Origin of the sequence: Limosilactobacillus equigenerosi DSM 18793 = JCM 14505 (assembly GCF_001311375.1) — a bacterium.
GTDB classification, from domain to species: Bacteria; Bacillota; Bacilli; order Lactobacillales; family Lactobacillaceae; genus Limosilactobacillus; species Limosilactobacillus equigenerosi.
Map to the genome: position 1 here is coordinate 1 of NZ_BBAS01000009.1, position 48,220 is coordinate 48,220.

25 protein-coding genes, 6 tRNA genes and 18 pseudogenes are annotated in these 48,220 nt (G+C 43.8%); 4 read left to right on the forward strand and 45 right to left on the reverse strand.

From position 1 onward, the window contains the following. Positions 1–33: 33 nt before the first annotated feature. From JCM14505_RS09645 to JCM14505_RS05490, 13 genes and pseudogenes are all read right to left on the reverse strand, one after another. Positions 34–447: an AEC family transporter gene (locus tag JCM14505_RS09645; protein ID WP_225352284.1), complete on the reverse strand. Its 414-nt coding sequence runs from the start codon at positions 445–447 to the stop codon at positions 34–36. Further along, a complete protein-coding gene (locus tag JCM14505_RS09650; RefSeq protein WP_225352285.1) occupies positions 378–1,010 on the reverse strand; it encodes an AEC family transporter in 633 nt (210 codons plus the stop codon). Before JCM14505_RS09650 ends, JCM14505_RS09645 begins: the two co-directional genes overlap by 70 nt. A 413-nt stretch (positions 1,011–1,423) precedes the next feature. Further along, positions 1,424–2,888, reverse strand: a pseudogene (locus tag JCM14505_RS05435) (DASS family sodium-coupled anion symporter). Positions 2,889–2,922: 34 nt separating this feature from the next. Continuing rightward, positions 2,923–3,849: an L-lactate dehydrogenase gene (locus JCM14505_RS05440; RefSeq protein ID WP_054653395.1), complete on the reverse strand. Its 927-nt coding sequence runs from the start codon at positions 3,847–3,849 to the stop codon at positions 2,923–2,925. Positions 3,850–3,863: 14 nt separating this feature from the next. Further along, positions 3,864–5,255 carry a flavocytochrome c gene (locus tag JCM14505_RS05445; RefSeq protein WP_054653396.1) on the reverse strand — a complete coding sequence of 464 codons (1,392 nt, stop codon included), beginning with the start codon at positions 5,253–5,255 and terminating at the stop codon, positions 3,864–3,866. A gap of 9 nt (positions 5,256–5,264) precedes the next feature. After that, positions 5,265–6,653: a class II fumarate hydratase gene (locus JCM14505_RS05450; protein ID WP_054653397.1), complete on the reverse strand. Its 1,389-nt coding sequence runs from the start codon at positions 6,651–6,653 to the stop codon at positions 5,265–5,267. 276 nt (positions 6,654–6,929) lie between these two features. Further along, positions 6,930–7,513 (reverse strand): annotated as a pseudogene (locus JCM14505_RS05455) (peptidylprolyl isomerase). A gap of 645 nt (positions 7,514–8,158) precedes the next feature. After that, positions 8,159–8,644: a hypothetical protein gene (locus JCM14505_RS05465; RefSeq protein WP_054653399.1), complete on the reverse strand. Its 486-nt coding sequence runs from the start codon at positions 8,642–8,644 to the stop codon at positions 8,159–8,161. A gap of 38 nt (positions 8,645–8,682) precedes the next feature. Continuing rightward, on the reverse strand, positions 8,683–9,234 hold the full coding sequence (locus JCM14505_RS05470) for a hypothetical protein (RefSeq protein ID WP_054653400.1): 552 nt from the start codon (positions 9,232–9,234) through the stop codon (positions 8,683–8,685). Continuing rightward, on the reverse strand, positions 9,234–10,307 hold the full coding sequence (locus JCM14505_RS05475) for a hypothetical protein (protein ID WP_156249848.1): 1,074 nt from the start codon (positions 10,305–10,307) through the stop codon (positions 9,234–9,236). Before JCM14505_RS05475 ends, JCM14505_RS05470 begins: the two co-directional genes overlap by 1 nt. After that, complete coding sequence (locus JCM14505_RS05480) at positions 10,252–11,346, reverse strand: MucBP domain-containing protein (protein ID WP_054653402.1); 1,095 nt, start codon at positions 11,344–11,346, stop codon at positions 10,252–10,254. The genes JCM14505_RS05475 and JCM14505_RS05480 overlap by 56 nt, the downstream gene beginning before the upstream one ends. A gap of 220 nt (positions 11,347–11,566) precedes the next feature. After that, positions 11,567–11,962, reverse strand: a complete 396-nt coding sequence (locus JCM14505_RS09655) for a hypothetical protein (protein ID WP_054653403.1) — start codon at positions 11,960–11,962, stop codon at positions 11,567–11,569. Positions 11,963–12,076: 114 nt separating this feature from the next. Continuing rightward, the gene (locus JCM14505_RS05490; RefSeq protein ID WP_054653418.1) at positions 12,077–14,014 is read right to left on the reverse strand and encodes a sucrose-specific PTS transporter subunit IIBC; all 1,938 of its coding nucleotides are present in this window, start codon (positions 14,012–14,014) and stop codon (positions 12,077–12,079) included. Between the two features lie 207 nt (positions 14,015–14,221). Between JCM14505_RS05490 and JCM14505_RS05495 the strand changes: the two genes are divergently transcribed. Next, entirely contained in the window at positions 14,222–15,694 is a 1,473-nt protein-coding gene (locus JCM14505_RS05495; RefSeq protein ID WP_054653404.1) for a sucrose-6-phosphate hydrolase, read from the forward strand. Positions 15,695–15,757: 63 nt separating this feature from the next. Beyond that, positions 15,758–16,660 (forward strand): serine hydrolase, encoded by a 903-nt coding sequence (locus JCM14505_RS05500; RefSeq protein ID WP_054653405.1) that lies wholly within the window; start codon positions 15,758–15,760, stop codon positions 16,658–16,660. Positions 16,661–16,732: 72 nt separating this feature from the next. Here the strand turns inward: JCM14505_RS05500 and JCM14505_RS05505 are convergent, their stop codons facing one another. Together JCM14505_RS05505 and JCM14505_RS05510 are read right to left on the reverse strand one after the other, a co-directional pair. Then, positions 16,733–17,245, reverse strand: a complete 513-nt coding sequence (locus JCM14505_RS05505; RefSeq protein WP_054653406.1) for a hypothetical protein — start codon at positions 17,243–17,245, stop codon at positions 16,733–16,735. 38 nt (positions 17,246–17,283) lie between these two features. Next, positions 17,284–17,826, reverse strand: a complete 543-nt coding sequence (locus JCM14505_RS05510; RefSeq protein WP_054653407.1) for a phosphatase PAP2 family protein — start codon at positions 17,824–17,826, stop codon at positions 17,284–17,286. Between the two features lie 128 nt (positions 17,827–17,954). On the opposite strand from JCM14505_RS05510, the pseudogene nhaC reads away from it, so the two are divergent. Then, positions 17,955–19,318, forward strand: a pseudogene (gene nhaC, locus JCM14505_RS05515) (Na+/H+ antiporter NhaC). 301 nt (positions 19,319–19,619) lie between these two features. Here nhaC and pepT read toward each other — a convergent pair. The 9 genes and pseudogenes from pepT to JCM14505_RS05560 all read right to left on the reverse strand — a co-directional run bounded on the left by pepT (position 19,620) and on the right by JCM14505_RS05560 (position 30,109). Beyond that, positions 19,620–20,842: pseudogene (gene pepT / locus JCM14505_RS05520) on the reverse strand (peptidase T). Between the two features lie 75 nt (positions 20,843–20,917). After that, positions 20,918–21,405: pseudogene (locus JCM14505_RS05525) on the reverse strand (S-ribosylhomocysteine lyase). Between the two features lie 92 nt (positions 21,406–21,497). Then, positions 21,498–22,882: pseudogene (locus JCM14505_RS05530) on the reverse strand (cation:dicarboxylate symporter family transporter). 296 nt (positions 22,883–23,178) lie between these two features. Then, positions 23,179–23,926 (reverse strand): annotated as a pseudogene (rlmB, locus tag JCM14505_RS05535) (23S rRNA (guanosine(2251)-2'-O)-methyltransferase RlmB). After that, entirely contained in the window at positions 23,916–24,323 is a 408-nt protein-coding gene (locus tag JCM14505_RS05540) for a Mini-ribonuclease 3 (protein ID WP_054653408.1), read from the reverse strand. Before JCM14505_RS05540 ends, rlmB begins: the two are co-directional and overlap by 11 nt. Continuing rightward, complete coding sequence (gene cysS / locus JCM14505_RS05545; RefSeq protein ID WP_054653409.1) at positions 24,323–25,741, reverse strand: cysteine--tRNA ligase; 1,419 nt, start codon at positions 25,739–25,741, stop codon at positions 24,323–24,325. Before cysS ends, JCM14505_RS05540 begins: the two co-directional genes overlap by 1 nt. An 874-nt stretch (positions 25,742–26,615) precedes the next feature. Next, positions 26,616–28,108: pseudogene (gene gltX, locus JCM14505_RS05550) on the reverse strand (glutamate--tRNA ligase). A gap of 77 nt (positions 28,109–28,185) precedes the next feature. After that, positions 28,186–29,561 (reverse strand): annotated as a pseudogene (radA, locus tag JCM14505_RS05555) (DNA repair protein RadA). A 9-nt stretch (positions 29,562–29,570) separates the two neighbouring features. Then, positions 29,571–30,109, reverse strand: a pseudogene (locus JCM14505_RS05560) (dCTP deaminase/dUTPase family protein). A gap of 155 nt (positions 30,110–30,264) precedes the next feature. On the opposite strand from JCM14505_RS05560, the gene JCM14505_RS05565 reads away from it, so the two are divergent. Then, positions 30,265–30,519: a GNAT family N-acetyltransferase gene (locus JCM14505_RS05565; protein WP_225352286.1), complete on the forward strand. Its 255-nt coding sequence runs from the start codon at positions 30,265–30,267 to the stop codon at positions 30,517–30,519. Positions 30,520–30,549: 30 nt separating this feature from the next. Here the strand turns inward: JCM14505_RS05565 and JCM14505_RS05570 are convergent. The 21 genes and pseudogenes from JCM14505_RS05570 to JCM14505_RS05670 all read right to left on the reverse strand — a co-directional run bounded on the left by JCM14505_RS05570 (position 30,550) and on the right by JCM14505_RS05670 (position 48,214). After that, positions 30,550–31,885: pseudogene (locus tag JCM14505_RS05570) on the reverse strand (C1 family peptidase). Between the two features lie 2 nt (positions 31,886–31,887). Then, positions 31,888–32,769 carry an alpha/beta hydrolase gene (locus JCM14505_RS05575; RefSeq protein WP_054653411.1) on the reverse strand — a complete coding sequence of 294 codons (882 nt, stop codon included), beginning with the start codon at positions 32,767–32,769 and terminating at the stop codon, positions 31,888–31,890. Continuing rightward, positions 32,769–33,448, reverse strand: a pseudogene (locus JCM14505_RS05580) (2,3-bisphosphoglycerate-dependent phosphoglycerate mutase). The gene JCM14505_RS05575 and the pseudogene JCM14505_RS05580 overlap by 1 nt, the downstream one beginning before the upstream one ends. A 121-nt stretch (positions 33,449–33,569) precedes the next feature. Continuing rightward, positions 33,570–34,532, reverse strand: a complete 963-nt coding sequence (locus JCM14505_RS05585; RefSeq protein WP_054653412.1) for a beta-galactosidase small subunit — start codon at positions 34,530–34,532, stop codon at positions 33,570–33,572. Continuing rightward, a pseudogene (locus JCM14505_RS09660) lies at positions 34,516–36,396 on the reverse strand (glycoside hydrolase family 2 TIM barrel-domain containing protein). Before JCM14505_RS09660 ends, JCM14505_RS05585 begins: the two are co-directional and overlap by 17 nt. Before the next feature lie 216 nt (positions 36,397–36,612). Further along, a tRNA-Leu gene (locus JCM14505_RS05595) sits at positions 36,613–36,698 on the reverse strand. Between the two features lie 52 nt (positions 36,699–36,750). Then, entirely contained in the window at positions 36,751–37,191 is a 441-nt protein-coding gene (locus tag JCM14505_RS05600) for a SprT family protein (RefSeq protein ID WP_054653413.1), read from the reverse strand. Beyond that, positions 37,184–39,350 (reverse strand): annotated as a pseudogene (locus JCM14505_RS05605) (Tex family protein). The gene JCM14505_RS05600 and the pseudogene JCM14505_RS05605 overlap by 8 nt, the downstream one beginning before the upstream one ends. Further along, positions 39,351–40,179 (reverse strand): annotated as a pseudogene (nadE, locus tag JCM14505_RS05610) (NAD(+) synthase). An 8-nt stretch (positions 40,180–40,187) separates the two neighbouring features. After that, a pseudogene (locus tag JCM14505_RS05615) lies at positions 40,188–41,652 on the reverse strand (nicotinate phosphoribosyltransferase). A gap of 11 nt (positions 41,653–41,663) precedes the next feature. After that, a complete protein-coding gene (locus JCM14505_RS05620; RefSeq protein ID WP_054653414.1) occupies positions 41,664–42,365 on the reverse strand; it encodes a GntR family transcriptional regulator in 702 nt (233 codons plus the stop codon). Positions 42,366–42,424: 59 nt separating this feature from the next. Next, a pseudogene (locus JCM14505_RS05625) lies at positions 42,425–43,136 on the reverse strand (aspartate/glutamate racemase family protein). 39 nt (positions 43,137–43,175) lie between these two features. Beyond that, the gene (locus JCM14505_RS05630) at positions 43,176–43,706 is read right to left on the reverse strand and encodes a hypothetical protein (protein ID WP_054653415.1); all 531 of its coding nucleotides are present in this window, start codon (positions 43,704–43,706) and stop codon (positions 43,176–43,178) included. Positions 43,707–43,861: 155 nt separating this feature from the next. Beyond that, positions 43,862–43,933, reverse strand: a tRNA-Gln gene (locus JCM14505_RS05635). A gap of 9 nt (positions 43,934–43,942) precedes the next feature. After that, positions 43,943–44,025, reverse strand: a tRNA-Tyr gene (locus tag JCM14505_RS05640). Positions 44,026–44,099: 74 nt separating this feature from the next. Further along, a complete protein-coding gene (locus JCM14505_RS05645) occupies positions 44,100–44,927 on the reverse strand; it encodes a metallophosphoesterase (RefSeq protein ID WP_054653416.1) in 828 nt (275 codons plus the stop codon). 75 nt (positions 44,928–45,002) lie between these two features. After that, positions 45,003–46,492, reverse strand: a pseudogene (locus tag JCM14505_RS05650) (peptide MFS transporter). A 304-nt stretch (positions 46,493–46,796) separates the two neighbouring features. Further along, positions 46,797–47,633, reverse strand: coding sequence for a DUF4767 domain-containing protein (locus tag JCM14505_RS05655; RefSeq protein WP_054653417.1), 837 nt, complete (start codon positions 47,631–47,633; stop codon positions 46,797–46,799). A 118-nt stretch (positions 47,634–47,751) separates the two neighbouring features. Further along, positions 47,752–47,824: transfer RNA gene (locus tag JCM14505_RS05660), tRNA-Asn, on the reverse strand. Between the two features lie 240 nt (positions 47,825–48,064). Beyond that, positions 48,065–48,138, reverse strand: a tRNA-Thr gene (locus JCM14505_RS05665). A 3-nt stretch (positions 48,139–48,141) separates the two neighbouring features. Continuing rightward, a tRNA-Asn gene (locus tag JCM14505_RS05670) sits at positions 48,142–48,214 on the reverse strand. Between the last annotated feature and the right edge of the window lie 6 nt (positions 48,215–48,220).

The window sequence follows — 48,220 nt, forward strand, 5'->3', positions numbered from 1 at the left end:
AAATCAGAAATCTGATTTTAGGAGTCTTTTTATCTAAAATGTTGTAATTAACCACATTAAAATTGGAACTACTATAATAAACAATGTTGAAGTTGACACTACAATATCCGTTGCAAACTTAACATCTCCGTGATATTGATCAGCTAAAATTGGGAGAACAGCAAAAGCTGGTGTTGCTGCTTGAACAACTAAAGTATGTTTAAACATTGGAACCATATTTACTCCAAAATGTGCTCCAATTGCGATAATCAATAACATTATTGCTGGTGCTACAATAAACCGCCCCAACAACACAATAATATTATCACGACCAAAGCTTATATTCTTAATTCCAAAATTACGCAACATAATTCCAATATAAATCAAAGACAATGGAGTTACCATGCCACCGATATCTTTAAGGGTTGTAATAATAAACGTCGGTAATTGAGCGTCAGCATGAGCCAAAATGCTAAAAATGGCAAGGCAACAATGAATCCCCAAATTGGTGCAGGTAACATATGTCTCCAACTAATTTTAACTTTATTCTTTCCATCTCTAATTTTGGGATCATCAGCTGCAATTGTCCAAACAGTAAACGTCCATAGTATGATGGTGTTAACTATATAATAAACTATTAGATAAGGCAAAGAAACTGCACCAAACAATGCTACATTTAGTGGCATTCCAATAAAAACTGTATTTGTAATGTTTATTCCTGCCATCATGATTGCCTTTCTACCATGTGGAACATGTAAAAAGGTCACAACAACAAAACTAATTAAATAACCTATGAATATTGATAAAATAGTATATATAATTCCTGAAGATAAACTAACCACATCGACTAATTTAAATCTTGATAGCATTGAATAAAAAATGGCACACGGTAATGCTACCTTCATAATTATGTCAGATAAGGAACTTGAAAATTTATCATTAAACCATCCCAAACCCTGACAAAAATACCCAATTGCCATCATAATCATAATCGACAATACACTTTGAATTGAGGTCCAAAAAATACTCATAAAATCACCTTCCCATCTCCATTCATTATATTACAATTTTAACTCTGTTATAATTAAATTATTTACAATTGTAAAATAATCCATATCAAAACCATTTCCCAAATTGTAAATTTAGTTGTCTATACATCAACATTTTCCTGACTAATAAATAGAAAAAAATGGAAAGTGACAATAGCTACTTTAAAATTTACTTTTATAATATCCGTCAAGCGTTAGCAAACTAAACTTTAAATTTTAGTCCATCATCACACCCTCAACAAGCAAAAATAGGTTCACAGCGTTCGATTTCTCGACGTTGTGAACCTATTTACATACTACACTATTCAACTTTTAAAGAAGTTAACTGACCTATGTTACAACCTCTTTATCTCAGTGCTTACCATCAAAATTATACAAAGTACTTTTAATTATTATTACCACATACCGATGATGTGCATCCAAAGTGGTCCAACTAAAGCAAAGATTACTAAGTAAACCAACCCCAAGATGAAGTTGTACTTCCACCATTCGCCTTGCGTTACGTAACCCGTTGAAGCCAGGATTGAAGCTGGCCCGTTAGCGTAGTGCGTCGTGGAAGCCATCAAGGCACTGATAATTGCTAACGTCATGGCAGCCAAGGCAATTGGGGCCCCAGCTGAAACGGCTACCGTTAAGAATGGTAAGTAAAGCGCCGTTACGTGAGCCGTCCCACTAGCAAAGAAGTAGTGACTGTAGAACATTACCAAGGCTAAGACAACCAAGATAATTTGCCAGCTAACACCGTGCAAGCTCGTTGAAACTAACTTCGCAAACCAGGCAATAAAGCCGTATTCCGTTAACTTTCCAGCCATGAAAACTAAGATGGAAAGCCAGATCAAGATGTTCCAAGCACCAGATTCATTTAAGATATCCTTAACCTTAAGCACCCCAGTAATCAAGAGGATTGCGACGGCTAAGAAAGCCACAAAAGAAGCTTCAAATTGTGTGGCTTTGATAAATCCAGCTAAGACCCACATCACGATTGCCATGACGAAGACAGCCGCCATGATCTTTTCGGGAAGTGACATCTTACCCATCGCCGTTAACTTTTCATCCGCCCACGTCTTGGCATTTGGCGTTTCCTTAATTTCAGGTGGGAAGATTTTGTAAATAATAAATGGAATTACAACGGCAAAGATAGCAGCTGGAAGTAAGGCGGCTAAGAACCAACCAACCCAAGTGATTTGGTAACCAGCTTTAGCGGCCATTGCTTGTGCCACGATGTTAGGCGCTGCCCCAGTTACAAAGAGGGCCGTTGAAATCGTGTTGGCATGGAAGGCCAAGAAGTCTAAGAAGGCCCCGATTTTCTTCCGTGAGTCATCGTTAGGATTAGAATCGTAACTTTCTGAAATTGATTCCACGATTGGCCAAACAACCCCACCAGTCCGGGCACTGTTAGATGGAATCAAACCACCTAAGATTAATTCCAAACCAGTAATCGCATAACCAACCCCCAGTGACTTCTTACCAAACCGCTTAATCATGTTGTAGGCAATCCGTTGACCTAAACCAGTCTTCGTGATTCCTGCAGCCATGATAAAGGCCATGGCGATTAACCAAGAAGCTGAGTTACTGAAGGCACTTAAAATCCCCGTATCAGTAACAACCCCTTTGGCATTTTCCACGTCCTTAACTGGTGAAAGGCCAAGTAAAACTAAGACCACTAACCAGTTAACGTCGTCCCGGCAATTGGTAATGGCTTCGTGATACAACCAATAATCGTGGCTACGAAGACCGCGAACGTTTGCCAAGCAATCGCTGATAAACCTTCCGGCCGGATTGGTGTACATAACCACATTACCAACCAACAATAATGGGCCAAATAAACCCTTTGTAATTAACTTTTTCTAATGACTTCATGTTCAGTCTTGTGCAAGTTTGCTACTTGCTCCCCCTATTCAATACTGTCGATAACTTCTTGCATTTGTGCGGCTGAATGACGCATCTTTTCTAATTCACGATTAGATAATTCCGTTTCGATCACTTGCGCAACCCCCGTTGAATTCAAGACGGCCGGCGTCCCTAAGTAGAGATCACTAACGCCGTATTGACCCGTTAATGGCGCTGAAACCACCATCATCTTGTAGTTGTTTTCTAAGATCGCGCGTACAATCGTCGCTAACCCATAAGCAACCCCGTAGAACGTAGCCCCTTTATTACCGATGATCTTACCACCACGACCACGAACTTCAGCTTCGATTTGCGCTTGTAAGTCCGCTGAAATTTCAACTTCATCTAATAAGCGCTTCCCATTGACCTTAGCTTCATCAAAGTTAACAAATGACGTATCCCCGTGTTCACCAAGGACTAAGGCGTCTAATTCACTTGGCTTGTAGCCAAAGTGGTCACCTAAGATGATGTTTAAACGCGCCTTATCTAAGAACGTCCCCGTTCCAATTACTCGTTCCTTGGGGAAACCAGAAATCTTTTGCGTCATCGTTGTTAAGATATCAACTGGATTAGCTGATACCACGAAGATGCCGTTAAAGCCACTGGCCACCACTGGTTCGACAATGGAACGTAAGATCTTCACGTTCTTGTTAACCAGATCCAACCGCGTTTCGCCTGGTTTCCGAGGCACCCCGGCCGTAATAACCACAATCCCGGCATCCGCTGCATCGGAGTAATCCCCAATCCGGATCGTAACGTCAGACGTCAAGGGAGTGATATCTTGTAAGTCCCACACATCCCCTTGGGAACGTTCTTTGTTTAAATCAACAATCACTAATTCTTCGACGGTCTTAACCGTTTGAATTAATGAGTAAGCAAATGATGACCCAACGGCCCCATCACCTACTAAAACCACTTTCCGATTCTTCATTAGTGACCTTCTTTCTACTTCCGGTTCGCCCAGAGTGCAACTTGCATCCCAGCTTGGCGACCAAAGATGATGGTTTCCGCAATTGAGTTACCACCAACCCGGTTGTTACCGTGTAAACCACCGGCAACTTCACCAGCGGCGTAAAGTCCTTCAATCACATCCCCGTTACCATCGAGTACTTCCGTCTTGGAGTTGATGTGTAAACCACCCATTGTGTAGTGGATGGCTGGCGCGATGTGGATCGCGAAGAAGCCCGGCTTTTCAATTCCCCGGTCCATCCCCGTCGTCCGGTTAAATGCTTGGTCATCGTGGTTCTTAACCGCTGTGTTCCAAGTATCAACCGTTTCTTGCAACGTTGCTGGATCCATGTTTAACGTCTTGGCTAAATCTTCAACCGTGTCACCATGTTCAACTAAACCAGTCTTGTCGTAGAATTCAATGGCCTTGGCCCGATCACGGATCCCTTGGTCAAAGATTAAGTACGCACTGTGTTCTGGTAAAGCCGTAATGGCGTTGGAGACAATCTTCCGGGTATTCAATTCGTTAACGAACCGTTGTCCTTGAGCGTTAACCAAAATGGCCCCTTCACCCCGAACGGCTTCCCCAATTAAGTACACGTGTGGGTTGTCTTGTTGCACCGTTGGGTGGACTTGAATTAAGTCCATTTGCATTAATTCCGCCCCAATGGCTTCAGCTAATTCTAACCCATCACCAGTGGCCCCTGGTTGGTTCGTCGTCTTGTAGTCAACGAGGTCGGGACGGTAACGCTTCATGTATTCCTTAGAAGCCCCAAAACCACCAGTTGCTAGGATCACGGCCTTGGCACTAATCGTCTTCGCGGTCCCGTTAGCATCAACTTCAACCCCGGCCACTTGACCGTCCGCGTTCTTAACCAACTTCGTCACCTTCGTTTGGTTGAAGACCGGAATGTTTTGTTGGGCAACAACGTTCAAGAGGCTCTTCACTAAGAAACCACCAATTGGCGCCATTGAAGCTGGCCGGTGCGTCCGTTTCTTGGACATCCCACCAGTCACCGTAATGTCATCTAACTTGATCCCGTGTTCAGCTAACCAGCTAATGGCTGGTGCTGAATGGTAAACAAAGTAACCTAACATATCCTTGTCGTTTAACTTCCCACCGTCTTTGTAAGTTTCGCGGTAGAATTCAGCGACATTGTCGATAACCCCATTCTTTAATTGAACCGTCGTTTCGGCGGCGTTCATCCCAGATGAGGCTCGGTTCGTGTTCCCACCAAGTTCTTCATTCTTTTCCAATACGGCAACCTTTAAACCTAATTCATTGGCTTGAATTGCCGCAGACAAACCAGTCCCACCAGAACCAACGATAATTGCATCATATTGGTCGGCTAATTGACTAACTGGCGTCGTTTGAAATGCGTTTGCCATTCGTTCCTCCTAGTTTTCACGATCGATGTTCGTCATCTTCGTGTAATCCATCCATTCGTTGTATTGTTCTTCTGTCACCTTACCAGACTTCAAAGCCGCTTCCTTTAAAGTCGTACCTTCACGGTCAGCCGTTTGAGCAATCACCGCACTATCGTGGTAACCGATGTGTGGAGAAAGGGCCGTTACCGTCATCAATGAGTTATCAAGTAATTCGGCCATCCGTTCTTCGTTGACCGTTAAGCCATGAATCATCTTGTCCGCAAAACCAGTCATCGTTCCAGCTAAGAGATCTGCTGATTCTAAGAAGGCATCGATTAAGACTGGCTTGTAAACGTTCATTTCGAAGTTACCTTGAGATGAAGCCATCGTTACTACCGTGTCGTTACCAAAGACCCGAATAGCGGCCATCGTAAGGGCTTCAGCTTGCGTTGGGTTAACCTTCCCTGGCATGATTGATGAACCTGGTTCGTTAGCTGGAATGTTTAATTCACCGTAACCACCACGAGGACCAGAAGCTAAGAACCGAATGTCTTGCGCAATCTTGAAGACATCAGCAGCTAAGGACTTGAAGGCCCCGTGCATCACGTCTAAACCAGAGTGGTGTGATAAACCGTAGAACTTGTTGGACTTAGCCGTAAATTCATGACCGTAAACAGCTGAAACCTTGTCAGCAATCATTTCAGGCATCCCTGGCGCGGCGTTTAATCCAGTCCCAACGGCCGTACCACCGATCGCTAATTCTAATAACGTTGGTTGAAGTTGCTTCATGTAGTCAAGGTCGTGTTCTAAGGCAGCCACGTAACCGGAGATTTCTTGTCCGAACGTTAATGGCGTTGCATCTTGTAAGTGCGTCCGCCCAACCTTAACTGTCCGCCAGTACTTGTCTTGCTTAACCTTTAATTCATCGATTAAGTGTTGCGTAGCAGCTTCTAACTTAACAACGGCATCGACAGCGGCCATGTTCATCGCCGTTGGGTACGTGTCGTTAGAACTTTGACCCATGTTGACGTGGTCGTTTGGTAACACTTCGACGTCAGGGTTAATTTCCTTGGCCTTGTGGGCAACGACTTCGTTCGTGTTCATGTTCGTTTGCGTCCCTGAACCCGTTTGGTAAACCTTTAATGGGAAGTCCTTGCGTAATTCTTCATCGTCTAAAGCAAGTAAGCTGTCAATGGCTTCGATGATTAAGTTCCCACGGGCATCATCAATTTGACCAAGTTCAAGGTTGGCTTGCGCAGCCGCCTTCTTAATGTTCAATAATGCACGAATCACTGCCAATGGCATGTATTGACCAGTTGGGAAGTTGTTCCGAGAACGTTCCGTTTGAGGTCCCCATAATGCATCTGCTGGGATCTTAACTGGACCTAATGTATCTTCTTCAGTACGATATTCAACCATAATCTTATCCTCCAATTCACACTTGTGAAATTCTGAACATCTTTTTACATGTTTATCTTAACTTTTATTAGTTTATATTGTCAAAAACTTAATATTTATAAAATTCACTTATGATAACGGTTGTAGCGCGTCATTTCGCCGTTGAGTCGGTTTGATTGTACTTTTTTTCACAAAGTCGGGGCTTAAAATTTTTTTTAAATATTTTCTACACCAGTAAAAAACAGGGTCAGTCCGCCGTTTACAGCGTCCTGACCCTGTTATCTTTAATAACGAAGATTATTCACTAATTTCAATTGTATTGATGACCACATCTTCATTTGGGCGATCAGTCATATCCCGTTTGACATTGCTGATGGCCACCGCGACATCAAGCCCCGCCTTAACTTGGCCAAAGACCGTGTGGTGGAAGTCCAACCATGGCGTCCCACCTTGTTGGTACTTTTCAATCGCTTCTGCCGGGTAACCAGCCGCCTTCATTTGATCCATCATCATTGGGTTCACTTCAGTGTTTGTCACGATGAAGAATTGGCTCCCGTTCGTCCCTGGACCAGCATTGGCCATTGAAAGTGCCCCGTTGAAGTTGAATAATTCTTCACTAAATTCATCTTCAAATGGGTGACCGTAAATACTTTCGCCACCAGCTCCCGTGCCGGTCGGATCGCCACCTTGGATCATGAATTCTGGAGTCACCCGGTGAAAAATCACCCCATCATAGTAACCTTGCTTAGCTAAGGTCGTGAAGTTTTCAACCGTTTTGGTGCTTGGTCAGGGAATAATTGAATTTCAATGTCCCCGTGGTTCGTCTTAATCGTTGCCACTGGCCCGTTGGCGTTGGCTAAATCAAGTTGTGGTAAAGTCATTTGCTTGCCTCCAATTATGTACTTAAATCATTCTTAGTTGATTATAGCAAAAGCCACCCTATTTTCCACTCATATACATGGTCAAAAATCCATTGTAAATTAATTTTCGATTAATTTAATTAACTGATTTTCAACTGCCATCTTTAAATTAAATATCCATTGCAAATTAATCTTAGGTCGATTATCTTCAATGAATGCTTCCCGAATCTTTAATAAAAAACTGATTAATTTAGTAGGAACTGGGTCACTAAAAGATTTGTCAATTTTTCCATAATTATCAAAATCAAGCAATCGGGTATTTGTACTATCAGTTTTTTATTATTTGGATAATATAATACCTCTCCCGGACCGACTACAACTTCATCTCCTCGCTTAATCACATTTTTTTGGACAATCATGCTTTCTACTTCACCTAACAAATCATCGTTATACTCAAAGTGATATCCCGGTAATGTAACTCGATCAAACCCACTTAGACTGTTTACATATTTGAACGTCCCATTATGCTTATCATAAGTTGCCACATAGTAAAAAAATAATGTTCCAAATTATAATGAACATATCCAACAATACCACCGATAACCAATACAATAATTAATATTCTTCGCTTCATCATTATTTTCTCCGTCGGATTAACAACTAACTCTAGCTTTTCAACATCCACCAATAAACACTGGTGAAAATCCACTGTAAATTGATTTTAGGTTGGTCAGCTCGTCTGAAATCGTCTCTGACTTTAACTAGTAATTGCTTTAACTTAGGGTGGAGCTTTTCTCCTTTCTCCGCTCTTCCGGTATCATTAAATTCAATGTAATAATTTCCGCCTTCTTTTTCATTGGGATAATAATTTACATCTACAGGCTCAAGTACCGCTAAATCACCGGCCTTAATTACGTTACGAACGTAAATATAATTATCGGTTTCACCTAACAATTCATTCCGAGACTCAATATGATATCCCTGCAACCTGACTTCGTTAAATCCACCTAATCCTCTAAGATAATTAAACGTTCCATGACGGACATCATAAGTTGTAATGTAATAAAAGAAATAATGTTCTAAATTATAATGAACATATCCAACAATGCCACCGATAAACAATAAAATGATTAGTATTTTTCGTTTCATCATAATTTTCTCCGTCGGATTAACAACTAACCTAACCTTCTCTAATGAAAAATATTATATAACCACTGCAAATTAATTAATGGACGCCTTGCATTGCTAATTGTTTGTTCTAATTGATTGAGGGCGGTATATATTTCAGGTTTCATTTTGCGTTGATGTATATCCTTTCCACTGACATTATCGTATACAGAGGTAATCTTCCCACTCTCATTATCAACTAATGCCCATTCAACTAGTTGTTTAGGTTTTTCATCAGTAAAGTCATTTTCATCGTCTTTATCTGAAAAATATTCTATTTCCTGGCTGCTAATCCGTATTAGATCACCTTTCTTTACTATATTATTTTTCTTAATAACAGTATAATTTTGACTAATATCTGAATTTGTACTAACACTATATCCCGGTAAACTCGATTCATCAAAATAGCTAAATGACCGTAATTTGGGAATAAACGGGTATGTATATTTTGGGTGTGGTTGATGACCAATATAATAAAATCGAAAATGATTAAAATTGTAAACTGGATAAATAATTAAAATTAAAATTCCTAAAATAATCAAATTCCGCTTAGTCGGTTTAAATACATTATTCATTACTTTTTTCTCCGCCAAATACGATTAATCGATTTCCAAGTCCGTTTACCCCAATTTATAACTCGATGAGATGTTTTAACAACCCATTTAGGTGTATATCGCTTAACAAATGAAACAACCGGACGACTTTTTCTGCGAACATAACTAACGACCGGCTTAACAATTTTTGGATATATAAAACGATGATATCCTACTGATGCATTTCTTCTTACTTCGTTATAAACCCTTCTAACTGTATGGATTGTACCATTATAAATTTTACCAGCCGCCTTCTTAGTTGAATTATAGGCTTTAATAGCTGATTTAATAATCTTATCTTTAATCCCCCAAATAATTAATCCAATCGCCGCCACCGAAACACCTGTTAATGCTAACGAAATTGTTGCCTTAACAACCTTTGAATGGACATTTTTACGTTCATTTGATACTTTACTAGTCGATTGGTTATAAACTTGATGTAATTGTTTTGACAATAATTGATTGTTTTTGGCAAATATGAATACATCCATATCAGAAGCCATATCAGGTTTACTAATCTTCCAATCTTTTAATAAGTCGCCAACGTACCCATTCATTAATAACCATTTATCAGTGACACTTAACTTATTAGCTCCTAACAAGTTAGCTATCCACTGAAAAATCGGAATATTAATAATTGACATTGTAGTTAACCCATGAACACCACTATATAATGACTCATTTTCTCTTGCACTGGCTGCAGTAACCGACATATGTCCTAAATCAACTAATCTTCTATTATTGTGGTTATTCCATAATATTTTCTCCAATAAGTCAACGTCTGATTTTCCCACTTTCCCTTTAATAAGATTATTTAACGAATTCTTATTATATTTTCTTACTTTTGATGTATATCCCTGTGGCTTGTCATTAGCATAACCACCTAAATTAGCCATATAATATAATTCTGTATTTTTAATCTTTTCATAACTCCAACCACGATGCTTACCTTCAGACTCAATAGCCTTCAATACTTTAAATAAAACCTCTTGATCGTTTCTACCAATCCCAGTGTTCTTCGCAAACCAATCTGTCTTTCTTTTTTTGAGCAACAACTTGATTCACATGTGTTGGAGCTTGATAAATAGCTGCTTGTAAGGGACGACTTTGCGTTGCTACATAATTATAATTATTAGTATATCCACTATACTTATTAACATTAGTCAAACTTTGTTTCCTAGGAGCGATCACTTGATTAGGGCTTTTAGCTTGTTTTGGTTTCTGGTCTGTAGTGACATGATAATTAGGCTTGACCGAATGGTTAGTTTCAACTTCTACCGGTTTCGATTCTTTGTTAGCTTTAGAAGTTTCTACTGGTTTCGGTGGTAATTTATGATACACAAATGTTACCGTTTGATTATCATCAACTACTACATCTTGTCCTGATGGTACATCATATCCAACAAATTCAGCTGGTTTCAACCGTAATAACGATCCTTCTAAGGCTTTAACTTGTTTTGATTTTGCTAATTGATGCCCATGCTCATCAACCTGTTCAACCGTAATTAGATATTGCGGAGCGTAAGTATATGTAACGACTTCTTCGTTCGGGGATATAATCTGAGTATTGGTATCTTTCAATTCATAATCATTAATTTTAGGAGCACTTGGCACCTTTGGAAAATCATTCGTCGCCACAATTAAATTAGGCGACTTTAACTCTTTGCCATGTGTATCCACGTATTTAACTGTTAAATGCGCTTGGCGATTAATTATCAGTTTAGTTTGCAGCGCTGATCCAAACAGATCATAACGAACTCCTGTCGCAAACTTATAGATATCATCATTAGCTGGTGCTGGCGCAAAGAAGGCATAATCGAATTTACTCTTAAATGCCACTCCCAAATACCCACCATAGGGTAACCCTTCCGACCCATTAATATCAGCCCCGTAATGGTATGGACCCGTATGACTGCCATCGTAAATTACCCCATCTTTGATTGATAGGTTGGTTTCTCCCGGAATGACCACTGCTAAATTTGCTAAATCTGTAGCAACTCCTTGACCAACATCAATATCAGTTGTGATAAACGAAACTAATACTGGTAATTCGTCGAATGTATCATGTTTAACAATCCGATATTCAAGGTGCACTGAATTAGCCCCATTGTACAAAACAACAATCGAATTATTATTCGTATTCGCTAAATATTGTTCTCCTGTAAAAGCAATCCCATGCGGAACTTTAATCCGACCTAATCCTGAATACTGATTCCATAAATCTGCATCAGTTTCTTTAACCGTATAGATTAAGTCTAAATTTAATCCAGATACCGTTTTCCCAACATTTGTAATTCGTCCAGAATCGCCTACATTAAATGTAGTATGCCGTCACCGGTTCTTGAGGATTATTTTGTCCCCAATATTTTTGATTGTTAATTTCACCAACCTCGGTTCCCTTAATAGGAACTACTGCTGTATCTTCTGTCCACCCTAACCCATCTGGTGTTAATAAATTGTCATTCGTAAAATGATCAGTATTGACGGTTATTTTAACTGGATCAAAAACACCTACCCCGGCAGTATCTGCATTTGGCTCTCCCTCCACTTTAGTATCAACTACCTTTGGTGCTTGCTTCACCTGCGTTGCTTGTGATGCCGTTGACGCCGGTAGCTGATTTTTAACATCAGCGTGGATAATTCCTTGATTAACAGTCACCCCAGCTAAGACAGCCGTACTAAACAACAGCTGCGTTCGTAATTTATTCATTATTTATCTCCCTAAAATTCATTTTTTTCAAATTATTAGTATACGTTAAACCACACTTTAAAACAACACAAAAAACGGACAACCCGCTAAGATTGTCCGTTTAAATTATAAATGCTATTTAACCGCCGTGAACAAGTCGTCACCATGCTTAACATCCCCAAGGGCGTCAGCGGTAACTGCTTGATAATTAGCCGTGTTCGTTAAGATCACCATGACCGTCGTATCGTAACCAGCTTCCTTCACCTTCGCTAAGTCCACCGTTCCGAGCTTGTCACCCTTCTTAACTTGTTGGCCTTGTTCGACAAAACTTTCCATAAATTGACCTTCAAGGTTTACCGTGTCAATCCCAGCGTGGATTAACACTTCCGCCCCGTTGTCGCCCTTAATTCCGTAGGCGTGCTTCGTTGCATAAGCAACCGCAATCGTCCCGTCAAATGGCGCGTAAATTGTGTTGTCAGTTGGAACAATCGCTGCCCCATCCCCCATCATCTTTTGGGAGAAAACATCATCGTTAACTTCAGCTAAATCTTCCGCCTTCCCGTCAACAGGGGCGGCAATCGTTACCGCTTCGCCAGTAGCCGTTGTCGTTGCTTCTTCAGCCGCAGCTGGTTGACTAGTTGCTTCCGTAGCGACTGCTGGAGCCACGGCTGGATCAACTAAGTCCATGTGTTGCTTCCCGTAAACGTAAGTAATCGCAAAGGCCACCGCGAAACTAATTAATTCACATAAAATGTAGAATGGAATTGACTTTGGGAAGATTGAAATGAAACCGATAAAACCGGCACTCCCCATTGATGCCGCGATTACGTGCAAGAGACCAGCTAACGTAGAAGCCACCGCTGAACCAACTAAGGCACAGAAGAATGGGAACTTAAGCTTTAAGTTCACCCCGAAGATGGCTGGTTCCGTAATCCCTAAGAGGGCGGAAATCGAAGCGGAACTCGTCAAGCCCTTCATCTTTTCATTCTTCGTTAAGAAGTAAATCGCCGTCGTCGCTGCCCCTTGGGCCACGTTGGCCATCGAAGCAACCACAAAGATAAAGTCTCCAGACCCCTTACCATCAGCAAAGGCCGAAACCAATTGCGTTTCGATGGCTGGGAAACTTTGGTGTAACCCAGTTAAAACGATTGGGGAATAAAGTGCCCCGAAGATCCCGGTTCCGACAAACCCAAGCGTGTCGTAAACCCAAACGATTCCGTCAGTTAACAAGTTTGAAGCTTCCCGCATCACAGGTCCAACCACGATAAACGTTAAGAACCCAGTAATTAAAACGGAGAGCAATGGCGTAAACGTAAAGTCAACCGCGGATGGTAACTTCTTGTGGAACCACTTTTCTAGGACTGAGAGGACCCATACGGCTGCCAAGGCTGGAATCACTTGACTCGTGTATGGTGCGAAGGAAACATGTAACCCAAAGAGGTCCCAGAACTTCATGCCTTCAATAGCGGCTGGATTCGTGGCCGTCACCGTCATCATCATCCCAACAAAGGCCCCTAAGAATTGGTTTGCCCCAAACCGCTTAGCCGCTGAAATCCCCACCAATATTGGTAAGAACGTATATGGAGCTGCTGACATAACCGAAATCATGGATGAAAGCCCCTTTAAGGCTGGGTACATTTGAATTAATGATTGATCCCCAAACTCGGACGTAAACAAGTTGTTAATGGCCATCAACAAACCACCAGCAACTAAGGCTGGAATAATTGGCACGAAGATGTCAGATAACAACTTAATAAAGGCCATGACTGGATTCGTCTTTTGATTCTTCGCCGCAATTTGCTTCAAATCATCCGTCGAAACTTCCTTTAAGCCCGTTTCCTTGATCAAGTAGTCATACACATTGTTGACGTCCCCAGGTCCAATAATGACTTGGAATTGACCGTTCGTACTAAACGTCCCCTTCACTCCGTCATTTTGATCCAAGGCAGCTTGATCAACCGCACTTTCATCCTTTAAAACTAACCGCAATCGGGTCGCACAGTGGGCGGCCGCGACCATATTATCCTTACCGACTGCCTTAACGACATCTTCAGCAACTTTTTTATGATCCATTGCCATGTCTAGCTCCTCCTCACCTACATCTGCAAGCGCTTTCTTAAATTTTTTATTTTATTATGCTCCCATTCTAGGCAATTGTCAAACGTTTGACAATTGTTTCTTGAAAATTTTTTAACTTTTAATTAACTTTTCCACCAACATTGCATGACCTGGGCTTTCTCAGTACAATGAACTTAATTTAAACCAAGGAGATTTACTGACATGGAATGGACTCGCGCACAACGGTATTTACCGTATGACCAACATTCAGCCTTAGAATTACTTAACTTACAACGCCAAGCAGCTACTTCCCCCGAACAACTTAAATATCATATTCGGCCCCAATCCGGGTTGCTCAATGATCCAAATGGTTTTTCGTACTTTAACAGCCAATGGCACGTTTTCTACCAAAGTTTTCCGTTTGGCGCCGCTCACGGATTAAAATCTTGGATGCATTTAGTTTCGGATGATTTAGTGCACTGGCAAGATCAAGGGCTCGCCCTCGCGCCAGATACGGAATTCGATAGTCACGGCGCCTATTCCGGGACCGCCAAGGCCGTTGGTGATCGCTTATTCTTAATGTATACCGGGAATCACCGCGATGAAAACTGGGGGCGGACCCCCTACCAATTAGGCGCTTGGATGGACAAGGACGGTCACGTTGAAAAATTGCAAGCACCGTTATTTGTGAACCCCGCTTATGTCAGCGAACATTTCCGCGACCCACAAATTATGGAACATGATGGGAAATTCTACGCGATTATTGGGCAACAAACCGTCGCCGAGCAACACGGCCAAATAGCATTATGGACCAGCGATGCTTTAGAACATGGGTGGCATGAAGTTGGGAAGGTTAACGTTGGAGTTGACGACCTTGGTTACATGGTTGAATGTCCTAACTTACTCTTTGTCGATGGTCATCCCGTGATGGTGCTCTGTCCACAAGGAATGGATCAACAAACGATGGCTTACGATAACATCTTCCCAAACACCTATATCACGGCCACGGGATTTGATTTTTATACCGCCACAATGATTAACCCCCAACCCATGCACAATTTAGACTCCGGGTTTGACGTTTATGCTTCGCAAGGCTTTACGGCCCCTGATGGTAAAACGTACTTAATTAGTTGGGTGGGTCTCCCCGACCTTAGTTACCCCACTGATGAACAAAATTGGGCCAACTGTTTGAGTCAAGTCAAGGAACTGCACCTCAAAGATGGGCAATTATATCAAACCCCGGTCGCTGCGATGCGAGACTTACGCCAACTTGACACAGCCATCAATTTAAATGGGGAAACGACCATGATTGACCCCACTTTCGGCCAACAAGGGGAATTACAATTAACGATTGCGCCCGATCAAACTGGGACGCTCCACTTAGCTGCCAACGATGACCGTAGTCAAACGATTGCCCTTCATTTTGATACCGAACAGGGTCAATTAGCCCTTGATCGGACTAAGATGGCCCACCCAACGGCAACTGACTATGGCACGACGCGGACGATTCAACTTCCGGCCCACCAAGCCTTAAATCTTGATATTTTCTTGGATCACTCACTGATTGAAGTCTTTGTTAATGGGGGTGCCCAAGTGATGACGGGCCGCTACTTCAACGATCAATCCAACCAAGTAGCCACCTTTAACCAACCAACGCAAGTCACTGGAACGGCCTGGCAATTATCCGCTAAGTAAGTTACTTGGTAATATGGTAGAATATATTCATTGCCATTCTTCAGAAAGTAATGAATTTAAATTATGCCAAAATTACCAAATTTTAAAACCTATCAACAACCGGCCATCATCAGTGCCGGTTTTGTCATTGTGGCTAGTCTCTTAATTGGGATTTTAATTCATCAATCCAATCCCACCCATATTATCAAACCGAGCCACCCTCACCACGTGGCGAAGAAGGCGTCATCAACTGTAAAACGTAAGCCGGTCAAAAAAATGTCGCAAGCCCGGCAATTAAAGCACGCCTGGCAAACAACGGCCACTGCGACGAAACGCCCCGTTAACATCGCCCTCTACAATCCACAAACGAATCAAACGATCAGCTATACAAATCAAACCCATCATCAATTTAAGATGGCTAGTTCCGTTAAAGTGGCGATTTTAATGGCGTTAATGCACCAAACCCACGGTAAATTAACCACCCAAGAAAAACAGTGGGCGACGACTATGATTGTCAATTCCAATAATCCGGCCACCCTCGCCCTATATAACCGTCCCGCCATGGGTGGTGCAAACGGATTACAACAAACCTTTAAGCAACTTGGCATGCGCCATTCAATTGCAAAAGCTAAATTTGGGACTACGATTACAACCGCTGATGACCAAATTAAACTGTTAAAGCAACTTTACTACCCATCCAAATATTTGGATACCACTTCGCAAGCTTATATCCAACGGTTAATGGGGCAAGTTGAAGCTGATCAACGCTGGGGCATTTCAGCGGGCGCCAGTCAATATACCTTAAAAAATGGTTGGGTGTACCTGAACCAAAAGTCCGGCTGGACTGTGAATAGTTTAGGTCAAGTCCAATTAAGTAACAATCGTCAATATTTACTAGTAGTCTTAACTGATCAAAATCCTACCCAAACGAGTGGCCAACAATTAATTGAAAAACTGGCCCAACAAACCGCCACTATCATGAAATAATTTAGCTAATCATAGCTTAAAATCCCCGCTCACCTGGCCATCGCCAAGTGAACGGGGATTTTTGGATCCTGATTATTTACCTGAATTTCGTAAAACGTGCGTATTTCCTGCGGGACCTTGGGCTTGCAGACCTTCAATCCGAGCTTGCGTAGCCATTAATGATTGAATCCGTAATTCTTCGGCTTGTTGTTGCATCTCCGTTTGTTGCCCACCTTGGTAAACTGAAAAATCACCGGCTAAATGCACATCGATTAATTCAATTTCATCATCCTGCGTAATTGTTTCATGGACCGCATTAACCAAATAACGAACTAAATCACCGTAGACTTCAAACCGGCTAAATGAGAAATGGTCCGTTGGTTCAGTTAATTGTTTTAAATGAAAACCACAGAATTCGTCAAAATTCTTCGTGATGGCCACAATTTGTTCGTTCAACTGCTTGTTAAACATTGGAATTCCCATCTCATTAATTTCGGTTAATTCCGGCTTAACTAAAAATTCCAAATTAATCCCTTGGGGGGCATGTGGAAATTCCAGTTCCCCATAATTAATCGCGACGTGAAATTGCACTAATGTTGCTTCCATAATCACTTACTACCTCATCTTAATTTTCTTGTTAAACCTTACCACAACCAATACCAAGTCGTAAACCACGTGATGGCCAACCACAGCGTTACGATAACATCCGATAAATGATGGGCGCGCAAAATTAACCGCGACCACGTCACTAATAACCAATAAACGCCCGCCATTCCAAGGGTCCACCAACTTGGCCACACCGACCAGGTCAACAATGTCAACAATGTGGCGCCTAAAACATGACCACTCGGAAAACTTGCATCATCATCATACGGTAAATGCTTTTGAGGCCGTGCCCGCGGGAAGTAATGCTTAATTGCTAAGCCAACTAAATCCGCACTTCCTAAGACTAGCAAAACCCAAAGCGTAGGCAACGGCTGCCCTTGTTGGTACAACCAACCTGCCATCAGAATTACAATCAAAACATCGACTAACGGTTGGCCAACTACGGCTACTAACCGCCAAAACTTACTCAGCCGCCGATCAGGTAAGTGCCGGTATCCCCATTGATCAATCGGTTGCCACCACCCCAACTTGAGCATCCCCACTAGTAATATCAGTCCACTCCATAACCAAATTAAAATCATTTTACTTTCCCTCATTTTTGTTAAATTCTAAAATAATAATAGCTTATTTCAGATAACTATTGTCGATTATGAGAAAAAAATGCTAAGCTTTTCTCATAAAATTGTAAGTTTTTGAGAAGGAGTTTTGTATGCAAAGTAAAATTAAAGGCCCTGAATCCCTTTTGATTTTGTTAGTAATGTTAATCATTTTGGGTTCCGGGGTTATTGGTGCGGGATTAACCCCTAACACCCCCGTCTTATTAGTCATTGGTCTCTTAGTTGGTTGGTTATTCCTTCGTGGATACAGTTGGGATGAAATCACCAATGGGATTAAAGACGGGATTACCACCGCGATTGTCCCCATCTTTATTTTCTTATTGATTGGGACCTTAATCGCCGTCTGGATTCAAGCGGGGATTATCCCATCATTGATGGTCTTTGGGTTCCACTTAATTAGTGCCCAATGGTTCTTACCATCCGTCTTCATCGTTTGTTCCTTAGTCGGTTTAGCCATCGGGTCTGGTTTCACGACGATTGCGACGGTTGGGATTGCCTTATTCGGGATGGGATCCGCCCTCCATATTAATCCAGCCATTACCGCCGGGGCAATTATTTCTGGGGCCATTTTTGGAGATAAGATGTCGCCACTATCTGATTCAACCAACTTAGCTTCCGCCGTGGCCGAATCAGAATTATTCGCCCACATCAAGAACATGATGTGGTCCACGATTCCAGCCTTTATCGTTTCATTAGTACTATTTACGCTATTAGGATTTGGTAACCACGCTAATGCTGCCAGCGGCATTAACGATACGGTTAAAGTTTTAACGACCCACTTCCCCGTTAATGGATGGGCAGCTATTCCAGTGATTTTAATGTTTGTGACGGCTTGGTTAAAAATTCCAGCCATTCCAACATTATTCTTAAACATCTTTGTTTCCCTCGGCATGATTGCCTGGGAAAACCCATTATCATTAAGCAAGTTAGCGACGTTAATTGAATCTGGTTACGTTTCCCACACTGGCAACAAGATGGTGGACGCCTCTTAACGCGGGGGGGCATTAGCAACATGATGGGAACAATTTCCTTAATCATTATGACCTTAGCCCTCGGGGGAATGTTAATGCATTCCGGCATTATCCAAAACGCGATGGAACCACTCGTCAAGCACTTAAACCATGCCGGCAGTTTAATCACCACCACGATTTTAGCCGGGATTGGGGTCAACTTATTCGTCGGGGAACAATACTTATCCGTCATCTTACCCGGTAACGCCTTCAAGGATGCCTTCAAGCGGATTAAGTTAGATCCTCTCGCCTTAAGTCGGACCTTGGAAGATGGGGGAAGTGTGATTAACTACCTGATTCCATGGGGGGTGGCTGGTTCCTTTGCGGCTTCCATGCTTAATACTCCTGTTTTAGCATTCTTACCATTTGTCTTCTTTAGTTTATTCTCACCGGTCTTCTCAATCTTGAGTGCCTTTACGGGAATCGGCTTAAAGAAACTCAAATAAGCATTAAAAGGGAGCGTGACATGAACAGATGCTTGAAAGTTTACTTTCTTAGCAGCTGTCAATCGTCAGTGAACTAAAATTGCTAAATTTTAGTTCGTCTTCACGCAAATAGGGCTCGCAGCGTTCGGATTTCCGACGTTGCGAGCCCATTTGCGTACTGCGCTATTCAATTTTTCAAGAGGTTGTCTGACTTATGTCACAGCCTCTCTTTGTCTTCATCTGACAACAGCCACTTGTAGCTGAATACAAACTTGGCTGCCAAAATAAAACCGGATTGAGATAACTTCCCAATCCGGTTTTATTATTGTTGCACGTTTAATTCATTAATCTTGAGTAAGACCTGAATAACCGCTTCCATCGTTTGCAAGGAAACATATTCAAACCGTGAGTGCATATTTTCGCCCCCGGCAAACAGATTCGGCGTTGGTAAGCCTAACGCGGAAATCTTAGAACCATCCGTTCCACCACGAACAGGTTCAATGTCAGGCGTAATATCAAGTTGTTCCATCGCTGCCTTGGCGAGATCCACACTCTCCATCTTCCCGTCTAAGAATTGCTTCAAGTTGTAGTATTGATCCTTGACCGTGACTTGAATCCGATTGGTATCAAGCTTGGCATTCATTTGATCCGCCAACAATTGCATTTGGCGCTTCCGGTAAGCGAATAAGGTTGGATCAAAGTCCCGGATAATATATTGCATTTCCGCTTCATCAACCGTCCCATTCAACTTGTACAAGTGATAGAAACCGTCACGACCATCCGTTAATTCTGGCGATCAGCCGCTGCTAAGGCACTTTGATAATCAACCGCTAGTTGTAAGGCATTGACCATCGTGTCCTTCGCGGTCGCTGTATGCACATTCTTCCCCGTAATCTTCAACGTCGCTTGGGCCGCATTAAACGTTTCATATTCTAATTGTCCCATTGGGCCCCCATCAACGGTGTAGGCAAAGTCAGCATCGAAGTCCGCCACGTCAAAGTGATCGGCACCGGTCCCAATTTCTTCATCCGGCCCAAAGCCGACTTGAATCGTCCCGTGCTTAATTTCAGGGTGCGCTAATAAGTATTCCATTAACGTCATGATTTCAGCGACCCCGGCCTTATCATCTGCCCCGAGCAACGTTGTCCCATCCGTCGTAATTAACGTTTGGCCATGATATTGATTCAATGATGGGAATTCCGTTGGGTCTAATTGATAACCCGAGTCCCCTAATTGAATGGCCCCCCCAGCATAATTTTCAACCACTTGGGGGTTCACGCCATCCGCATTAAAATCAGCCGTATCAACGTGAGCTAATAACCCAATCGTTGGCACTTGCTTTTCCGTATTCGCCGGCAAAGTGGCTAATACGTACGCATTCGTTGGGTGCGTCCGCACGTTACTCATCCCGAGGTCAATCAATTCTTGCTTTAAGGTATTTAAAAAGGCCGTTTGACTCGGCGTTGACGGAACCGTCGTACTTTGGTCATTGGACCGGGTATTAACCTTAACATAACGTAAAAAACGATCTAATAAATTTTCCATTTGATTCCTCCTAGCGCTAAAAAAGCTCCCGTCATCAGGCGTCCTAACAACTGGTGGCTTCTTAATTCTAACTGTTTATTCAACCACGTGCCGTTCAAACGGATCGTCACTAATCCCGTGGCTTAAAATTTCCTTGCTCCATTCTTGGGCTGAGAATAAGGAATGATCACGGTAGTTCCCACAACTTTCAATCGTCGTGCCCGGCACATCATCCACGTAATGTCATTGGCAATGGCTGCTAAGGATGACTTCAAGGCCTTGGCTACTTCGGTCGTGGAGTGTTCGCCCCACATAATCAAGTGGAAACCAGTCCGACAACCAAATGGGGAACAATCAATCACGCCGTCCATGCGATCCCGTAATAAACCGGCTAATAAGTGTTCAATCGTATGTAAGCCGGCCGTCGGAATTGCGGTTTCATTCGGTTGGGTTAACCGTAAATCAAAATTCGTAATTTTATCACCAAGTGGCCCTTGTTCGACCGTGATTTTCCGGACGTACGGTGCCTTAACCTTCGTGTGGTCAAGTTCAAAACTTTCAACTTGAGTTTCAATCTTTGCCATTTTGCTACCTCCATCATTGTAATTATTATGATTATACCGCAATTTAAACTTAAACAAAAACCTGATGACGCAAATCATCAGGTTTTAAAATTTTATAATTCAGCGGTCACGACTTGGGTCGCATCCGTTAATTGTGCCTTATCTAACGTTCCTAAGTTCTTAGAAGTTAAGACCCCAGCTAACATTGCATCATTAACATTTAAGGCCGTCCGAATCATATCCACGATTGGATCAATCGCAATTAAGACCCCTAAAATTCCAACTGGCAAGTGCAACGTCCCTAAGACAATCAAGGTCGTAAAAGTGGCGCCACCACCGACGCCGGCAACCCCAAAACTGGCGACCGTCACTACGGCAATAATCGTCAACATCCATTGCCAAGATAAGACATTCACCCCGGTGGTTGGGGCAATAATCGTGGCCACCATCGCTGGGTAAAGTCCGGCACAACCATTTTGCCCAATCGTTAACCCAAAGCTAGCTGCAAAGTTGGCCACCGTCGCATCAACTCCCATGGCTTCCCGTTGCGTCTTAACGTTTAATGGTAGTGAACCACCACTCGTCCGGGACGTAAAGGCAAATAACAGCACTGGCCACGCTTCTTAAAGTACGTTACCGGATTAATCCCGTTTACGCTAAGTAATAAGGCATGAACAATAAACATCACGATGGCACCCACGTAAGCAGCTACGATAAAGATGGCTAAGCGGGCCATCGAATCAAAATCACTCGTGGCCGCCGCTTTGGTAATTAACGCAAAGACCCCGTATGGCGTTAATTCCAAAACCATCTTAACTAAGCGACTCACTAATAAGTTCAAGGCTTCAACTCCGCGCGCAATTAATTTGGCACTGGCTTGGTCTTGTTCCTTCACCCATAAGTAAGCGAGCCCTAAGAGCAACGTAAAGATTACGACCCCAATCGTACTTGTCGCCCGCGTCCCAGCAAAATCAGCCATCACATTCGTAGGAATGAAACTTACAATTTGTTGGGGCAACGTTAAGTCACCTAATTCCGCTTGGTGGTCCTTAATCGAACTTAATGCATCACTAGTGGCCACGGCTTTCCCGATGAAGTCAGCCCCTTGTAAATGGAACATCACAACACTAGCGTAACCAAGTAAAGCAGCGACTGCGGTCGTTCCTAATAAGGTCGTTAACGTCACCGTGGCAATCCGTTTTAAATTTTGCGCCACTTGTAGTCGCGTAAAGGCTCCCATTAAGGAAACGAAAATTAACGGAATTACGAGCATTTGCAACAAGGCAATATAGCCGTTCCCAACAATATTAATCCAGTCGATGGCTTGGGTAATCACCTTACTCGTGGCCCCAAACATGACTTGTAAAATCACCCCATAAACAATCCCACCAAGTAAGGCAATAAATACCAACTTGGCAAAACTAACTTGCCGCCGGTGTAAGGATAACAATCCCGCCAACAATACGGCCGCAATCACAACAATCATCAAAACTTGCATTAGCTTTTCCTCCTTGAATTAACTCCTTAAAAACAAAAAAACGCCGGTAACGTGACTCGTTACGACGATTACGAAAATTACTCCTACTGACCAGCTGGACCTCAATAGGCTAATTCATTCTTAAATCGGGTGCGGATACAAGCACGTCAAAAAGATGCGTTGATTTTTCACAACACATACATTGACATTCAACTGCTTGCATCATTGACTTCATTTGTGCAATCCGATCCTTTCTTGTTTCAAGTTGTTGTCAGTATAGCAACCATTCTTACTTTTTGTCAACAACTTTTTTAGTTTTATAACGGATGGCGGCTATTATACCCTTGATAAATCAAGAGACTGGCGGCCACACTGGCGTTGAGACTTTGGACATGACCAATCATCGGAATCGTCAACATTTCATCACACGTCTTTTTTTAAGAGGGGGGAAATTCCTTTCCCTTCATTCCCAATCACTAAGGCGACTGCCCCCGTCGCATTCCATTGCCGGTAATCAGTTCCATGCATGTCCGTTCCAAACAACCAAACCCCGCGTTGTTGGAGTTCTTTGGCCGTTTGTACGAGGTTCGTTACCCGTGCGACGGGCACATGTTCAATTGCACCGGTTGATGTTTTGGCAACCACTGATGTTAAACCGACTGACCGGCGCTTCGGAATAATAATCCCATGCACCCCGGCAGCATCCGCGGTCCGTAAAATCGACCCTAAATTATGGGGATCGGCCAATTCATCTAAAATCAAGAAAAATGGGTCTTCTCCCTTGGCCGCGGCTCGGTCAAATAAATCATCAACCGTCGCGTATTCATATGCCGCCACTGATAACATAACCCCTTGGTGATTTTGGTGGTCACTTAGTTGATCTAACTTAGTTTTGGGCACATTTGAAATAATCAATTGCCGCTCTTTGGCTAACTTCACAATTTGACTAATTGCATCCGAAGTTAAACCCTTTTGAATAAAAACCTTATTAATTGGTTGATCCGATTTTAAGGCCGCCACGGCTGGGTGCCGGCCAATAATAAATTCACTGTTGTTATTTGACATTTTCAAGTCGTCCTTTATCTACTTGTTCAATACACCAAGCGGCTAATTGCGCGACCCGCTCTGTTTGCCCACTTGATTGCAAAAAGCCAAACAACGCTTCAAAGCCGGTTGATTGGCGGTAAGTTAACACACTTGTATTTTTGGCGTGAGTATAACTTTTGGCATTGCGGCCCCGCTTGTAAAATTGCCATTCTTCATCTGTTAATAATTCATCAGCGGCCATTAAATCAATCAAGGCTGCTTGCGCCTTGGCCGACACGTAATGAGTGGCTTGGCGTTGCAGGCGATTGGGCTTACTAAGGCCACTGGCTAACAAATGTTCACGAATATAAACTTCATAGACCGCATCCCCTAAATAGGCTAATGCGATCCCGTTCAATTGGCGGAAATCAGTCATTATGATTCCTTTCTATACCGCGTTCCTTGCGGCGTATCTTCTAAAATAATTCCTTGCGCTTTTAATTGATCCCGAATTGCATCACTACGAGCAAAATCCTTGTTAGCTCGCGCCGCATCACGTTCTGCAATTAAAGCTTTAATTTGGGCATCTTCATCCGTCACTGGTGCTTGATCGGTTAATTCCACCCCAAAAATAGCAACTAACTTTTTCAACATCACTTGCATCGCCACAATTGGTTCGCGTTGCACACCAGCTTGCTCGATGTATTGATTAGCGTACTTAACTAAGTCATAAATGACTGCCAAGGCATTGGCTACGTTAAAATCATCATCCATCGCGGCCGTGAAGTTGGCACGGGCGGTCGCTAAGTAAGCTTGGACGTCACCATCAGGCCCCGACGTCGCATCTTGCATCCGGTAGCTTAAATTCCGGTACGTCGTTTGAAGCCGTTCAACTTGGCGCCGCGCTTCGACTAAATTGGCTTCCGTAAATTGAACCGGGCGCCGGTAATGGGTGGACGCCATAAAGAACCGAATGACCGCCGGATCTTCTTGTTGGATTAAGTCATGGACCGTGACAAAGTTCCCTAATGACTTACTCATTTTTTCATTGTCATCACCAACCGTCACGAACCCATTATGTAACCAATAATTGACAAATTTCTGGCCAGTCGCCGCTTCACTTTGCGCAATTTCATTTTCGTGATGCGGGAATTGTAAATCTTGGCCCCCGGCATGAATATCAAAGGTTGGCCCTAGTTGATCGGTTGACATAACGGAACATTCAATGTGCCAGCCTGGCCGCCCCGCTCCCCATGGCGAGTCCCAACTAATTTCATCCGGTTTTGCCGCTTTCCATAACGCAAAATCAAGCGGATCTTCCTTTTTATCCACTTCTTCATCGGTAATATGTTCACTCGCCCCGACTTCCAAATTGTCGATTGATTGACCACTTAATTGACCATACTTAGCAAACTTACGAGCCCGATAGTAGACATCACCCGCACTTTCGTAAGCATACCCGTTATCAATTAATTGACTAACGAAGGCAATGATTTGATCAATGTATTCCGTGGCCCGCGGATGACTCGTCGCTGGTAACACATTTAGCGCTGCCGTATCTTCATTAAAGGCCTTAATATACCGTTCGGCTAATTCACCCACGGTAATACCTTCTGCATTGGCCGCTTTAATCATTTTATCGTCAACATCCGTAAAATTAGAGACGTATTCCACGCGGTAACCACTAAATTCTAAATACCGTCGAATCGTGTCAAAAGCCACGGCACTCCGGCCATTTCCAATGTGAATGTAATTGTAAACCGTAGGGCCACAGACGTACATCTTGACTACCCCCGGCGTGATTGGCGTAAAGACTTCTTTTTGACGGGTTAAGGTATTATAAAGCTGTAACATCTGTCGTCCTCCTAAAAAAATTATCACACCTATCTTACCATATTTCCGGGGTCTTCACATTACTTGCCCCATGGCATTATTAACATTGGTAATTTTTCGTTTTCATCACTTTTTTTTCACATTTAACCTCTATAATATAAATTGTGGTATTCATAGGATGCCACACCGAAACCTATTATTTTTCAATTACTCCTCCCATATAGTAACCGAAAAATAAATTAATATCATTACGTAGTCTCCCCAAGATATCGTAATAATATACCCTATGAACCGGCGGCACTCCCCTGCAGCCGGTTTTTTTGTATAGGTCGAGAGCCCAGCGTAAAAGACGCCGGTAGGCTAAGCGCAAAATAGGGTTTGCCGTGGCACACGTCGGATCCTATTTTTGCTTAGTCCTAGGCGTCTGCTGGGCGAGCGAAGTTAAAATCAGGTCAGGAGCTCAGCTATCAAAGCGCCTGTTTGCCTAACGATACAAATGGCGTCGGAACTGGTAAAAACCAGGTTCGGCGTCATTTTGAGTTAGGCTCTAAGGCGCTGCTAAGCGAACGTAGTTAATATCAGGTCGAGAGCTCAGCTATCAGAGTCCCCGTTGGGATAACCTAAACCAGGCGTTGGGACTAGCAAAGCTAGGGCCGACGTTTGGTTGTAGTTATCCACTAGGGGACTGCTGAGCGAACGTAGTTACTAATCAGGTCGCAATCCGATCGTCAAAGCGACGTTAGGCTAACTCGGAAACGGGCGTTGACGTGGCAACACGGCGGCGTTCGTTTTCAGTTAGTCCTAGTCACCTGATCGGCGAGCGAAGTTACATCCAGATCCCAAGCAAAACGAGGCGAGAGCAATTTTCTCCCGCCTCGTTTTTATTTTTATCGAATTATGATAATTGATCAATCATTTGGTCAAGGTGGTCAAGCGTCTTGGCTTGCCCGAATAATTCAATACTTTCTGGTAATTCTGGACCGTGTGATTCATGCGTCACCGCAATCCGAATTGGCATCCAAAGGGAACGACCTTTAATCTTCGTTTCCTTTTGCACCGCCTTAATAGCCGCTAAGACGTTCGTAGCATCCATAAAGTCCATGGTTGCAACTTTATCCCGGAAGGCCTTCAAGACCGTTAACGTGCTTTCAACGTCCTTCGTCATTTCTTCCTTGGCTGCATCATCAATCTCAGCTGGACCGTCAACGAATGGCCGCACGTATTCAACGATTTCTTGAGCGTAACTAATTTCACGCTTGAAGAGTTCAACTAACCGGCGCATCCATTCCATTTCTAATGGGTTGGCATGCTTTTCAATTAATCCCGCTTGAATTAATTGTGGCATCGCTGCGTTGAAGACTTCATCCGCTGAACTTTCCTTCATGTATTGGTTGTTAATCCAACGTAACTTACCGCGGTCGAAAGCAGCTGGTGACTTACTCAACCGCTTTTCATCGTACATCTTCACGAATTCCTTTAAGCTAAAGATTTCGTCTTCACCTTCTGGCGACCACCCAAGTAAGACAATGAAGTTGACCAAGGCTTCTGGTAAGTAACCAAGATCCCGGTATTGTTCGATGAATTGTAAGATTGATTCATCCCGCTTGGATAACTTCTTCCCCGTTTCCGTGTTGATGATTAATGACATGTGCCCGAATTGAGGAATATCCCAACCGAAGGCATCGTAAATCATCATTTGTTTTGGCGTGTTAGATACGTGGTCATCACCCCGGAAAACATGGGAAATTTGCATCATGTGGTCATCAACCACCACGGCAAAGTTGTACGTTGGCATCCCATCCCGCTTTTGGATAACCCAGTCACCACCAACAGAAGCCGAATCAAATGACAAGTGACCCTTCACTAAGTCATCCCATTCGTACGTCTTGTCCTTTGGCACCCGGAACCGAACGACTGGTTCAATCCCCTTCGCTTCAGCTTCCGCTTGGGCAGCGGCAATTTCATCAGCCGTCATGCTTCATATTCGTATTCATAATGTGGCATTTCATGATTGGCCTTTTGCCGTTCCCGCATGGCTTCCAATTCATCTTCCGTTAAGTAAGACTTGAAAGCTAAGCCCTTTTCCAATAATTCATCGATTAATGGCTTGTAGATGTCTTTCCGTTCGGATTGCCGGTAAGGACCAAAGTCACCACCCTTGTCTGGACCTTCATCCCAATCAATGCCCATCCACTTCAAGTTGTCTAATTGACTCCGTTCACCATCCGCGATGTTCCGCTTCGTGTCGGTATCTTCAATCCGAATGATAAACTTACCCTTGTAATGCCGTGCAAACAAGTAGTTAAATAATGCCGTCCGAGCATTCCCAATGTGTAAATGACCGGTTGGACTAGGTGCATAACGCACCCGAATTTTATTCTTTGCCACAATAAATGCCTCTCTTAAAAATTAATCAGTATCAATATCTAGTTTAGCGCGGTCGCTATTAAATTGAAAGCCTAATGTTACGACAATGCTAATTTCAATGTTTCACCAATCGTTGCCACTCCAATGACTTCAATATTAGTTGGGGGCGTCCACTCTTTTAAATTGTTTTTCGGAATAAAAATCCGCTTAAAACCAAGCTTGGCTGCTTCGGCTACCCGTTGTTCAATCCGATTAACCCGCCGCACTTCACCGGTTAAACCAAGTTCGCCAATAAAGGCATCCGTCGCTCGGGTTCCTTTATCCCGGTAACTCGAAGCAATGCTGACTGCAATTGCTAGGTCAATCGCAGGTTCATTTAAACGCACGCCACCGGCGGCTTGTAAATAAGCATCTTGGTTTTGTAATAATAAATTCGCCCGTTTTTCTAAGACCGCCATAATTAACGAAACCCGATTACGGTCTAACCCCGACGCCGTTCGTTGTGCCGTCCCAAACACCGTTGGCGTAATCAGAGCTTGGATTTCAACTAAAATCGGCCGGTTTCCTTCTAAGGACACGACCACAGCGGAGCCAGTCGCATCTTGGAGCCGTTCTTGTAAAAACATTTCGGATGGGTTGGCAACTTCATTTAACCCATCCCCGTGCATTTCAAAAATTCCGAGTTCATTGGTTGAACCAAACCGATTTTTGACCGAGCGTAAAATCCGATACGTATGATGCGTATCTCCTTCAAAATACAATACCGTATCAACCATGTGCTCTAAAATTTTCGGTCCGGCAATCGCGCCGCCTTTCGTCACATGACCAACGACAAAGACCGTAATATTTTGGCCCTTGGCAATCTGCATTAATTGCGCCGTCACCGCCCGAATTTGGGCCACACTCCCAATCGCCGATTCAACGCCCGTCGCTTGCATCGTTTGGACCGAGTCAATGATTAAGTATTCCGGTTTTAACGTGTCAATCGTGGCGCGAATCCGGTCTAAATTCGTTTCCGGGTAAATGTAAAAGTGTTCACTCGAAACCCCAATTCGTTCCGCCCGCATTTTAATTTGACTGGCACTTTCTTCCCCCGAGACATATAAGACGGGGTGTTGCGCCAAACTCAATTGACCCGACACTTGTAACAGGAGGGTTGATTTCCCAATCCCCGGATCCCCCCCAATTAAAATCAGGGATCCTGGCACAATTCCGCCCCCTAAAACGCGGTTCAACTCCTTTAACTGCGTTTGTTCCCGGGGCGTTTTTTTTCCATATCAATTTCAGCAATCTTTTGGGGACGCGCCACAATTCCCGTCAAGGTCGTTGTCGCTTGGGCCGTTTTGGCAACACTCACCGCTTCTACTTCTTCTTGCAAGGTATTCCATTCCCCGCAATTGGGACACCGCCCTAAAAAGCGGGGTGAATGATACCCACAATTTTGGCAGACATAACTAGTTTTTGGTTTCGACATGGTTTCTCCTTATTCCTTCGTTGATCCAAAGCCACCCGTTCGAGTTAGCGTTGGTAATTCTTCATCATCCGCCGGTAAATACGGCATAAAAATTCCTTGGGCAATTCGTTCCCCTTGTTTGATGTGATAATCGGTCAGCCCGTAATTAACTAATTGAACAAAAATCTCCCTTCATTATTCGGATTGTTGTAATAATCAGCGTCAATCACCCCAATCCCATTCGGCAAAACTAGGCGCCGTTTAAAGGGGCCACTGGACCGATTGACTAAGAGGAGCACTTCATCTGGTTGCATGTACGCTTTAATCCCAGTTGGCACTAACACTGGTTTCAAGTTTTGATCGGCCACTGTTAATTGATGTTGTGGTAATTTTCCATGGCGCCATAGTGACCAAACCGCTTGTAAAAAGTGGTGGCGCCAAATCGATGGCACAACAAAGTCAGTCGCCGCAGCTAAGTCATACCCCGCTGCTTGCTTCGTTTGACGTTTTGGTAACGTTAAATCAGCCGTTTGGTAACGACTCACAATTTCAAATCCCCGTTGTTTCATTGAACTGTTCCTCCGTTAGTATTGGCTTGATTATACCAAATTTACTCATCAATCGGGGTCAGATTAGTTGCCAAACGCCCCCTAACCAGTGCACAATAAAAGAAAACGACGGAGGAATTAATTATGAACTGGCATACTGACCTAATCGCATTTGGATTACGGATGAAATTACGGATACCTTAGTGGGAGAAGTGGTCTTTCCAACGATTGACAAAACTGTCCCTGACCGCGTAGTAGTGGAACGCGTCTTCGTTAATCCCGACTACCGAGGCCAAGGCTTAGCTGGTAAATTGATGGAACAATTCTGCAATTATGCCACTGAACATCACTATCAAGTTAAATTAATGTGTCCCTTTGCCGTGAAGTACTTTGATCGGCATCCAGAAGTTCATCATTTATTAGCAAAGTAAAAAAGACTGGGGAAATCCCAGTCTTTTTATTTATGCCAACGTCCCCATTGGATCCCATGGCTTTAAGACCACTGGTTCCGCAGCTTGAGCGGCTTTTAATTCGTCACTTAAATATTTTTTTGTTCACCACGACTTGGTAACAGAACTTATCCATCCAAGCGTCACTCATCACAAAGTAACCCTTTTCACCGACTTGTTCACCCCATGAGTTTTCAACCTTCCACTTCGTTGGTTGGTCATCAACTAAGTCGACTCCCGTTAAGACCATCGCATGATTCATCATACTTTGACTATAATCCAAGGCATCTTCTTTACTCATCGTGAGTTGGGTCTTAAATAAGTCTTCGTAACCAAACGTATTTAAGGCCAAAATTCCCATTTTCCGTTCGGACATTTGCGAAACGTCAGCCCCGAACCAAACACTTTCACCAGCTTTTAATTGATCCACGGCCAGTTGTTTAAATTCGGCCATTGGCAAGTTTAAGTGCTTAACTTGGCGACCACCAACCACGTTACCGAGCATTTCAATCGTATACGTTTGGTGGTATTCCTTATCCTGCGTAGGAGCGTTAATGATCGAAACATAATCATCTAAGTTCCACCCCACGTATTTAGCAAAGAACGTCTTCGGAGTTAAGCCCGCTTCCCGATGGAATTCACCCGCTTCATCGCGATATTCAAACGTAAATTCTTGAACAGGTTCACCGAAAGCATACGCTAACATCCGGTAAACGTCGTTCATCATTGCCTTACGGCGGGCGTTGATTTGGGTTTCCGTTTCGCCATCAGCAATCGCTTGCCGTAAAATCACGGCATCGTGACGTAACTTTTGATTCAAGACGGCATTAAGTTCATTTGACCGGCTCGAGTTATAACTTTCTGGCATCGCACTTTGTGGCACTACCCCATACTTGTCAATCAAGGCCACCAACATGTCCCATTGACCCCCATCTTGTTGCGGTGTTTCCATTAACCAAGCAACTTTCCGGTCATCCGTTGGCAATTCCGCCGTCTTAACCACGTTTTCATAAAAATAATTAGCCTTTTCAAACTTATCCCAGAAGAATTGGTACGATTGGGATAATTCAAAGTCAGTTGGCAAATTAAACTTTTGTTGCATATCATGGCGCATCGTATTTAAGGCCGCGAACATCCAACAACGACCAGATTGCTTTTGATTAGCTACCTTCCCCGTCTTCAAATCAATTGAAAAATGTTGGTCATTGTCCGCCTTGGCATGCCAATCAAAACTGGCCGCTTGGACCCCATTCTTCGTCACGGCTCGTTCTAAGACGGCATTGGTTTGATCGGCTTGATAATCAGCGCTAAAACTAGCTAAATCTGCTGGTGAAATTGCAAAACTCATCTTTATGCTTCTCCTTCTTGTTCATATTGATCTAAAAATTCACGCGCAATTTGGTAAATTTGCGGACTCCAAAAATCGCGTTCATGATCGGCACCCTTGATACGGTAAGCTTCAACCTTTGCGCCCGCATCAACTAAGGCTTGGTACATCTTTTCTAAATTATCATAAGGTACCGTATGATCATTATCCCCGTGCATAAGTAAAAATGGTGGGTAACTTTGGCCCGCTTTCACTTGATACAACGGACTCATTTCCCGCTTCAAGGCTGGCCATTGACTTTGATCGGCACCAAAGAGGGAATATTGTAAAATATTTGTTCCCGGATGCGAACTCGAAAATTCCATCGTTTCGGCAACGTCAGTCGGGGCAAAGCAACTAATCACGGCATTAACGGCATCCGATTGGTCCGCATAATCAGCCGTCTTGTAGCGTTCGTCATCCGGCGTTAAGGCGACCAACAATGCCGCATTCGCTCCCGATGACGTTCCCCAAATCGCTACCCGCGTCGGATCAATTAAATATTCATCGGCGTGGGCCCGCAGATACCGAATGGCCGTTTTCACGTCTTGTAAAAAGGCTGGAAAGGCGTGCCCGTCGATTGAATTGCGGTGTTGCACCGTCGCTACAATATAACCCGCTTCCACAAATTGCACTAATTGCGGAATTTGTTCCCCTAAGGTTGGTAACGTCCACGAACTCCCTTGCACAAAGACAATTAAGGGCCGTTTTTCCGCCTGTTGCCGCGTCGCCGGATACCGTTGCACCCACGGCGCCAAAATTGATAAATATTGGGGTTCACCAGCCGCACTCGCATAGGCCACCCGTTCAATTAGACGAACTTGGTGCGCCCACGTCGGATTATTGGAAATTTCATGAATTGGCATTAATCATTTACCTCCATAATTTCTTTGTGTTTAATTTGGAGCTGGTCATCAAGCTCATAAATAATTGGCCGGCCATTGGGAACTTCAACTTGGTCAATTTGATCATCATCAATTTGTTCCAAATACTTAATCAACGCTCGTAACGAACTCCCATGGGCTACAATTAGTTGATTTTTCCCCGCCAGTAACCGTGGCGCAATTTCGTCTTGCCAGTATGGTAACAACCGCGTTAACGTCATCGCGAGACTTTCGGCCGTTGGTTCCGTAATCCCGAGCCGATCATAGCGCCGTTCGTGCCGAGCTGTGCCAATTGCGGGGGCACGGCCGTGTAACCGCGCCGCCAAGCTTGCACTTGCGCTTGGCCAACTTGTTTGGCCACGGCCAGCTTATTCAAGCCACTCAACGCCCCATAATGACGTTCATTTAGGCGCCACGTTTTATGGATTGGCAAATATAATTGATCAATTTGGTCCAAAATTAAATCGGCCGTAATAATCGCCCGTTGCATATACGACGTATGCACATCCGTGAACTGCAACTGCCGGTCAGCAAACATTTTCCCGACCGCAATCCCTTGTTGCCGGCCCAATTCAGTTAGCTTCACATCCGTCCAACCGGTGAAGATATGATCCAAATTGGCTTGGCTTTGCCCATGACGAACTAAAACTAATTGCACCATCTCGCTCACCCCTCCAAAATTTTAACTACCTTTAATCGTACTCTATTTAGCTTAAATTCTCCAGTCTCATCCCATTAATAAAACCCGTCCATCGAAAGCCGATGCAACGGGTTTTTAATCACTATGGGACTAATTCGAGTTTAAAATTCGTTTGATAATCCTGATCAGCTGGTAGGTGATATGCCCGTTCGACATCACTGCCCCAGCTATCAATCCCACCGACCCCACGTACCGCTCCGGCAATCACAATCACCGCGCGGCGAACTGGTGGCAATTCTTCGTGGTGGGTCGCATTTTCAAGTTCCAAACTTGTATACGGTAAGCAACTAAAATTAAATGGTTGATCTAAACTACTAATCCGCAGTTTAAAGGGGCCCGGTTGTAAATCGGCATTGTTTAACGTCGTTTCACGTGTTAATTCGACCCAACTGGTTTGCATATGCATCCCATTTTCTTGCGGAACCAAGTAAGGCGTGACGGGCATCCCCGTGATTGTATACGTCCCTTCACTTGCCCCGGCCATTCGATCCGGATAAGTTTCGCCGGATAAACCATGATAGGTAAATTCCGTCACCGGGGTCGGCGTTTGCATCCGCCAACCAAAGACTGGTAATTGTGGCAAATCAGCTTGGCCATGGTAGGTACTCCGCACTTCAATCGTCCCATCAATTAAGACCGTATACGCAACATCAACCGTCGTCGCTGGCACGGTCGGCGTTTGATACGTATAGGTAATTGTCACGGTCGTCGCCGTATCATGGTCAGTATACTGATTCGTTAGTGGGGCAATTGGTAATTCTGGCAACGGTTGACCATCAATTGCGACTTGGATGTTAACGCACGGTGACACATAATCCGCTGCCAACCATTGTGCGGACTTAATATTAAACCGACTGCCCCGATCATTATCCGTGGTCGCGCGCCAAAACGTTGGTTGTGGCACCCGATACATCCACTCATGACCATCAACAACTAATGACTCAATTCCGGCGCGTTCATAACCAAATAAGTAGTGAAAGTTAGCGCCTCCAACGCCCAGCATGCCGTCGTCAAAAATCACGTGTAATTTATTCGTGTAATCCATAATAATATCTTACCTCCTGCATGGCTGGTTTTGGTTGCCGGTTCGCAAAGACTAATCCATCGCCAGCAAATTCATAATCAGCGTGGCGGTCATCAAAATCGCCCCCATAACGCATCACTGATTGGCCGGTCACGGGATCTGTAATTTCCAGGGCTTGATCAATAAAGTCCCAAATAAAACCACCAGCGTATTGCGGATATTCATCGACTAAGCGGTTGTAAGATCCGAGCCCACCGACTGAATTTCCCATTGAATGCATATATTCACATTCAACAAATGGCTTATCAGGTTGGTTTTGTAAGTAAGCTTCCACGTCATCCGGCGCTAAGTACATCCGACTTTCAAAATCCGAAATCCGGTCACGGTATTCTGGCGTATAACAAACGCCTTCGTAATGCGTTAAGCGCGTCTGGTCATGGGTATGATAGAACTGATCCATCGCCGCAATTACTTCGCCGGCGTAAGATTCATTTCCTAAGGACCAGAATAAGATGGCTGGGTGATTCTTCAAGACTTCATAATTCGTCCGCGCCCGATCAAGACAGGCTTCCAACCACTCATTAAGTGAACCGGGGACATTATAAGAAGGTTCAACCGCCCCCATCTTTTGCCACGTTCCGTGAGTTTCGAGATTATTTTCGGCCATCATGTAAATTCCATGGCGATCACATAAGTCATACCAAGCTAATTGATCTGGATAATGACACGTCCGAACAGCATTAATGTTATTTTGATGGAATAATTCCAAATCCGTTAACATATCTTGGTATTCAATTGCCCGGCCGCGGTGACAATTCCATTCATGCCGATTAACTCCATTGATTACTAACCGCTGTCCATTAAGTTGTAATACGGCCTCAGGAGTAATTTCAACGTGGCGGAAGCCAACCACTTGCGGAATCACTTCCACCGTCTTTGCGCCCATTTGAACTGTTAAAGTTAATTGATACAAAGTCGGGTGATGATGATCCCAGGCTTGAACGACCCCAATTTCTGTGACTGGGAACTTAAAGTCCTGACTTTGATCCGTTTGCCCATCCCAAACAATTGTCCCATCCGGAGCCGTTAATTGGCACTCACGACGGCTTGGTCGTTCGTGAGTTGTAACGTTGCCCCAAATTGACCTTCGTGCGTGACTGGGTCATATAAGGCCTCAACTTTCAAATCCGTCACATGTGCCGTTGGTAAACACACCAAGTTTACATCGCGGAAAATTCCAGAAAAACGGAACATATCCTGATCTTCCAGCCACGATGCCGTGCTGTGTTTAAAAACTTCCACCGCCAACAGATTATCGCCTGGTTGTAAATATGGCGTTAAATCAAATTCACTCGGCGTAAAACTATCTTCGGCATACCCAACGAAGTGGCCATTGAGCCATACGTACATCGCTCGTTCGACCCCTTCGAACATAATATGCACTTCACGGTCTGCCCAATGATTAGGTAATTCAAAATGTCTCACATAAGCGCCAACCGTATTATCATTCCCATTGGCAAAGGTCGCCGGATCAACTTGATCAGCGACCGCGGTGCCAACTGGACGCCGATACGTTTTTCCCGCCCACGGATAAAGCGTATTAATATAGTTAATTTGACTAAAGCCTTGCAGTTCGATTTCACCGGGAACGGTAATCGTAGTAAAGCCAGCTCGGTTAAACGTTGGTTCCCAAAACCCAACTGGCCGTTGTGCTGGGGTAGGCGCAAATGCAAACTCCCACGTTCCATTTAAACTTTGGACTAATTCATTGTCGCCGGCTTCCATGGCGGCCGTCGATGCAAAAAAATTGGTGATCACTATGTGCTGGTAATTGGTTGACCCGAAAGACTTGTGGATCATCTAACCATGCCAATTGTGCTTCCATAAAGCTTACCTCCACTTCAAATCGTTACCCTTATGATAGCGTTTACATTGGTTGTGTGGCAAGTGTTTTTTATACTAGGTCGTGAGTGTTAGTCAATTATCACAACTTACTCTTAGTTAATAAATTTCAAATTGACCAAATCACTAATTAACGCCAAGTGACGCAGATGCTAGCTACACAAAAAACCGAGCTGACTAATCAGCTCGGTTTAATTAGTGCGGCGAAGAGGACTCGAACCTCCACGGTCATAATCGACCACAAGATCCTTAATCTTGCGCGTCTGCCAGTTCCGCCACCGCCGCATCACTGTATAAACTATATTACTCTAAAATCTATACAGTTGCAACCCTTTTTTTAAATAAGTTTAATTTTTCCCCGACAAAAACGACATCGATACCGCCACGCTTGAATCCGCCGTTGCTTCGGATACTGGCGGTGACATTTTTGACATTGGTAAACATACTTCGCCACCCGCTGTTGCCGGGGCGGAGCATATCGCAAGCCCCCGGTTTGAACTAAGAGCCGTTTAAAATCGGCATCACGATGTTGGTGACCTAACCCCTGCAAATGCAAATGATAATGACACAATTCGTGAACGACAATCCCTTGTAACACGTCCATTCCATACTCTGCAACCAAATGGGGATTAATATCAATATGATGATCATTCAAATGATAACGCCCACCAGTGGTTTGTAAGCGGGCATTAAACATAATTTGATGGGTAAATGGTCGGTGAAACAGTGCTAATGACCACTGTTCGGTTAAGCGTTGGAGCGTTTGATTATCAATCATTAGTTGGTGGCACCATCGTCAACTGAATCCGTTCCCGCTCTTGGTCAACACTGACTACCCAGACCGTCACAATATCACCAACGGCAACAACTTTGCGTGGATCGGTTGTCCGTTGCTTTTGTAACCGTGATAAATGAACTAAGCCGTCGTGCTTAACCCCAATATCAACAAAGGCGCCGAAATCGACCACGTTCCGTACGGTTCCTTCTAATTGCAACCCTGGCTTTAAGTCGGCCATCGTCATAATATCTTGATGTAACAACGGGGCTGGCATTTGATCCCGTAAATCCCGGCCTGGCTTTTGTAACGCCGCTAAGACATCGCTCACAGTTGCGGCCCCAAACGTTGCGTCCACAAATTGTTCCGGTTGTAATTGGGACAATTTCGCATTCGCACTTGGTGTCCCTAATTCAGATAGCTCCACCCCCGCGGCGGCTAACATCGTCGTCGCTAATGGATAACTTTCTGGGTGGACATCAGTATTATCCAGCGGATTTTGACCACCAATAATCCGTAAAAAGCCCACCGCTTGTTGATACGCTTTTGGTCCTAACCGTGGCACATCATGTAACGCACTCCGGTCACTAAACATTCCATGCTCATTCCGGAAGTTGACAATATTTTTGGCCATCGTCGTCGATAGCCCCGCCACGTGTGTTAATAATTGGTAACTTGCCGTATTAACGTTGACACCGACTCGGTTAACGGCCCGTTCAACCACCCCACTTAGTGATTGTTTTAATTCCGTGGTTGGCAAATCATGTTGATATTGGCCAACCCCAATCGCTTGCGGATCAATCTTAACTAATTCCGCCAAGGGGTCTTGTAACCGACGTCCAATACTAATCGCACTCCGTTTTTCAACCGTTAACTCGGGGAATTCAGCCCGCGCTTCAGCACTCGCCGAATAAACTGACGCCCCAGCTTCATTAACAATCACATAGTAAACGTCTCGTTGAATTTGCTTTAAGGTTGCCGCCACAAATTGTTCCGATTCCCGGCTCGCCGTCCCATTCCCAATCGCAATCATTTCAATCTGATACTTTTCGATCAAATCAATCAAAGCTGGTTGTGCTTGTTGCCGTTGACTAGCTGGGGCCGGCGCATGCGGATAAATTACCGCGGTCGTTAATAATTTCCCACTTGGATCAAGGACCGCTAATTTACATCCCGTCCGGTAAGCGGGGTCAAAACCCAAGACCATTTTGCCTTTTAATGGGGCTTGCATTAATAAATGATATAAGTTTTCCCCAAACACTTGAATCGCTTGGTCATTCGCTTGTTCCGTTAATTGCCGGCGAATTTCCCGTTCAATTGCGGGACCAATAAACCGTTTGTAAGCATCATTGGCCGCTGCCGCTACAAAGGCCGTCGCTTCATTTTCAGCACTCGTTTTAATTAACCGGAACGCTAAATAATTTTCAATTGCACTGACTTCAACTTGGATTTTTACCCGGAGGACTTTTTCCTTTTCCCCCCGGTTAATCGCTAACGTCCGGTACGATGTCATCTCAGCTAACGGAGCGTTGAAGTCATAATATTGTTGATAGACCCCTTTTTCATCCAACTCGGCCCCCGTTTTCGTAACGGTCGTCACTACTTGGGCATGTTGTTGAGTGTAATTCCGCACCCAGGCCCGCAATGATGGCATTTCGCTAATTGCTTCAGCTAAAATTTCGTGGGCCCCCGCTAAAGCGGCTTGCGCATCTGGGACTTCGGTCGTCACAAATTGGGCCGCGTGGCTCGCCAAACTTTCTGCTGGATAAGTTAAGAGCCAGTTAGCTAGTGGCATCAGCTTGTTCCTTAGCAATTTGCGCTTTCGTCCGGCGTTTTTGTTTATACGGCAAATACAAATCTTCAAGCGTTGCTAAATCCGTCGCCGCTTCAATTTGTTGCGCTAAGGCCGGCGTTAATTTTCCTTGTTCTTCAATCGCCTTTTTAATCGTCGCTTGGCGCGCAAAGACTTCACTCACCCGATGTTGAACGGTTTGAATTTCGTCAATTTGCACTTCATCCAACGTCCCGGTCGCTTCCTTCCGATACCGCGCAATGAAGGGCACCGTATTGCCATCCGCCAATAAATCCAAGGCAGCCTTTACTTGCCACGTCTTATATTGCGGTAAGGCTTGTTGCACTTGTTGTAAAATTTGTGTTTCCATTTAATTTCTCCACCAACTATCTTGGGGGGCCACTGGTAGGTGGCGCTTATGCCCCGTTTTCGCGTACCAAGCTTCAATTTTGGCTGCCGCTGTATCCGCCACCGTTTTCCCTTCTAAGTAATCATCGATTGCTTGATACGTCACGCCTAATGCTTGTTCATCTGGTAAGGCTGGCCGATCTTCTTCTAAATCAGCCGTGGGCGTCTTCGTAATTAATTGACTAGGGGCCTTTAAGTAAGTCAATAATTGCCGGCCTTGGCGCTTATCGAGCCCCGTTAATGGGGTCAAATCAGCCCCGCCGTCACCGTATTTGGTATAAAAACCAGTCACGGCTTCGGCGGCGTGATCGGTCCCAATCACCGCGCCACCGACTTGCCCAGCAATGGCATATTGCACAATCATCCGTTGTCGCGCTTTAATATTTCCCTTATTAAAATCACTAATCGTGACCCCCGCTTGTGTTAATGAGGGCCACCATTGCATCCGTGGCCGGTTGAATATTCACCCGCCGGACTTGGTCAGGGTGAATAAAGTCATTAATCGCCGCCATCGCATCCGATTCATCAGCTTGTTCGCCGTATGGTAACCGGACGGCGATAAATTGATAATCCTCATCGCCAGTTTGTTCCCGGAGGCCTTCAACTGCTAATTGGGCTAAGCGCCCCGCTAACGTTGAATCTTGGCCCCCAGAAATCCCGAGCACCAACTGCTTCATCCCGGTCGTCGTTAAGTAATCTTGAATAAACTGTACCCGCATATCAATTTCTTGTTGCGGATCAATCATTGGCTTAACATGCAGGGCTTGGATAATCATTGCTTGTGTTGTCATTTGTTGCCTCATTTCTTTAATTGTGCGACATAATCATGGACGTCTCGAATTAAGGCCAATTTATGGTCATAACATTCTTGGGATAAGTCAACTGGATAGATTTGTGGATTTAAATCCCGCTTATATTCATCCCAGAGTGAATCAAGGTGTTGCGCGCGCGCATCTCGAATTTGGTTTAAGCTTGGTTCGTCATAAACCAATTCACCATTAACAAAAATATCTTGTAACAATGGTTCGGCCGTAAACCCGTGCACCGTTTTGTTTAAGAAGGGATTGTTAGGATCAAACATGTATACCGAATCTTGTTGCCGCGGATCTTCATGTACCAGGGTGATGTAATCTCCTTCACTCTTACCATCCGCTTGTCGGCGAATCCGCCACACTTGGTGCTTACCAGGCGTCGACATTTTCGCTGGATTATTCGAGAGCTTAATCGTATCAACCATTTCTCCCGCTTCATTTTCAATCGAGACCATTTTGTAAACCGCCCCGAGTTGGTTGATCATAGGAAGTAATTAATTTCGTTCCCACGCCCCAAACATCAATCTTCGCCCCTTGCATGATTAAGTTTTGAATCGTATTTTCATCTAAATCATTCGAAGCAAAAATCTTGGCATTTGGATAACCCGCCGCATCTAACATTTGACGCGCTTGCTTTGATAAATAGGCATATCCCCACTATCAATCCGCACGCCAATGAAATTAATCCGGTCACCAAACTCATCGGCCACCTTAATCGCACTTGGAATCCCGCTCTTTAAGGTATCGTAAGTATCAACTAAAAAGACACAGTCCCGATGCGTTTGTGCGTATGCCTTAAAAGCATCATAGTCATTCCGGTAAGTTTGCACTAAGGAGTGGGCGTGCGTCCCGGAAATTGGAATCCCAAATAGCTTGCCCGCCCGGACATTACTCGTAGCATCAAAACCACCAACATAGGCTGCCCGCGTTCCCCACAATGCGGCATCAAATTCTTGCGCCCGCCGCGTGCCAAATTCTAAAACGCTTTGGTCGCCAATCACTGATTTAATCCGCGCCGCTTTAGTCGCCACCATAATTTGGAAATTCAAAATGTTTAAAATTGCCGTTTCCACCAATTGACATTCTAATAAATTGCCTTCAATTTGGACAATTGGTTCATGACTGAACACTAATTCCCCTTCGGCCATACTCCGCACCGTTCCTTGGAATTTAAACGTTGCCAAATAAGTTAAAAAAATCATCGCTGTATAACTCGGTTGCCTTTAAATATTCAATATCACTTGGCGTAAAGTGTAAATTTTGAATATATTGAATCAGGTGACTTAATCCCGCGTACACCGCGTAACCATTATCAAATGGCATCTTCCGAAAGAACACCTCAAAGACCGCTTTCCGGTTAGTTAAACCTTGACTAAAGTATGTTTGCATCATCGATAATTGGTAGGCATCCGTGTGGAGCGCTAAACTATCATCTCGGTAGTTAAAATCCATAGTTTTATTCCTCATTTTTCTAAGACAAATTCAAATAAATTACCAACATATTGGGTGTGAACATATTCAAACGGGCGGCCGTCTTGAAGATACGACGTTTGATGCATCGATAGTAACGCATCCCCGCGCTTAATTTTAAGGTATTCAGCAATCCGTTCCGTCGCATTCGTCGCTGAAATCGTTTGAACTGCTCGGCCAGGATACAAGTTCGCTTTTTGGGCCAGGGTTTGATAAAACGATTGCGTCATTTCACTCCGGCTAAAATTTTGCACTAATTTTTCTGGCACGGTGGCAACCTCAAAACAAATTGGCACCTGATCACCATAGCGAATTCGTTCCATCCGCAGAATTCGGTCCCCCGGCGCTAAATTTAAAATTGTTAATTCTGTTTGCGACGGCACTGTTAAGTAATAGGCTAACGTTTTACTCGATGGTTGTTTGCCAATCGCTTGCATTAATTCCGTAAAACTCGTCACTCCGGTCATCTTTTCTTGGACCTTTTGATTAGCCACATACGTTCCCGATCCAGCTCGGCGTTCTAAAACTCCTTCATCAACTAACGTTTGGATTGCTTGCCGCAACGTCATGCGGCTAACCCCAAATTCACTGGCTAAGGTCCGTTCGGCCGGAATCCGGGTGCCGATTGACCATTTTCCCGCTTCAATCCAACTTCGCAGTTGATTATGAATTTGAATATAAATTGGCGATCCCATCATCCGTCCTCCTAATCAAAAAGGGCACACCATTAACTGGCAAGCCCTTGGTTAATTAACTATGATTGCCGCAATTGTTGGGCTAATTCGATTGTTTTGTTAACCACTAAAGATTGTGAATCGGCAACTGGATAGGTAGTCTCTGGATCCATCTCTTCAGCATATGACAATTCCGTACAACCTAAAATTACGATATCACAATTTAATTCCTCACTCATCCGTTTCACCAACGTATGATATTTATCATTATCGGAATGCCCTGCTTGCTTAATATCGTTATAAATTAAATCTTCCGTTAATTCGATCAATTCAGCCGTGGGTTTAACTAACTCATAGCCCGCAGCTAGCACATATTGATCATATAAGCCCGACTCAATCGTCCCGGGGGTTGCTAATAAACCAACCCGTTTAGCATGAGGTTGCAGGGTTTTAATCGCATCGACCGTTGTTTGTAACATATTAATAATTGGAATTTCCGTGGCCGCTTGCAATTCTTGATAAACATAATGCGCGGTGTTACATGCCAAGACAAAAAAAAGCTGGCTTTAACTGACTTTGTTGTTCAATATCTTCCAATAATGGTGGCAACGGACTTGGTTGATTATGATCCAAGATCCAACTCGTCCGATCTGGAACAGAAGCATGATTAACGACGAGATAATCGAAATAATCTTGATCCTTATGTGTCGGCGTTCGTTCGTCAAGCACCCGGACAAAACTTTCCGTGGCTAACGTACCCATGCCCCCTAAAATGGTAAAAATTTTTTTCATTTTAACCTCATCCTTTCGAATAACTCGCCTTTAATTTTACTATAATTCGCTTAATTGTAACAGCCAAGACTCGGTAACCGGATCATCACTCGTAAACGTGCCTTGTAATGGTGACCAAAGCTGGCGGACTTGAGTCCATTGGATTTGATCATCCTGCCACAAACTCGATAATAATTGCGGGCTTAATTGGTGTGTCGCGACCGTTGGCATATTCAACGTCATCGCGACCGCTAAGGTGTCGGCAAAGCGCCGGGCTAATGTTGCCCATAGTTTTGGTAACTCTGCTTGCCCGTGAACTAACAAGCGTTCCTCAAGCGGGACGGCTGGGACTTCTCGCTGCCAAAATTGTTGCACTTCATCCCAATATTGGCTCAGCACCCAATAAAATTGCCACGGTACCCGGCCATAAACATCATTAATCACCTGTTGATAACTCGCCAACAAATCACCATTAGTATTAACTAACTGCTCGCTTACGGCCTGAACCCACCGTTGAATCGTCGGTTGATGTACTGGTTGAATATGTTGCTTTAACGTAAGTCCATAGCGCACTACTAAAAAATCACGCACCTGCCTGGGGCAATGGTGGCTCGTTGGCGCTTAATACGTTGTTTCGGATTTTTAATTTTAACCTGGCGACTTGATTGTCCCCGTTGACCTACCTTTGGCATTTGGAACCTCCAAAAAGATAAAAAAACAGCTACCGATCGGCAGCTGTTAATTAGTTGGGCTAGCTGGATTCGAACCAGCGCATGACGGTACCAAAAACCGTTGCCTTACCGCTTGGCTATAGCCCAATAATAAAATGGGGGAGAGTGGATTCGAACCACCGAACCAAAAGGAACGGTTTTACAGACCGTCGCGTTTAACCAGACTTCGCTACTCCCCCAGGAGCTTAATTGCATTGTCGCAATCAACAAATATAATATTACACCTACTTATCGATATTTGCAACCCTTTTTTTTAATTTTTTTTGAGTTTTAATTTGGTTATCCATTGCTCCATGAAGGTATCAGCTTGCCATTCATTATACCGGTGCCGCTTCACCCCTACGGCCACATTTTGATATTTATCTTGGCGGCGTCCCCACGGCGTCGCTTGATGTAAATGACCATAATAAACTTGTTGCACGACCGTTGCTTGTAAACTCATTCCTAATTGTGGACTACCATAAAAAGCCCGCATTATTTCCATAGCCCGAGTTCGTTTGGCATCCAAATGGCTCGGAATTGATGGTAACAATTCTGCTCGCGGGGCAAAATGGGTAGCCACTAATACTTGTTGCTGCGCTTGGCTTGCCTGTTCCAGTGCTTGCTTCAACCAATCCACTTCAATTTGATTGCGCTCAAAATCGCTAACGGGTTGATCAGCCACGCTATCTAACCAATAGGCTTGTTTCCAGCGCTTAATAATATCCGCTTGCTCAGCGAAGGAGGAAAATTGATAATCATACCAACCATTCAATCCAATGACTTGCCAATTCGTCCCCGGCAGGTTTAGCACTTGATGATGAAAGTATTGCTGATTAGTAGCAGTTTGAATCCGTTGATAATTCGCATGTTTGACTAACTCATGATTACCAGCTAAAAACTTAATCGTGGTTTGCGGGGCTAATAATTGAAGTTGCTGAAAATAGGCTTGCGTCCGCGAAAAATCGTTAAATAAATCTCCTAAATGAAAATAATAATCAACATGATGCTCAGTTAACCAAGTTGCCTGCTGTGCTAAAACATCCGTCACTGCTAATCGATTCACATCAAGGTGATTATCACTACTAAAGGCTAATAACATAATTCGCCTCCTTCCTTATCGGTATTATTGTACAAAAAAACAGCTAGTCATGCTGACTAGCTGTTTGATAGTTAATTATTGGACCCCTTGCATTAAGCGTTCAATCCGCTTAACTAAGAAGAATAAGAAAATCCCGAAGACAACACTAACTACCCCAATGGCACAGAAGTATTGAATTTCCGTTTGTGGCGTGTAGAACTTCACGATTTGCGCGTTAACGGCTTGTCCGGCTGAGTTGGCTAAGAACCACATACTCATCATTTGACCACTAAAGGCCTTTGGTGCTAATTTCGTCGTGACTGATAACCCAATTGGTGAAATCAACATTTCGGCGATTTCAACGATGAACCAAGAACCAACTAACCAGAGTGGGCTCACCCGACCATCAGTTCCGAACATCAAGCCTGGAATCATCATCCATAAGTATGATAACCCGGCGATAATTAAACCGGCCGCAAACTTGGCTGGTGAACTTGGTTGACGCTTCCAAACACTCCATAACCACGTAAAGAATGGCGTTAAAATCATAATAAATAATGGGTTTAACGTTTGGAATTGGGAAGCGGCAAAGTGCCAACCACCTAAATGTAAAATAGTCCGTTGTTCGGCGAATAAGGCTAAGACCACCGAACCAGATTCTTCAATGCCCCAGAAGATGGCAGCGGCAATGAATAATGGGACATAGGCTAAAATCCGTGACTTTTCAACTTTCGTTACCTTCTTAGAGTTGTACATCATAATGAAGTACACAATTGGCAAGCCAATCGCAACAAACGTAATCAAGTTAATGATTGACGTAATGTTAAGGTTTCCCGTCACGCCTAATAAGGCCAGGATAATGGCTAAGATGACCAGCGCAATCCCCGTCCAAATTAAAACTGGGCGTAAGGATTCTTTATCAATTGGATCCTTTGGATAAAGGCTGTCTTTGCTAAGGTACTTCCGGCCACCTAGCCAGTATTGAATTAACCCAAAGAACATCCCAATCGCAGCTAACGAGAACCCAGCATGGTAGTTAACGTGGGCGCTAGCTCCAAAGTGATCAGAAGCAAATTGCACGAACGTTGGTGCAATTGCTGCCCCTAAGTTAATCCCAAAGACAAAAATACTAAAGCCGGCATCCCGGCGCTTGTCTTGTTCATCGTACAGCGTTCCGACCATGTCAGAAACATTTGGTTTTAATAACCCTGTCCCTAACACAATAAATAAAATTGACGCATAGAGGGCCGCTTGTCCAGCTGGTAAGGAGAGGGCGATGTGCCCTAACATAATTAACACCCCACCGTAGAACACCGTCCGTCGGCTCCCTAAAATTCGGTCCGCAATCCAGCCCCCAGCAACCCCAGAGAGGTAAACTAACGACCCGTAAATCGACATAATTGAAGCCGCCGTGGTTGGTCCATGCCCAAACCACCTTGACTAACTGCAAAGTACATGTAGTACAACAGAATGGCCCGCATCCCGTAGTAACTAAACCGTTCCCACATTTCAGTGAAGAACAACGTTGAGAGCCCTTTTGGTTGCCCTAAAAAGGCCCGATCATATTTCTGATTCGTATCTTCCATAAAGTTATATCCTTTCAGCTAAATTTGTTATTTCCAATAATGAGAAAATCTTTAATAATCATACCATATTTTAACGACGAAATTAACTAATATGGCTCTAAATATATGCTCATCGTTAAAATAATACGATTATAAGCTAATTTGATTAAGTTAGGCGCCATTTATTAAGTTATTATCCGGTTTTAAGTTAATATTATTAAGTTATCCTCTCACATGAAAATCACATTATCCCAGTCAATAGAACGCAAAAACTCGCTAGTAACTCCCAATTGGGGCGACTAACGAGTTATTTATAAACATAATTTTACTTATGAGCGTTAGCAATCCGATTAAAATTAGCTGCGACGTCCGCATTTTGGGTAGGATGAGCGCTTGGTTCCCCATCCCGCGTCTCATCAACTAAGACCACTGGTTGGCCGTTATGGTAACAGAAGAAATACGTAATCCGACTAGGCAGTGGTCGCTTGGAATTATTACTATTATAAATCGCCACCACATTATAGGCGTACTTCCCATTCCCATCTTTGGACAATCCTAATTGATTGGTTTGTCCATCAACTTGTTCCCGTGCTAAATCTTTCGGGTATTTTGGTCCTGTCGCTGTTGATAATTCGTGCCGCCCATCATATGCTTCGTAGGATTGATGCATCGTTGGTGACCAAGACTGGATAAACTCATCTAATTGCTTGGCTTGTTGAGCTGACCATAAGCTATTAGCACTGGTTTGATCACTAGTTGCACTAGCAGTTGGTTGTGAGGTTTGTTGCTCCGCAGACTTAATTTCTTGTTGACTTGGCTTGGCATTATTTTGCAGGTGAAGATAGGTGAAAATACCTACAATTAAAATTACCACCCCCGCTCCAATTAACCAGTTCCGTTTAATCGAACTTAACTGAATTTTTCCTAGCTGATGAGGCAATTTAAGCTGCTTCTTGGCCGAACTCGACAAACGACTCGGCGTTGGATTAGCACCGGTCGCCATCGATTCTTTAGCTAATGTGGTTACCCCCGTAGCCGTACCCTCAGCTCCTTTGGTCGTTGGTGCTACTGGATGACCACACTTGTCACAAAATTTATCGTCGTTCCCTAATGGGTTCCCACACATCCCACAAAAACGGGGGTGCATTTCATTCTTACTCATGGTTAAATAACTCCTCTTATATTTATTTCCCTTTGATAACCATAGCATATTTTTTTTGCTTGAAAACACAAATTATCAAAATAAAAAGGTGTTAACCACTTGGCTAACACCTTAATGACTCCGGATGCCAGACTCGAACTGGCGACATCTTGATTAACAGTCAAGCGCTCTACCGACTGAGCTAATCCGGAATAACTTAACAAAGTAAATTATACCGAACTAAACTCATAATAACAAGCTTTAATTGTTCAATTTTAAAATTATTTTGGTAACCTTCCTTTATCCTTGGGGTTTACTCTTAGATAGTTATCTAAATTGGTACGGATAGTCGTGGCATCTCTTTATCACTGATTATTAATATCATGGAGTGTCACTAAGCAATGATTTTAATTGCATCAAAAAACCGTTAGCAAATTGCTAACGGTTAATAATGCCGACTAGAGGATTCGAACCTCCGACCTCCGCTTTACGAGAGCGGCGCTCTAACCAACTGAGCTAAGTCGGCATACTCCGGATGCCAGACTCGAACTGGCGACATCTTGATTAACAGTCAAGCGCTCTACCGACTGAGCTAATCCGGAATAAAA

Excerpts from the sequence above, each read along its gene's own strand:
- JCM14505_RS05450 (WP_054653397.1), bottom strand. The coding sequence starts at position 6,653 with ATGGTTGAATATCGTACTGAAGAAGATACATTAGGTCCAGTTAAGATC.
- JCM14505_RS05655 (WP_054653417.1), bottom strand. The coding sequence starts at position 47,633 with ATGAGTAAGAATGAAATGCACCCCCGTTTTTGTGGGATGTGTGGGAAC.
- JCM14505_RS05620 (WP_054653414.1), bottom strand. The coding sequence starts at position 42,365 with ATGGGATCGCCAATTTATATTCAAATTCATAATCAACTGCGAAGTTGG.
- JCM14505_RS09655 (WP_054653403.1), bottom strand. The coding sequence starts at position 11,962 with ATGAATAAATTACGAACGCAGCTGTTGTTTAGTACGGCTGTCTTAGCT.
- JCM14505_RS05510 (WP_054653407.1), bottom strand. The coding sequence starts at position 17,826 with ATGATTTTAATTTGGTTATGGAGTGGACTGATATTACTAGTGGGGATG.
- JCM14505_RS09650 (WP_225352285.1), bottom strand. The coding sequence starts at position 1,010 with ATGAGTATTTTTTGGACCTCAATTCAAAGTGTATTGTCGATTATGATT.
- JCM14505_RS05500 (WP_054653405.1), top strand. The coding sequence starts at position 15,758 with ATGCCAAAATTACCAAATTTTAAAACCTATCAACAACCGGCCATCATC.
- JCM14505_RS05585 (WP_054653412.1), bottom strand. The coding sequence starts at position 34,532 with ATGGATTACACGAATAAATTACACGTGATTTTTGACGACGGCATGCTG.
- cysS (WP_054653409.1), bottom strand. The coding sequence starts at position 25,741 with ATGTTACAGCTTTATAATACCTTAACCCGTCAAAAAGAAGTCTTTACG.
- JCM14505_RS05445 (WP_054653396.1), bottom strand. The coding sequence starts at position 5,255 with ATGGCAAACGCATTTCAAACGACGCCAGTTAGTCAATTAGCCGACCAA.
- JCM14505_RS05490 (WP_054653418.1), bottom strand. The coding sequence starts at position 14,014 with ATGGATCATAAAAAAGTTGCTGAAGATGTCGTTAAGGCAGTCGGTAAG.
- JCM14505_RS05495 (WP_054653404.1), top strand. The coding sequence starts at position 14,222 with ATGGAATGGACTCGCGCACAACGGTATTTACCGTATGACCAACATTCA.
- JCM14505_RS05505 (WP_054653406.1), bottom strand. The coding sequence starts at position 17,245 with ATGGAAGCAACATTAGTGCAATTTCACGTCGCGATTAATTATGGGGAA.
- JCM14505_RS05600 (WP_054653413.1), bottom strand. The coding sequence starts at position 37,191 with ATGATTGATAATCAAACGCTCCAACGCTTAACCGAACAGTGGTCATTA.
- JCM14505_RS05645 (WP_054653416.1), bottom strand. The coding sequence starts at position 44,927 with ATGTTATTAGCCTTTAGTAGTGATAATCACCTTGATGTGAATCGATTA.
- JCM14505_RS05470 (WP_054653400.1), bottom strand. The coding sequence starts at position 9,234 with ATGAATAATGTATTTAAACCGACTAAGCGGAATTTGATTATTTTAGGA.
- JCM14505_RS05440 (WP_054653395.1), bottom strand. The coding sequence starts at position 3,849 with ATGAAGAATCGGAAAGTGGTTTTAGTAGGTGATGGGGCCGTTGGGTCA.
- JCM14505_RS05575 (WP_054653411.1), bottom strand. The coding sequence starts at position 32,769 with ATGCCAATTCATGAAATTTCCAATAATCCGACGTGGGCGCACCAAGTT.
- JCM14505_RS05465 (WP_054653399.1), bottom strand. The coding sequence starts at position 8,644 with ATGATGAAACGAAAAATACTAATCATTTTATTGTTTATCGGTGGCATT.
- JCM14505_RS05540 (WP_054653408.1), bottom strand. The coding sequence starts at position 24,323 with ATGACTGATTTCCGCCAATTGAACGGGATCGCATTAGCCTATTTAGGG.